A 57,671-nucleotide genomic window follows, 5' to 3' on the forward strand; every position below is an offset into this window, starting at 1 on the left:
AAAATGTTTTCATCACGGAAAAAAACACCTCAGAAGGAGATCCTTCAAGTTAGTTCTTTCGCTGAGGATACCTTTTTGCTTAGAAGAGGTTCTGAAGCTACTAGGTACAAGCTTGCAGCCTTGATGATGTTTGTAGCAGGCTTTGGCTTACTAACTCTTGGTACTTGGGTCCTTAATGATTTTAATTTTCTAACTTTTACAAATTGAGTATCTAGTTTGATTTTAAACTTGCTAATACTGATTAGAATTTTTCATTATTTTCTAGTATTTAATTACTAAAAATCCCTTAGTTTTATTACATTTTAAGATTTTATCTTTAGTGATTTAAACTCTGAATATAGCAATTATAAAATGACTTACTCTTGGGATCAATATTTTTCACATTACTCAGATTGGGATGATGCACATTGCTTTAATGTAAGAATCGAACTCAAATTCGAGGATGAAATAAAACAGCTTGGCTATACTGAATACGTTAGTACTGATGATATTTATCTAGAGAGTAAATACATCTCGAATGAGACTCTACCTATAAGTAAAACCTATAGAAAGAGCGATAATGAGATATTATTGTCTTTCGATGTTCCTTACGATTGGTCGATTGATACTGATTGGGAGGATAAAGCTCTTGTTCTTCTTGGGCTATGCGACGTATGGGTCATAGACTCATCTGTTGAAGATAAATAAATTATTAATCCATATTTTTTAAACTACAGAATATTTTTAATTACATTTATGAGTAAAAAATAAGTGCAAGACCTTTTTGGGTTAGGTAAAACTCTTTCTCTTCTCGACTTAAATCCATTGATAATTCCTCACCTTCTTTAATTGCTTGCTCATAAGGCGGTTTTGATGGGGAATTACCTTTATAAATTGCTGCAATTCCTAATGGAGTCGCGTTCCATGCGAAATTAGCTGTTTCTCCAATGAGAGGCTCATCCAAAGCTTCTTCAAGAAGATTTGATGAGTTTGATTTTGGTCGAATTGTTGTTGATGTCATGCTTATATTTAAGATTTCTTATAAAAAAAACTTGTTTAGTTATCCTTAGAAGAACGTATACACTCACTTTCTAGTGCATTTGATTGTTTTATGCGTCATTTTTGTTGATCTCTGCATCCTTTAGAATCCCTAGCTTTTTTATAATTTCTTTGAGATAGATAGATTTTATATAACCATTTAAAATAAATTCTTATTATTTATCTTGTATCATTTTTTGAAACAGGAGAAATTTTTTAAACTGCTCAAATAACTCTTTGTTGAAATTTTCTTTGGATTTAGATAAAATATAATCTGAAGTATAGCTGTACTTTTTTGTGTTGTAAGTTATACCTTTATCTGAGATCAATTCATCAAGATCGTTATAGTTGAAGGATGGGTTATCTATATTATTTACTTTGTAATAAAGGTTATTTTCAATTTGATCATTAGAATTTTTAAGATCGAAGCCAATTCTCGCCATCAATGCTTCTTCTACTAATATCCCTACCACTTTTGATTGGCTTAGCTTTTCTTTATTGGCAATTTTGGATATCGTCTTTTGAGCATTAATTGATGGAAGATAGCCAATCCTTTTTCTTATGGAGGGCATACATATATATCTAGATGAAATTTAATTTACTTTACCTTTTGGTTGAATTTCAAATATTTTATGTATTTCTTGACCTCATAAGTTTAAAAAATCCAATCAGCAAGCATTATTTTTGCTTTCTCCATCTCATTATTAGCCTTATGCTCATTTATTTTTTTTAGAGCTGAATATGCCATTTCTCCTTGTTCCCAAAAACGAATATGATTTATAGGGCTTAGAAGATTATATTCACTTCCAGAATTTGTATTTTTATTAGGCATTAGTTTATCAATAAAGAGTTATTTCTTAAATTGAATTAAATTATTTTCTCCAATTCCAGAATAGACTATTGACTCACCTTTCTATTAAAAACTAAAAATATAGTAAATATATTCTCTAGGGATTTACTACTAACTATAGCTATATTAATAAGATTCTAGATATATTATTTGATTGAGTGTTTCTTGTCTTCGGAAAATTCTGGTTTCTCTTTCTTTTTTCTTCTGCCGTCTGAAAGTTCTAATAGAGTTGAAAGTTGTTCATAAACTGATCTGAGTGATGATAACTCAGGAAGTAAACCATCGTTCCTGAGGTCTTCATCCATATATCTAAGCTCTTGTCTTACATAGGAGAGAATTGATTTTGCTTCATCTCTTTTTGGGCCAGCCATATTTTTTAAAATTTTTTGAAAAGATACAACAAAAATGAACTGAATTAAGATTTCAACTGCGTATCAAGACAATGTGTCTCTACTCAATATCTTTTATCTTTTATCAATAATCTTTTTTGAGTTTTAAGATTTAGTTTTGATTCAATAAATAAAAGTAATAAATAAATTATTTATTTATTACTTTTATTAAAATTTAAATTATTAGAAGTTTATTCTTTTATGATCTCAGATCTTGTCATTATTGGAGGTGGTGCCTCTGGCTTTATGGGAGCAATCACCGCGATTACTAATGGACTTAGATCAGTTGTGATTCTAGAAGGCACCTCAAAAGTACTTGAAAAAGTTAGAATTAGTGGTGGTGGCAGATGTAATTTAACCAACTCATGTTTTGAGATTTCTGATTTAGTAAATAATTATCCAAGAGGAGAAAAGCAACTATTAGGATTGTTTAATCGATTTTCTACAACTGAAGCTTTTGATTGGTTTCAGGAGAAAGGACTTAGTCTTAAAGTAGAGAAAGATGGCAGAGTATTTCCTTGCTCTGATTCTTCTGAAGAAGTTATAAGTTGTTTGACTAATGTTGCGAAAAACTCAGGTGTAAAGGTATTAACTAATTCTTATGTAAAGCAAATAAGCAAAATAGAAGGTGGCTTTAACTTATTAGTCAAAGGGGACAATTCCTTTAAAGCCAAGAATATTTTAATTTGTACTGGTGGTCATCCTAGTGGACGTAGATTAGCAATGAGTCTAGGGCACTCTATTATTCATCCTGTTCCCTCTCTTTTTTCTTTTTCTACTGTAGATAGCTCATTAAGAGATTGCTCAGGTATTACTTTAGATGTTCAAGTCAAACTCAATGTTAACAACAAAAAATATTCTGGAAAAGGTCCTATCTTGATAACTCATAAAGGCTTTAGCGGCCCAGTCATACTTAGACTATCTGCATTTAGTGCTAGAAATCTATACGATAATAAATACAAAGCTGAATTAAGAATAAATTGGCTTTGTATGAATGAGAATGAAGCTAGATTGAAAATTGATTTATATAAATTAGAAAATGGTAAGAAATTAATCTTCAATTATAAACCTTTCCATAAACTTCCACGAAGCTTATGGAAATCTTTTCTCTTAAGCTTAAATATTGACTCACAATTGAAATGGGCTGAGCTATCTAAATCCAAAAAAGAGTCTTTAATCAAATATTTAATAATGAAAACCTATCTTATAAAGGGTCGTGGTCCTTTTGGTGAGGAATTTGTAACTGCAGGAGGAGTATCACTTAAGGAAATTAATTTTAAAACTATGGAAAGTAAGATAACTAAGGGGTTATTCTTCGCTGGAGAAGTATTAGATATTGATGGTGTTACTGGTGGTTTTAATTTCCAACATTGTTGGACAAGTGGCTGGGTAGCAGGAAAATCAATAGTTATTAAGTAGTCATAACTTGAAGCAATATTTACAAATTTTTAATATTGAATAGCTTAAAAAAAATTAAATATGTGTAAATTTAATTTTACCCAAGTGAAGCGATTAGTGCTGGTATCGCAACTGCTATTAGACCGATAGCAGCTGTCGCAGTAAGTAGTGAAGTGCTCACAGCATTTTGATGTTTATTAAATAGTACAGGCTAGGTTTGGTTGTTATTGTCGGTATTAATACAATTCAAAATAACTTTTGTACGCTCCTTTTGTTGGCTAGAGCGGATGATTTACTAATGGCCCCCAATTTTGATAATTGTATTTCATATAAACTTCAGCTTTCTTTCTTTTACGAAACCCACTAAAAAGACAAGCTTATCACGATAAGTAATATTACTTATCGTGATAAGCTTGTCTTTTTGTTTCCACGCTTGATGCACTTACATATCTAAAGTTCAGTTCAATTGTTCTAGGTTAAATTGCTTAATTCAATCTTCTATAAATCCGTATTCAAGGACTTTGCTTTTCTGATTTTGAGAGTATTTACAGGAGCACTATTAATTCACCATGGATTTGAAAAGTTAAATGACATCAACAATTTTGCTGATGCTTTTGTACGTCCTCTTCACTTACCATTTCCAGTCACCCTCTCTTACATTGCCGCAGGATCTGAGATTGGTGGTAGTTGGTTATTGATACTTGGTCTAGGTACAAGACTAGGAGCATCAGCAATTCTAGGTACTATGAGTGTTGCCATTTATCACGCAATCGTTACTTCAGGTTTCAACATCTATTTATTGGAACTCTTAGCCCTTTATTTTAGTTCTGCGTTTTCAATTATTTTGTTGGGACCAGGTATGTTCTCCGCTGACTACCTCATTAATGAAATTCTTAAATCCAATCCTGATTTTATTTTTTCAATTTTTACTCAACAACTATCAAGTAAAACCGAATCAATTTCAAAAAAAGAATTACCTAAATCTATAAAACAAAAGAGATCATTTGATTTTCCTTTTACTAACTTCTTATCTTCTTGACCAAATTAGATTTATTTTTTATCGGTATCTTTTTTCTTCATTGATAAGTAAAACCACATCCATGTAGGTAAAGTAATAAAAAAACCAATTAGTATAATATAACTTTTTGTTGTGTCCCAAGCCGCTTTATCACAATCTTCTTTTATTTTAATTGGAGGACTTACTTTACTGCTTAAGTCCCTGCAAATATTTAATCCATGAATACTAAGCGTTCCATATGTTATTGCTGTTGGAACCGTAGCAAGTGATATTGCGAGTATTAAATTGCCCAACCTCAGGTTGAGGTCTTTTCTTTTTTGTTGATCCATACATATATTTTCATCCAAATCTTTGATATGGCACTGTATGTTTCTTATTTTTTTACAAATCAGTAAGCTTTTTAAAAAATAGGACCTAAATTTCTAGCTCTGTATTTTCAAAAGTCAAAATCTATCTACTTTTCTTGTAATTATTAGTTTTATATCTTTTTTTGTGATTAACTTGCTTTAAAGTTTGGTGATAACTTGTGGGTTTATAAATTTTGTAAATTTGTAGATGCTTTATATACTAATCTTAGGCTAAAGTTAATTCCTTGTAGTAATTAATCTATTTTATAATGTCCACAAGTAAGAGAGAAGAAGTTAGTTCGCATTTGCGTTATATCAGGCAAGAACTTCGAGACTTGGATCAAATGCTTGGCCAATATGGCTTGTTGCCGGAGTTGTCTGAGCTGAAAGAGGTGTATAACTCTTTAGATGCTCTTCACCAATTACTTTCAGGTAAAGTTAAAAAGAAACCTAAGCCCGAGTTTGATGATTGATATGATTATTTTCTATTTGAAGAGAAATTTGATACTTTTTAAATTTTAATCTTTGTATTGTTCAGTTTTGACCGTGACTTGCAAAAAAATACTATCACCAAATATAGTTAAGGAAATAATTCAACTTGTAAATTATAAAAATTGAAGAATTTATTATTAATAATGTAAAACTTAAAACCCTATGAAATTAAATTGCAAATAATTAACTTTAAGATTATTTAAAACTCTCTATTAAATTTAATTTGGAATCAAAGTAAGGAACTGAAAAGAATAAATTTATCTGAAATTCTTATAAATCCCTCGATACTTGGACAGATTTCTTATTAATTAATATTCATATTCTCACCACTTTTTAATTTAGATTTTTGTTGAAAAAATATTTTTTTCTAGTATGTCATTAATAATTATTTCTTTAACAAATACTTGTATTACTACTGCCATTGGAATTGCTAGCAACAAACCAAGTGGACCAAAAATAATAGTAAAAATAAATTGAGCAGTAATTGTCAAACCTGGCAGTAATTTGACTTGTTTGTGCATTATTGAAGGAGTTATTACATAGCTCTCAATATTTTGAATGATTATATATAAGCCAAGAACAGCAAGTGATTTCCATGGAGTATCTAGCAATGCAACAGAAAGTGGAAAAATAGTGCTTATCGTTGGGCCTACATTTGGTATAACATTTAATACACCAGCTATTAAAGCATTAGCGATTACAAGCTTTATTCCTAATATATAAAGTCCAATAGAGACTAGTATAGCTACACAAATTGAGCTTAGTAGAACCCCAGCCATCCAACTACTTAAGGCATTTCCGCATCTTAATAAGATTGTTCTTGCACGCCTTCTATAAAATGATGGGACTAGTAATATGGCAACTTCTCTATATGATTGAGGCTGTAACGTTATCATTAAACCAACTGATATTATAAAGATTAATTGAAGAATTCCTATTCCAACATTACTTACTAAACCAACCAACTTTGTGATGCTATCTGTTACAGCGTTGGCAAGACTCGCACCATCTGGAATCATACTAAGCTTATTAGTCAAGATTGATTGATCTGCTAAATCAGGAATATTGTCTTTATATACAAGCTCAGAAAAATTTAAGAAGGTATTTATTGATAGTTCCCATAGTTTGCTTGCTGCTGAAGGTATTTGATTTATTAACTCTTGAAACTCGCTGGTGAATTGCGGTATTATTATTACTATTGAAATACTTGAAATTAGAATTATAGAAATTATTGTTATTACTAATGATATCCACCTAGGAATTTTAAAAAAATCTCTTATTTTACCTGTAATTGTACAAAGAGCCATAGCAATTATTATTGAAGCAAAAAATAGTATGACTATTTCTTTTAAACCCCATAAAATCAATACAGAAATAATTAAAGCTGTTATTGATAGAAAGCTAGTCTGTTTCAATTTAAATAATTAATTCTGAGATAGGGAATTTGCATATCTTGAAGCGAAACGCATAAATCTCTCGAATTCTTCTTCTGAATTCCAATTATAGGTCGACTTAACTTCCTTAACATGATCTTCTGAAATAGATAAATCTATTTTTTTTGTTGAAAGTACACCTTCGGAATCAATTAGAAACATTCTTTGTACAGATTTATAATTCGTTAGTGTTATTGTTTTAGGTTTGTAAAATTTATATACGGCTTTACCTTTTTTGCCATCAAGGTTTCTAAATAAACGAATTTCAGGTTGATCTTTTTCGTTTTCCCCTTTAACAAATTGAATTGCAACATTCTCATTGATTTTAGTCATCTTTTCTTTTAATTTAATTAATAGAAATTTCTTTATGAAAACTATAAGGGATTGAGCTTCTCATTTAAGATTTTATTTAATGATGATTTTAGGCTTAAACCACTAAGATTAATTGAATTTATATTAGTTGTTTTCTTAAGCTCATATTCATAACACTTGTCATAATAATCCAGCATGGATTCACAGGCTTTTGACCATTCTTTTCTTTTAATTGCCGTTAATGCCTCTTTTGTTCTTTGCGGACCTAATCTTTTACTTATTCTATTTACAGCATTATTTAATTCAGTTTGAGAATTTTGGCTATAAACATGGACTAAATTTTTTACCCGTTCATCCTTGTCTTTAATTATTTCTATGATCGGTGCTTTTTTCATTTTTGTATACAAACTATTTGGTATACGACACTTACCTAGATTAGAACTTTCAGCTTCAAGCCATATCTCTATTGCGCTATTTTTTTGAAAGCTATCAAGAGATTCTGCGAGAATATTTTCAAATTGTTGTGTTGAAGGCTGCTCCTTCATACCTAATGAACCAAAACTACTCCCTCTATGATTAGCGATTCCCTCTAGATCAATTACATGTATATTTTCTTCATTTATATAATTTAATAAGTCTGTTTTTCTTGTACCTGTTTTACCTCCTAAAAGTCTTATTGGTAAATCAGCCTCAAATTGATTTAGGACCCATTTTCTATAGGTTTTATATCCACCTTTTAATAAATATGTCCTAATACCTATTGTTCGAGCAAGCCAGGCAAAAGCACTAGATCTCATACCACCTCTCCAGCAATATATTCGTAATGATTTGTTTTTTCCTTCTTCTTTTGTGGTGATTTGAAGGATTATTTCTAATAGATTTTTAGCATTAGGAATGGTTACTTTTAAACCATGAAGAATTGCTTTTAAGCGACTTTCTTTTTTATAACTTTTACCAATTGTCTCTCTTTCGCTATCAGAAAACAAAGGAATATTAACAGCACCCGGCCAATGACCTTGGTAAAATTCGCTGGGACTTCTTACATCAATAATTGGGCTGGCTAAATTTCGAAAATCCGTAACGGGATAGCTCGAATTGGTAGGTTTCTCTGACATAGTATTAGTGCTTAGGTCATTTTAGGCCTGCAGTTGATCATGACTGAAGAAAAATCACATCCAAGCAAAGAGAGCATAGAGGAGTTCTTGGGGGCATTTAAAATGGCTTCAGAAAGGAAACGACTCGGATTGTTAAATCGTTTAGAAGAGAGGGTTGAGGAACTTCTTGGCCTTGGATCAACTTTAATGTCTGGTTTTGATCCTGGTGTTTGTGACTGGACTCCTGGCTTCATTTTGCAAGTTATTCATAAAACTGATAAAGATTTCATAAGAAATACTCTCAATTGCGATAACCTTTCTTGGTTCGATTCCCCATCAGATGTTGGTTTTGATTATTCACCACTTCAGCGATTTTTGTTAAATGAAAGTTATGAGGATGCCGACCGCTTTACAAGCTCGAAACTTAGAGAACTTGCAGGAGAAAAGGCAGTAAAAAGAGGGTATGTTTATTTCTCTGAGGTTGATTCAATACCTTCTATTGATTTATCAACTTTGGATAAACTTTGGGTTGTTTATTCCAGAGGAAAATTTGGCTTTACAGTTCAAGCGAAAATATTAGATTCTTTAGGGGGAAGATATGACAAGCTTTGGCCTCGAATAGGTTGGAAAAAAGATGGCATATGGACTAGATATCCAAAAGCATTTAATTGGTCAATTGAAGCACCTAATGGTCATATGCCGTTGGTTAATCAACTTAGAGGAGTTCGTTTGATGGATGCGTTGCTAAACCATCAAGGATTTAAAGCTAAAAGCTAACGATTTGATTATTAATGCTTAATTTTTTTCGTAGAATACTTTTTATGACTTAAGTTGAAAAATATGCTTTTAACTTACATACTGATTTTTTGATCAGAAGATTAATTTACAAAGAATGTTTTAATTAATTGTGGATCCTTCTAAAAATTGGGCCGTATTTATTCATCCCTCTACCTTAAAACTAGCATCATTTGTTGAAACTCTTTTAGAGCCTGTAATATGTAAAGAAACTGCAAAAAAGATTGAATTGGGATTACATGAGGCTCTTGTTAATGCAGTAGTTCATGGAAACTTATCGAATCCTAATAAAGTTATTCGTGTTAGAAGAATTCTTACTCCAAACTGGATTGTTTGGCAAATCCAAGATGAAGGTTTAGGCCTAGTTGAAGATAAAAGAGTATGTTGTTTACCTTTGAATACTGATGTTAATAGTGGAAGAGGAATTTATTTAATTCATAAGTGTTTTGATGATGTGAGGTGGAGTAGAAAAGGGAATAGACTTCAGTTGTCACTAAGGAAATAAGTCTTTAATGACTTTTACACCCTGTATCTTTTATTTCTTCTTTTATCCATAATATTGCTTGATTCAGTAAGTCTTCTATTTCTGCATCATCTCCATCATTAATTAATTGTGAAATTGCCGAAATAATTAATTCAGCGCTTCTTCTTTGTTTGTTTCCTCTGAATTTATGCCAGTTGTAATTATTAAGGCTGATTTCATTATGTAGCTCTTTCGCAAGTAATTGAATTTTTTCTGGCCAAATGTATGTACTTTTTTTTAACATAATTAGATGCGTATGTGTGATTTTTTTGACATCATTTTTTTCAATAAAGTCAAACTGGCTTGTTTGCTTTCCATACTTTAGTCATAAAGTGAGATTCAGAAGTTATAGATGAAAATCCACTTTTTTCTAATCTTAAGTTTATGTTATCGACGATGTAATCTCTGTAGTAAGGTTCATGAAATATTTTGTGAAAGTTTTCCATTATTGGAGTGAACTTAGGAGAATCTTCTATTTGAATGGAGTCTGCAAGAACAAGTATTCCGCCAGGTTCTAACAATCTGAAGCATTCGTTCAAAACATTCTGGCGTGCATCTCTGGGAAGTTCGTGAAATAGAAAAACACAAGTTAATGCTTGAAAACTCGCAGATGCATAGGGCATTTTCTCTGCATTTCCTTTGGTTAGCTGAACAAGATCACCGCTTCTGGAACTTAGATATTTACTTGCTTGCTTTAGGTATGAGCCTGATAAATCAAGACCATAAAGTTCAATTTGAGGTAATGCACTTTGTATTTGCTGTAGCGTTCTTCCCGTTCCTGTAGCAACGTCTAAAACCTTTATTTTCTTCGAGCCTTCAGATAAATATTTTTTCAAACCTCTTTTTAAAGGAGATAAAACTCTTCTTCTCATAGAATCTGCAGTTCCATTGAAAAGGATCTCAACTTGTAAGTCATAAATTTCAGCAGAATGATCACTTAGGTAACCATCTGTTTGGTGATGAAAATTCTGTAAATAGTATTCAGGGTAATCTTCTTCATTTACTATTTTTGGGATTTCTCTGGTTTTATTTTTTCTTCGCCTCTGCCAAGTTTGTGGCATATCTAGCCAAACCAATGGATATTTCTTTGCCCATTCAAGCCATGGAGCTTCGAAAAGTTGTGATTTAGGGTACACGCCTGCCTCTGCTTCTCTCCAATCAATATTTTCTAGATTTTCCATTGATCTTCTAACTTCTTTAATTAGATCTTGATTTATTGGAAAATTTTCCGGAGCGGCTCCAGGTGCAAACACTTCCATTAACTTTGTACTCAACTCTTTATGAGCTAACCCAGCAATGGTTTTACCTTGTTGAAGAGTATGATATGCAATTTTTTTAAGGCTTGGCGCTGCCATGAACCAGTTACTTCTTTTCCTATTATCTAACAGATTTGATTGATTAGTGACGAGTTACCCAAAAAAAAATTAAGGTCTATGCATATTTATGCATAGACCTTAATTTTGTATCCTGAAAATTATTAGAGGAATTTATTTTTAAGCGTCGTAGTACACAGTAAATTCATGTGGATGAGGCCTTTGTCTTAGCTGTTGAACTTCTTCGTATTTAAGTTCTATCCAGTTATTAATGAAATCTTCTGTAAATACGCCCCCTTCAGTTAGATATTGGCTGTCATTTTTTAATGCCTCTAATGCATCGTTCAATGAAGAGGGGACAGTGTCTATTTTTGATAATTCCTCTGAAGGAAGCTCAAAAAGGTCAACGTCAACTCCATCTCCAGGATCAATTTGATTTTTGATTCCATCGATACCTGCCATCATCATTGCTGAAAAAGCAATGTAAGGGTTAGCTAATGCGTCACCTGATCTGAATTCAAGTCTCTTTGCTTTTGGACTTGGTCCAGTCAAAGGTATTCTTACAGCAGCTGATCGATTGCCCTGTGAGTAAACTAAATTAACTGGTGCTTCGAATCCTGGAACCAATCTTTTGTAACTGTTGGTAGTTGGATTTGTAAAAGCAAGGAAAGAAGGTGCATGTTTGAGTATTCCACCGATATACCATTTAGCCGTTTGAGATAAATTAGCGTAAGTACCTTCTCCATAAAATAAAGGTTGACCTCCTTTCCAAAGACTTTGATGAACATGCATTCCTGTCCCATTGTCATTGAAGACTGGCTTGGGCATGAAAGTTGCAGTTTTCCCATATTTCTTTGCTACGTTTCTGACGATGTATTTGTAAATCATTACATTGTCAGCTGCGTTGATTAGGGGAGCAAATTTCATTCCTAATTCATGTTGACCAGCTCCTGCTACTTCATGGTGATGCTTCTCAATGGGTATACCCAACTCACCCATCAGTAGAAGCATCTCTGACCTCATATCTTGGGCTGTGTCATTAGGTGAAACTGGGAAATATCCCTCTTTTAGTTGAATTTTGTACCCAAGGTTTCCTCCTTCTTCTACTCTCCCTGAATTCCAGGGAGCTTCTATGGTGTCAACGCTATAAAAGCTACTACCTTCTCCTGAGTTGTATCGGACATCATCAAAAATAAAGAATTCTGGTTCAGGACCAAAAAATGCAGCATCTGCAACACTTGTGCTTCCTAAGTAATCCAAAGCCTTTTGCGCCAAAGCTCTTGGGCATCTGGCATATGGCTCTCCACTCCTTGGCTCCTGAATTGAGCAAATTAAACTAAGCGTTTTGTGATGGTAAAAAGGGTCTATCCAGCTCGTTGATGGATCTGGAACCATTGCCATATCAGATTCGTTTATGGCTTTCCAACCGCGAATAGAAGAGCCATCAAAAGCAAGCCCTTCTGTAAAAGAGCTTTCTTCAATTAGATCTGAAGCTACTGTTAAATGCTGCCACTTACCATGTAAGTCAGTGAATTTTAAATCTATTAGCTCAATGCCCTCATCCTTAATTTGACGAAGAACATCTTGAGAGGTCTTGCTCATGATGAATTTGATTTGCAACAGAGATACTTAATTATGAACGTAATAAGCGATCGCATCTCTTTTTGTATTAAGACGCACTTTTTTTAGACTTTTAACAGAAAACCTTGATTATTTTTTGTCTTTTTTTGTAAATCTAGCAAATTCCTATTGCAATCCCTAAAAAAAACACCCCGACTTTGCCTATCGCCTTTTAGGCTCGGAAGATATATAAACCGATCTGTTTTCTTGGCCACTCAAATTCTTCCTTCTGTTGATAATCAACATCGTAAAGATTTTGGTCCAACTGTTTCTCCTGAAAGGTTATTGCTTGGGCCAGGCCCATCAAACGCAGATCCTGCTGTTTTGAAAGCGCTCTCTCAACCTCCTATTGGTCATTTAGATCCTTTTTATGTTGACTTGATGAGTGAGGTGCAAGAGTTGCTTAGATATGCTTGGCAAACTAGCAATCGATTGACACTTCCAATGAGTGGCACAGGAAGTGCCGCAATGGAGGCAACATTAGCAAATGTCGTTGAGCCAGAAGATACGGTATTAGTAGCTATCAAAGGATATTTTGGACATCGACTTGCGGATATGGCAGGTAGGTATAAAGCGAATGTAGAAACAATTCATAAAGAATGGGGTAATGCATTTTCACTTCAGGAAATAGAAGATGCATTGAAAAAACATACCCCGGCTGTTTTAGCAATTGTTCATGCGGAAACTTCAACAGGTGTATGTCAACCTATGGATGGCATTGGTGATTTATGCAGAAAATATAATTGCTTGCTTCTTGTAGACACAGTAACTTCTTTGGGAGGCGTTCCTCTTTATTTGGATGAATGGAAAATTGATCTGGCTTATAGTTGCAGTCAGAAAGGATTAAGTTGCCCTCCTGGATTAGGTCCTTTTTCAATGAATGAGAGAGCCGAAAATAAAATGTCTAATAGAAAAGACAAAGTACCAAATTGGTATTTAGATGTCTCTTTGCTTAATAAATATTGGGGCAGTGATCGTGTATATCATCATACGGCTCCCGTAAATATGAATTTTGGCATTCGAGAAGCGCTTAGATTGTTAGCTGAAGAAGGATTAGAAGTCTCATGGGGTAGACACCGTACAAATGCAAAATCGCTTTGGAATTCGTTGGAAAATATAGGTTTGGAATTACACGTTAAAGAAGAATTACGCTTGCCTACCCTAACAACAGTGAAAATACCTGAGGGACTTGATGGTAAGGCATTTACTAAGCATTTACTAAATAATTTTGGAGTTGAAATAGGTGGTGGATTAGGTGATCTGGCTGGAAAAGTATGGAGAATTGGTTTAATGGGATATAACTCAACCTCTGAAAATGTAGATAAGATAATAAATATTTTTGAAACTGAATTACCTAAGTTTAGATAACAAATTTTCTCTAGCTATTAATCTTTTATCTTTAAACCAATCCACTATAATCTTCCTAGATTCTTCTTCCATTATTCCTCTTTCAATCAACATTCTGTGATGTGCACTTTTATGTTCCGCAAGATTAATAGTTCCACCTAGCGCGCCTCTCTTTGGATCTTCAGATCCATAGATAATCTTACCCATTCTTGCTTGTATTAATGCCCCTGCGCACATGGGACATGGCTCTAGATTTACTATCAATGTACAGTCATTAAATCTCCAATCATTTTTAATCCAAGAAGCTTGGCGAAGTGCTACTAACTCAGCATGACCTAAAGGGTCTTTCATTGATTCTCTCCTGTTCCCCCCATAGCCAATACACCTACCTTTTTTGTCGAGAATAACTGCAGCAATAGGAACCTCCCCTCTTTCGCCTACAAGTCTTGCTTTCGTTAGCAATCTCGTCATCCACTGTATTTTTTCTTTCTGATTCAGACTGATTGGTTTTGACAATTTTTTAGATGTTTGGTGAACTATCAAATAAAATGTTTATCTAGAGATTAATCATTTTTTGGCTTGAACTGGATCATCCAATACTACAAATAGAGTTTTTTTTCTTTGGACCCTTTTGCTTCTCCTCAAAACTTAGATAAAGAACTGCGTTCTTTACTTGCTCAAGCCTCAAGTAATCTTTGTGATTGGTTTGCTGAATCAGCCAGTCAAGGTCCAATGCCCTATTCATTTGAATTGCCAGAGGTCTATCCCGCAAAAGAAGGTGTTTCTAATGATGTTTTACTGAGTGAACTTCAATTACTAATGGATGGTTCCTATCGACCATCGCATCCAGGATCTCTTGCTCATTTGGACCCACCTCCTCTATCAGCTTCAATAGCAGGAGAACTAATTTGTGCAGGTTTAAATAATAATCTTTTAGCCGATGAGCTATCCCCTAGCTTGTCTTCCTTGGAGAGAAACTTATGTAAATGGTTTTGTCACAAGCTGGGTCTTGGTGATTTGTCTGGAGGTGTAGCGGCTAGCGGTGGGAGTTTGAGTAATTTAATGGCTTTAGTAATGGCAAGAAATAATTCTGGGCTAGAAACTGATCCTAAGGCTGTTTTTTTTGCAAGTCATGATTGTCATGTTTCATTCTCAAAAGCTTTTAGGATTATGGGGCTGAAACAGGAATCTCTACAAAAAGTTTCTACAGATGAAAATGGTGCATTAAATATTTCTAGTTTAAGAACAAGTTTAAATAAAATAAAATCTCAGGGGAAGAAATGCTTTGCTGTCGTAGCGACAGCTGGAACCACTGTAAGAGGTGCTATTGACCCACTTTCTGAGATCGCTAAATTTTGTAAAAAAGAGAATGTTTGGTTTCATGTTGATGGCTCAATTGGTGGCATTTATGGTTTATCAGAAATGACTTCAGAAATTGTTCAAGGCTTAGGTTTCGCTGACTCTTTAACTATTAATCCACAGAAATTATTGGGAATCCCAAAAACTTCTTCTTTATTACTCGTAGCCAATAAAAACCATCTTTCTTCTACATTTTCAACCGGACTCCCTTATGTCGAACCAATTTCAGGAAATGACTTTCATGGAGGAGAACTTGGAATCCAAGGTACTAGATCCGCAGAGACATTGAAATTGTGGATTGGATTAAGACAATTAGGTGAAGAGGGTATTGAAAAAATACTTTTGGGCTCAATTAAAAGAAGATGTTATTTAGAATCTATAATTGACCGATCAAAATTTAAAATAATATCAGGACCTCTTCATCTTTTAGCTTTTACACCTATTAATTATAGTTCTTCTCAATCATCCGATTGGTCTCTAAAAACAAGAAACTCTTTGTTAGCTAATAAGTTTATGCTCTCTAGGCCAATGTATGGACATAGATATTATTTAAAAGCTGTTATGGGGAACCCTAATACTAAATTTGATGATTTAAAAATGTTGGCTAATCTTATTAATCATTCAATTAGTTGAATCTAATATGAATAAGGATTTTTTTAATAAAAAAAATATATTGGCTTTAATAACAGCTTTAATATCAATTTTCGTTGGCCTAATTTATTTAGCATTAGTTTTTGCTTTAGATTTTAGAGGCCCGATGAGTCCCCCTCCTTCGGAGGCCTTGATCTCGGCGGTAGCTTTTTCAAATTCTTTTCAACTAGCGGATCAATAACTCTCTCATAAGCTCTCCGAATAAAACTTTTAAAATATTCCTCCCTTTTGTTTAAGTTGTAGTGATATTCAACAACTTCTTGTATTCCTCCATCTCCCCAGTCTTGATCTTGTTGGAAATAAGTAATGAAACTTGCTCCAGCAATCCTAGTAAGCCAAGATACACTAATACCTTGAATTACTTTGCTAATAACTAATGTTGGTAGTGATAAACTTAATGTTGAACTTATTAGAGAAACCCCACCTTTAACTATACCCATAGTTGCAAGTATTTTTCCTACCGAAAGTGCTAAATTCTTTGCCCTTTCATTTGTAAGTTTAACTCCATGTATTTTAGCTATTTCTATCACCATTTGTGCATTTACAGCCGCTGCAGCGATCATATCTAAGACAGGAACTGGAGTTAGTATTAATGCACCGCTGCTGAGCCAACCATACTTATCTATACATTTTTTAGCAGATTGAGTTCTTTGTTTGATTAATAAATTTTTCCCTTCTTTTCCAATATTGCTGCATTGAAGTAAAATATTATCCGCAATTAATTCTTCACCTTCTTCATGAAGGATATTTGCTAATCTTCTAATTAAACTATTGATTTCAGGGGCTGGTTGATAAGGCTTTCTGCCATTGACTGCAATTGTCTGAGGTGATGCTGATGTACAAATAATGTCATTTGGACCAATAAAATCATTACATCTAGAATTTAGTATCTCAATTAATCTTTTTTCTTCACTTTCTCCTCTTAAATCTATTTTATTTAGCACAAGTAAAAGTCTTTTTCCTAATTTTGACAAACTCCTAATTGTTCTTGTTTCTTCAGAACGTAAATCACCTTCAATTACTACTAACATTAAATCAGATTTACGTGCTTCTATTAACGCACTTTTTTCCCTCTCTCTACCCCCTCTCCCAGCTTCTAGTATGCCGGGAGTGTCAATTATTCTTATTCCTCTTGTAAGTCCTTTAAGTTTCAGTCGGAAGGTTTCTTTCCCTCTCGTTGATCCCATTTCAGGACTAACTTTACCTACTATTTTTTTTAATAGGGCTCTTATTAATGATGTTTTACCGCTTGAGCCAATTCCAAAAACTACTAAAATAATATCTCCTCTATCTAACTCTAATGAAACCCTATCCTTTTCATCCTTTAAGGCCTTGGCCTTGACTTTGTCATTGATTAATGTGATTAAATGATCAATACTTTTTAATGATTTATCTGCGGCTTCTTTTTTGCTAATTAGCGATAAATCTAATGATTTCTTCTCATCCTTTATTTTAAAAATTGATCTTAGACTATTTTGTAACCAGTCTATTTTTTTTGTATAAGTTAAACCACCTATTATTAATACTGTAATTAATATGGCAGGTATATTTATCAATCTAATTATTGCTCCGACCAGACCTATAATTATCAAGCTAATAAAAATTATCAATACATAAAATATTATTTTTCTAGAGTTATGGATTTTCATTTGTTAATTACCATTCATTTAATTTTGATTTGTCTTTAGTTTTAATTATATCAATTATAAAACAAATTATAGCAATGTTTATTGCTATATCTGCTACGTTAAAAATAGGGAAATTAATTGGAACAAGATCTAAAAAATCAAGAACATAACCTTTGAATAATCTATCAATTCCATTACCTAAAGTACCACCTAAAAGATAGGCAAGTCCATTCAAATTCCAATAAGATCTTGGCGGAAATCTTATTATAACAGTGATTAATAATAATGAGGCTAGAATACTTATAATAGTAAGAAGGCTTGTGGAATTGCTTAGAAGACTAAATGCAGCTCCTCTGTTTTTTACTAGGGTGAAATTTAATAAATTAGGAATAATATTTTGAGATCTTTCAAATCCTAATGTATTCAATATCAAGAACTTACTGACTTGATCTAATAAAACAATGTAAAAAGAGTAAGTGATGACATTAATATTTTTTCTGTTAATTAAAGTCATTTTATTATTAAGACTCTTCTTAAGAATATAGATAATAGACTTATTGCTATACATAATAAGAGTTGAGTTGGGAAAGGTATAAAAGTATTTATTAAAATAAGATCGGATAAATTTTCTAACCAATTCCCAAATACTTTACCAATAATTAGATAAATTATACCTATGATATGCACAACACATAATGACATTCCAGTATAAAATGAATAATTAATTAAATTAGCTTTGGTATTTTTTTTAGTTAATAAACCACATAGCCATGCCGCAGGAATAAATCCTAACAAGTACCCAAATTCATGAGTTAAGATATAACCAACACTCCCTCCTCCATGAAAAACAGGTAAATAGAATAAACCTATAATTAGATAGGAAATTGCAGAAATTGTTCCTACTTGGGGTCCGCAAAGCAGTGAAGTCAAAAGGACCCCTTGGATTTGCCAATTGCTTTGTAGTGGAATAATTGAGAGAGAAAGGTCTTTTTGAGGGTAAATTATTGATGACGGTATCATTGAGCATATTATGATTAGCATTACGCCTGTTATTGCCTGTACCCAGCTTGTTAATTTGTGCAATTAATTTAATTAGCTGTTCTCATTCATTATTATTTACAAATTGACTGATATGTCAATATTATTATCTAGAACTATTTAGTCATAATGAAATTATCAGTTGGAGAAAAAGTATCCTTACAAGTTCCTCTACCATATTTAAAGACAGCTGATCCTATATCAATGCTCAGACCTCCAGATTTAGTCTCTCTTGATGAAGTTGGAGTAATTATTGGAATAAGAGCTAATGATTTATTAGAAGTTAAATTTAGAAGGGGTAATTTCTTGATTCCTTCTGAAAGACTTAAGATTTTTGGGGCAGATGACTAACTATTCAAACTTACTTGATTAAGCTTTCCAGTCTTTTAAGATTTTTCGAATAACTTCTTTGTTACTGCATACGCTTAGCAATGGGTTCTTTAAATATCTATTTGCAGCATCCTTGATTTCTTTACTAGTTATACTTTCGAGTCTTTGCAGAATTTCTTTATCGTGATCCTTGGTTAGCCCAATTCCTAAAAGATGAGCTTTATGTTCAGCTCTTTGACTAATACTCTGCAAAGAATGAGCCATTTGACCTCGATATTTTATTTTTACAAGATCTAATTCTTCAGGAGAGATTTCACTATTGATAACTTTCTCCCAACACTCCCTAAGTAATTGAAGAGTAATGATCCCTTTTTCTTCACTTGTTGAAGCGTGCATAATAAAGGGCGTTTGCTGCTCTCTAATAGGATGATAAATGCCTGCTTCATAAACTACTCCATACTTTTCCCTGAGAACCTTAAATAATAAACTTGACATTCCATAACCTAAGTAACAAGATAATAATCTAAGCAAAATATCAGATTTATTATCATATCTAATTGTTGCTTTACCAAGAAGCAGAATGACTTGCTTTGTATTCAATGAACGAGTGCAAATACTACTTCTCTGTTTGCTTGGAGTTTCTATTTTATTAATATTTTTAAATGCTTTATTATGATTACTAATTCCCTTGAATTCAATTGTGTTCTCTATGTAATTTTTTAGGTTAATTGGAAACTTTCCTGAAATTACTAAGTTCTTTTTTCTGTGAATTAATGAGCTTGCGATTGGCAATATATGTTCTTTATTGATTTTATTTATATCATCGATTGATCCCAGTGGATCATGTCCATATGGTCCATCTCCGTATACCATCTTTCTCCAGCCATCAAAAGCTAGTTGATATGTACTCTCTTTTTGTCTTTTAATGGCTTTTATTGTTAGATCTTTTTCTAATTCAAACTGATCTATTTGAAGTATAGGTTTTGTAATCATCCAACCAATTAAGGGAAGAAGTTTATACGCATCAGTTTCGACACATTTAAGACTTATTAAAAGACCATCTTCGTATGTATCACAGTTTAAATTTGCACCACAATTTTCTACAATTTCAGCGATTTGCTTATTATTGTATGGCCCACAACCTCTAAGCATTGTTGAGCTTAAGAGTTGATGAATTCCTTTCTTATCTTTTGGATCATTCCTGCTGCCATCCTCTATCCATAGCTTGGCTGACATTATATTTTTGCTATCTAGTTTGTCCAGAATTATGTTCATATTTATTTCTCAGGTTCAGCAATTAATGTAAAAGCATTTTCTGGATCAAATAATGGAAATATTAATTCTTTTAATCGTTTTATTGTCCAATATGAAATATCATCTATTGATTTTAGGATTGAATTGTGGCGCCCCCACAGAGCTTGATTCCCTAATGTTGAGGCGATTTGAGAGCTCAACTCTAAACCAAAATAAATATTATTAACGACTAATTTTTTTGCACGCTCTAAATCTTTATTAGTAACTAAATCTCTAGTTAATTCTTTGAGGATGTTATTGACATCACTTTCGACAATTTTAAGGTTTTCCTCTGGACAACTGACATCAAGAAGAATTAATCCACCCTCTTCAAGGATTTGTAAATCTATATCTATTGATTCAATAATACGTTTTTCTTCTCTTAATTCCTTAACAATAAGACTACTTTTACCTTCGCATAACATTGTGGCAGCAATTTCTGCTCCTAAAATTAAGATCTGCTCTTTTGCAGGGGGGAGTTTCCAAGCTTTCAATATTCTTCCTCCCTCAAGCCTTGGAATAGTTTCTTTTTTATAGCCTTTGTTAAAAGTAATTGTGTTACTTATTGCGGTCTCATTTGAGATTGTTTTTAATTCCTTCAATTTACTATTGTTAATTATTGATTGAACTTCGTTAGGCAAATCTCCTGCTATACATAGCGTACAGTTTTTACCTACATAATTATTCTTGTGGAATAGTTTCATTTGTTTTGGATTTATATTTTTAACAGTTTTTTCATCACCTAGTATTGGTTTCGAATATCTATGTGGTGTTAAACATCCCTTTAGCAATTTCATATAAATAATTTCATCTGGCTGATCAATATTTTGTGCGATTTCCTCTAAAACTACTTCTTTTTCCATTTCAAAGGCATCTTGTTCAATTGCAGGAAATAATAATAGTTCTAGTATTAATTTTAGTCCTTCTTCTATTTTTTCACGGGGCACCAGAACGTGGTAGTGAACATCGTCCAACCCAGTCGCTGCATTACTACTTCCACCAAGAGATTCAATTTTTAAATCGAATTCACCTTCTTTAAGGTTTTTGCTCCCTTTAAATATCATGTGCTCTAAGAAATGTGCCATACCTTCTTCATCTTTCATTTCACATAAACTTCCCCCTTTGCACCAAAAGTCAATACATGTCAACGTTGAATCTTCTATATCAGCCACAACACATGTAGCACCATTAGATAATGACCAATGTTTTACTTTCATTCTAAATTTCTTAAACACATTTAATCATTGTGCTATTTTAATATATGATAATAAGATTTCGAAATTTAAAATCAATTGATTCTAAATGTCTTAAATGGTAAAAGATTGATTTCATATTTATATCTATAATTTATTACATATTTAAATTTTACTTTTTTACTTGCTTTATTCTTAGTATCTTAATTCTTTTCCTAATTTCGACATTTGAAACCTTTGTGCTCATTAACTTGCCTTTCATAAAAAATTTTCTTATTTAGTTCTTTTGAGCCTTAGTAATCATATAATATTGAGTAAGCATAGTTATAAATAAACAGTTTCTATAAATCTTAGCCAATCCCTTTTAGCTTGAGTTCTTAGTTTTGGAGTCAGTTTTTTGCATTCAAAGTGAATTGAATCCTCTTTTGCTAGAGGCTTTCGAACTTATTAAAAATAGAATTAATTCGTTGAATGATTTAGAACCTCTATACATTGACCCTATGTTGAGCAGGATTTACAGAAAACAAAATGAAGAGAAGTTATTTATTATTAACGAATTTTATCAAGCAAAAGGATTTAGAAAAATTCATTTGGAAGTTGCAAAGCTTGGGAAATCATTGGAAATACTCCATTGTGTCTTTTTCCCTGACCCTTGCTATGACCTGCCTATATTTGGTGCTGATTTGGTAGTTAATTCAAATAATATTTCCGCAGGGATTGTTGATTTGTCACCTGTAGGCAAACATTTGCCGGATTGCTTGATTTCTCAAATGAGATCATTAAAAGTCTCTAAATTTACTGAACCTGGGAAGCTGCCAGAATGGGGATTTATCTTTTCTCCTTATGTAGCCTTTATTCGTCCAGTTGATTTTCTCGAAGAAAAATCATTTTTAGAACTCATTGACCAATATTTGTCACTACTGTTGTCCTTATTAGTTAAGGTGAAAAGGGATGAAATCAATTCTTTGGATGCAATGTGTAGGCTTAATTATCAAAAACGATATTGCCTAAATCAAAAACGTAATGATAAAACAAGAGGGATTTTAACTAAATTCTTTGGTTCTTCTTGGGCCGATGAATACATAAATAAAATCCTTTTTGAATGTTAGTGATGTTTAAATACTTATCCTTAAAAATTTTATTTCCTCTCGGCATAACACCTTTATGCGTGCTCTTACTTAGTGGATGTGATAATAAAAATTTAGAAGTAAATCAAAGTCTAAAGGAGATTCAAGTTGTTGATAGGATTGAGGGTGTAGCTGCTTTGGGCCAGTTAAATCCTTTTGGAGAAGTAAGAAAATTAGCAGCTCCAAATAGTGGAAAGGGTGGTACACCAAGATTATCTAAATTATTAATTCGAGAAGGTGACTCTATTATCAAGGATCAAATATTAGCTGTTTTTGATAATCGTCCTAAGCTTGAAGCTAATTTGAAATCTGCGAAAGCTAATTTAAATATATTAATGAGTGAAATCAGGATAAAAAAAAGGGAAATTAATAGATATCAAACTCTTCTTGAGAAAGGAGCAGTGGCGGAAATCGTTTTAGATAAGATGAAAGATGATTTGTTTATTTCTGAGACCAAGATTTCAAAGCTTAAAGCTGCCATCGATGCAATTAACGTTGATTTAGAACAAACACAATTAAAAAGTCCAATTGATGGAATCGTTCTGCAAATCTTAGTTCGTGAGGGAGAGAGACCAAATTCGTCTGGTGTGATTAATGTTGGCGCTAACCAATCAATGGAAGCGCTTATTGAAGTGTATGAATCCGATATAGATAGAGTTCAAATGGGTCAAGCTGTTGATTTAATTAGTGAAAATGGAGGCTTTAATGGCTCATTAAGTGGTCAAGTGACTTTGATTAGCCCACAAGTCAGGCAAAGAAGAGTGCTCTCAACTGATCCAACTGGCGATGCTGACTCAAGGGTTGTTGAGGTTCGAGTCAAGCTTGATAATTCATCAGCCAAAAAGGTCTCTCATCTAACTGGAATGAAAGTCATTGCTCGTTTTCAGCCGTAGTGGAATTAAAAAATATTTTTAAAAAAAGAAAAATACCTCTTGCTTGGCTTTTGCTGACAAGACAACCTTTAAGAATATTGGTAGCCATTGCAGGGATAGCATTTGCTGGAATCTTGATGTTTATGCAATTAGGTTTCAGAGATGGTTTGTTTGATGCGAGTGTTACTGTTCATAAGTTGTTTGACGCAGATTTGGTATTAATTAGTCCTCGCTCAAAAAGTTCAATAAGTATGAGTGGGTTTCCTCGACGAAGATTAGTTCAAGCAATGGCACATAAAGATGTGACTGGAACAACTGCGGTTAATTGGAATTTTCTGCTTTGGCGAAATCCTGAAAATTTATCAACTAGATCAATTCTTGCTTTAGGCTTTGAGCCAAGTAATCCATTGTTGATTGATTCTGATTTTGAGAGAAAGGCTAAAACTTTAAAAAACAAAGGTAGGGTTTTATTTGATGATCTTTCCAGAGATGAATTCGGACCTATATCACCATGGTTCAAATCAGGACGTGTAGTTGAAACTGAAGTCGCAGGTAAAAGAGTTAGAGTTTCTGGGATAGTCAGTCTAGGTCCTTCCTTTGGCGCAGATGGGAATTTAATTACTAGCAGTGAGACATACTTAGAATTATCGCCAGGTAATCCTAAAGGAAGTATTGAAATTGGTTTAGTAAGATTAGCGAAGGGATCTGATATTGAAAAAGTTGTTCGCTCTTTAAATATAAGTTTGCCTAGTGACGTTAAGGTTATGTCTTTGAAATCATTTATAGATTTTGAAAAAAATTATTGGAAAAGTAGTACATCCATTGGATTCATTTTTACATTGGGAGCAGCAATGGGATTTATTGTTGGTTGTGTAATTGTTTATCAAATTCTTTACAGTGATGTCAGTGATCATTTACCTGAATATGCAACCTTAATGGCTATGGGTTACAACTTAAGAACCCTATTAGGAGTTGTAGCTAGAGAAGGATTCATTTTATCAATAATGGGATATATTCCTGCTTATCTTGCAGGACAAGCTTTATATGCTTTGGTTAGATCTTCAACTAAATTACCTGTTGAAATGAGTTTTAGTAGAGCATCAATTATATTTTGCTTGATACTTTTTATGTGTATGGGATCAGCATTAGCAGCTATGAAAAAATTGGCAGATGCTGATCCTGCTGAAATATTTTGATGAATAAATGAATGTTTTAAATTTAAATTACTTATGAAAAATATAAACAATAAAACTTTAGATATTTCTTCTTTGAATCATTGGTATGGGCATGGAGAGATGAGAAGGCATGTTCTCCAGTCTGTCTCAATGGAAATTTCTCCTGGTGAGGTTGTTTTGTTAACGGGACCTTCCGGATGTGGAAAAACCACTCTTTTGACTTTGATTGGAGCTCTTCGTAAGGTTCAAGATGGTGAACTTAAAGTATTTGGTAAACAACTTTTTGGAGCAAGCAGAAAAACTAGACAGAATCTTAGAAAAAATATTGGAATGATTTTTCAGGGGCATAATCTTTTGAGATGTTTAACCGCTGAACAAAATGTCCAAATGGGTGCAGACCTTTTAAATGGATTTTCATACAAAGCTCGAAGGGCTCAGTCTAGAGAATGGCTTAGAGCTGTTGGATTAGAAGACCACTTATCTAAGCTGCCGCATGATTTATCAGGTGGGCAAAAACAGCGAGTTGCTATTGCCAGAGCCCTTGCCGCTAGACCAAAATTACTTTTAGCGGATGAACCAACATCTGCATTAGATAGTTCAACTGGTAGAGAAATTGTTGATTTGTTAAAAAAACTAGCCTTAGAACAATCCTGTTCAGTGTTGATGGTTACGCATGATCCAAGAATATTGGATGTGGCAGATCGTCTCTTGCAAATGGAAGATGGTCAAATATTGCCCTCTGTTTAGTAAATTAGTTAGATATAAAATTCAAAAGCACTTAGTATGTCAAAAAGACGAAATCTTAAGAAAGAGAAGCAAGAGAGAAACAGAGCTTATGCTAGGAAATTTAAGAAACGTAAGCTTCGTAATGATGGTAGAGGAGAAGGCGCAGGTAATGGCGTTACAGGAACTGCAAATAATGGTGGAGCTGCTGACTAATAAATTGAAATGCAATTCTAATAATATTTTTTTTAAATCCTTTAATTTAAAGTTTTTGAAGAAAAAAATTGATTCTATTTTTTAATTTAGGATGTTAATTAGCGTTGTTATTCCGACTTACAACAGACTTCCGATACTAAGAAAGTGTCTAGATGCTTTAGAAAATCAAATTTTGAATGTTGAAATTCATTCTTTTGAAATTGTAATAGTCGATGATGGATCAACAGATGGGACAGTTGATTGGCTAAAAAATAATATTGAGACCTTTCCTCATTTAAGGCTTTTTGAACAATCCCATGGAGGGCCTGCTCTAGGAAGAAATCTTGGAGTTGAAAAGTCAAAAGGTGAATTAATTGTTTTTATAGATAGTGATCTAGTTGTTGATAAATTTTTCCTAAGGAACCATATTGATTCTTTGTTCAGAGCCTGGAAAAAACTTGGGAATAGAAAATGTTTTACCTATGGATCTGTCATAAATACTTCTAATTTTAGTAATCCAAATTCTGAACCTTTTAAACTTCAAGACTTGTCTTGGGCTTACTTCGCTACTGGAAATGTTGCTATTGATAAAAAGCTTTTAGAAAAATCAGGTCTTTTTGACAACTCTTTTCGACTATATGGTTGGGAAGATTTGGAACTAGGAGAAAGACTAAGAAATATGGGCGTTAAACTTATTAAATGTCCAAGAGCTATTGGATATCATTGGCATCCTGCTTTAGCTCTTGATCAAATTCCTCAATTGATTCGAATTGAAAAAGAGAGAGCAAAGATGGGATTAGTCTTTTATCGTAAGCACCCAACTTTGAGAGTGAAATTTATAATTCAATACACTTTTATTCATCGTTGTCTTTGGGAAATTTTAACTTTTGGTGGACTTATTAATACAAAGTCAGTAAGACCTCTTTTGGCTTTTCTAATAAATAATGGTCAATCTGGTTTGGCTATGGAATTGTTAAGACTTCCTCTCAATTTGATTGGAGTGAGACAAATTTTTAGAGAAGCATCATTAATTGGACTCCGATGAGCCATGGTTTGTTAGATTAGTATTGCAATCTAAAACCGCACACCTGACTGTTTCGGGTGATAAATAAATATTGATTCTTTAATCATTATTTAAGTTATCCCTGTTGGGTGGAGGCGAACCCGGAACCCACAAAAAACATGGCTGTAGTTTCTCTCTCAGAGATGATGGAAGCTGGTGCTCACTTTGGGCATCAGACAAGAAGATGGAATCCCAAGATGTCCCGTTACATCTATTCTGCTCGTAATGGGGTTCATATTATTGATCTCGTTAAAACGGCTGTTTGTATGAACAGCGCCTATAAATGGACAAGAGGAGCCGCAAGAAGCGGTAAAAGATTCCTTTTTGTAGGTACCAAAAAACAAGCTTCCGAGGTAGTTGCTCAAGAAGCTATTAGATGCGGAGCTTCATACGTCAATCAAAGATGGTTAGGAGGTATGCTTACAAATTGGACAACAATGAAAGCAAGAATTGACAGGCTAAAAGATCTTGAACGAATGGAATCGAGTGGTGCTATTGCAATGCGCCCCAAAAAGGAAGGAGCCGTATTACGTAGAGAATTAGAACGATTGCAAAAATACCTAGGTGGACTTAAAGGCATGAGACGTCTTCCTGATGTTGTTGTTTTAGTTGATCAAAGGCGAGAAACAAACGCTGTTTTAGAGGCCAGAAAACTCGATATTCCATTGGTGTCAATGCTTGATACTAATTGTGATCCAGATCTTTGCGAGATTCCAATACCATGTAATGACGATGCTGTTCGATCTGTTCAACTCGTTTTGGGTAGATTAGCTGACGCTATCAATGAAGGGAGACATGGACCCAATGAGTAGATAGCATATTTATCTAATAAATTCTTAACTTACCTTTTTCTCACTACCCCAAAATAAAATGGCGGAAATAACAGCTAAACTCGTTAAAGAACTGCGAGATAAGACATCTGCAGGAATGATGGATTGTAAAAAAGCCCTTATTGAAAATAAGGGTGATATGGATAAGTCTATTGAGTGGTTAAGACAAAAAGGCATTGCTAGCGCAGAAAAGAAATCAGGTAGAGTTGCCGCTGAGGGCGCTGTAGGAAGTTACATTCATACAGGTTCTCGTGTGGGTGTTCTTCTAGAGCTGAACTGCGAGACTGATTTTGTTGCTAGAGGTGATTTATTTCAAGGCCTTTTGAGAGACTTATCAATGCAAGTAGCCGCTTGTCCAAGTGTTGAATATGTAAGTGTTGATCAAATTCCAGAATCAATTGCCAACAAAGAGAAAGAAATAGAAATGGGAAGAGATGACCTCTCTGGTAAGCCTGATCAAATAAAAGCTAAAATTGTTGAAGGAAGAATAGGTAAGAGATTGAAAGAAATGGCTCTCTTAGAACAGCCATTCATAAAAGATAGTTCAATAAATGTTGAAGAGTTGGTAAAACAAGTTGCTGGTAAAATTGGCGAAAATATAAGAGTTCGTAGATTTACCAGATATATACTTGGAGAGGGGATTGAGGTTCAAGGACCTGACTTCGCAGAAGAGGTCGCATCTATGACTTCAGGTTGATCTTGTCTAAAAATAAGCATTTATTTGATTCTAATTTTGATCCTTTAGATCAAATAAGTCTTCTTAAGGAAAAATGTAATAATATATCTCCTCATTTATATAAGGTAAATTCTTTTTATCTCGAGGAAATAAGAAACTACCTTCCTCAAACCATAAAAACGTCATTATTTTCTCTAATTACTGATAGGGCTGGAGACAACTTTGGTTTGTCGACAGTCAGCTCAAGAAAAAAATTTCAGTTGGAAATTGATAAATTAGTATCAGAGAATATCTCACTCATAACAATTGAACATTTAAATGAATTGGCTAGGAAAATTGATGAAGAAAATATTCGTCATTTAAATAATGCTAAAGACGAAATATCAAATGCCTCAAAAATAAAAAATGATTCTGAAAAATCAAAATCATTTAAAGGTGCTAATTCAATAAATATAAGTGCCATTCCGCCATTGGAGCAATTATCAATTACTGATGGATGGAATTGCGAATTAAAAGCTCCATATACAATAGATGATAAAGAACCTTACCTGAAAAGTAAAATATCAGAAAATGAAGACCCTATTAAAAATATAAATAATGAATATGATTCATTAAAAGATGATGTTAAAAATATAGATAATTTTAAGTTGAGAAGTAAAGATATTGAAATTTTACAATCAATATTTGAATTGACTGATGAATCTAATTTAAGCGACTTTGATTCAAAAACAGCAGATTTATATAATGATCCTAACCCTTCTGAAGATTCGAAAAATAATCGGTTTTTACCTCAATCACCAATTGGATTATATGAGTGGATGATTTCTATAGACACAGCTTTGGTTAGAAGATTGCGTGACCTTTCACATTCCATTAATACTGAGCTTTTAAAATCTGGCTTGGTAAATACACTTGTCCCAATTAACATTTTAGATGCTGCTTTATCCGGCCAATTAATTTCTTCTAAATCCATATCTAATATTCTTACTTTTAGATTACCAACGACTAATCCATTAGATACTGGTGGGTTAGACATTGACTGCTTGCTAATTACTCCTGCGGATATGGAATTTGATAATCCAAGACTTAGAAAAAATAGAACTCATATGAAACATTATCAAAATGTACTTTTAGCTATGATTAAACAACAACGTTACTGGCAAGGTCGCTCCATAGCAGAAGAGGTTAATAAAAAATGGTGGAAGGATACAACAAAAATATAACCAGCTCTGATTCGAAACCTACTCCCGATCGTCAATCAAGTGAATTAACAACTTGGATTCGATCTTTGCAACAAGCTTTAACAGTTGAGGTTGATCACGGCTTTATTAATATTCAAGGCAGAACAAATAAATTTTCTAATTTTGTAACTGGATATTTATTAAGCGGTCCTTCTACAGCCGTTAACGAATTTGATTTTTCTAGATTACAGGAATTGGCCTTAGATTATGAAAAATATCAAACTATGTCTACAGACGATAGACGTAAAATAATAGTTCAAACCAGACAGGCTCTTCATACTCTTTTTAAATATAAGGAAGGTGAAGAGAGAGCCGAGCCTAACAAATTAAAAATAAGAAGATCTCAAGAATCTACTTTGCATAAGAGAAGTTCTTCTGCATATTCACTAAGTTTACAAAGTACGATTTCTTCTGTTAAAGGTGTTGGCTCCAAACAAGCTGAGAGATTGTCTACATTAGGTCTTATTTTGATTCGTGATCTCATTAATTATTTTCCTCGTGATTATGTTGATTACTCTTCATTAAAAACGATAGATAAAACTCAAGCAGGTCAGAATGTAACGATTGTGGCAAAAGTTAGACGATGCAGTTCATTTAAAAGTCCTAAAAATCCAAATCTTGCAATTCTTGAGTTGTTTATAAAAGATAAGACAGGAGGAATGAAAATCACTAGATTTTTCGCAGGTCGTCGGAGTAGCAGTATTGCGTATGTAAAATCTCAACAAAGCTTGTATCCTGTTGGTGCAACTGTTGCGGTAAGTGGGTTGGTTAAGGAAAGTAAATATGGTAAATCATTAAATGACCCTTTAATAGAAATTATCGATAGTCCCAACGATTATTTGAAATCTAGAACTATTGGTCAGATATTGCCTGTGTACTCTTTAACGGAAGGTATTACCGCTGATAAGTTCAGAGATCTAATACAATCGATACTTTATTTGACATCTAATATTAAAGATCCACTGCCGAAAGAGACATTAAATAGGCTTGATTTACCTAACCGGAAAGAAGCTTTTTTTCATATTCATAATCCTGAGAATTCAATGACCTTAGCTAAAGCAAAAAGAAGAATTGTATTTGATGAGTTTTTATTATTGCAGCTTAGTCTTCTTTTAAGACGTGATTTACATAAGAAATCTGATTCTCCTCAACTAAGTATTGAGCCAAATATTAATAGCCTAGTTGGGAAATTCCTGAGTATTCTTCCATTCTCTCTGACTAATGCTCAAAGAAGGGTTTTAAAGGAAATTGAATCAGACATAGTCAAAGCAGAGCCAATGTCTCGACTATTACAAGGCGATGTTGGTAGTGGAAAAACTGTTATCGCTATTTCAGCACTTCTCACTGCAGTTCAATCAGGATGGCAGGGTGCTTTTATGGCTCCAACTGAGGTACTCGCATCACAACACTTTCAAACACTAAGTAAATGGATTCCTCAACTTGAGATTAATGTTGATTTGTTAACTGGCTCTACGCCAAAGTCTCGTCGTAAACAAATTCTGACTGATTTAGTAAATGGCTCTACAAAAATTCTTGTAGGAACTCATGCCCTATTTGAAGACCCAGTTGTCTTCGAACGACTTGGCCTTGTAGTTGTCGATGAGCAACATCGCTTCGGTGTTAAGCAGAGGAATAAATTGTTGAACAAAGGTTTACAACCTCACTTGCTAACGATGACGGCGACACCCATTCCCAGAACCTTAGCGCTTACTTTGCATGGCGATTTGGATGTTAGTCAATTAGATGAGCTTCCTCCTGGTCGAACTCCCATTAATACTCAGCTGATATCACCAAATGAAAAAAAGTATGCATATGATTTGATCAGGAGTGAAATTAAGAAAGGACATCAAATCTATGTTGTATTACCTTTGATTGAAGAGTCTGAGAAACTAGAACTTAGTTCAGCTGTAGACGTACATTATCAATTGTCTACTGAAATTTTTTCAGAATTTAATGTTGAATTACTTCATGGCAAAATGAAAAGTGTAGAAAAGCAAGAGGTTATTCAGAATTTTATTAATAAAAAAAGCGATATATTGGTATCTACTACGGTTATTGAAGTAGGTGTTGATGTCCCAAATGCAAGTGTAATGTTGATAGAAGATTCTGATCGTTTTGGTTTAGCTCAATTGCATCAACTAAGGGGCCGAGTAGGAAGAGGAGCATCCAAGTCATACTGTCTCCTGAGTCATCAAAATAAAAATAAATTATCTAGACAAAGACTGGACGTTCTTGTGAACTCTAATGACGGATTTGAAATTTCTGAAATTGATTTGCGTTTTCGTGGACCTGGACAAGTCTTAGGTACTAAACAATCAGGCTTACCTGACTTTGCTCTGGCATCATTAGCTGATGATGCTGATGTCCTCGAAATTGCACGGAAGGAGGCCCGAATTATTTTAGATTCCGACCCTCTGCTTTCAAACAACTCAATGCTTCGTTTGTCAATCAAAGAGCAGTGGGACAGACTAAAAATTGGTAATAAATTAAATTAACTTTTTTTATGAGTTATTACTATTGAACTCATTCTTTTTGAAGGTAAGCTTAAGGAAAGAATTTTTTGTGCGAATGAATTTTTACCCTAATATTTTATACAAATCATGAATTTGAGACCTTGGAATAATATAAAAATAAATGAATGTAATGAGCCTTTAGTTGTTATCCCTGAATCCATATTTCGACTAACACCTCATCCTTATATGTCGTTAGGTGCACCATATTTAACTGGACTAGATCCGTGGGTTTTACGCCAAAGTGTCTTAAAAAGATTGAAACAAGCACAACAAAATCTTTTTGATATTACTTCCGATTTACAGTTAGCTTTGTTTGATGCTTGGAGACCTATCTCTGTTCAGAAATTCATGTTTAATTACACTATTGAAGAAACTTGTAGGTCGAGGGGGATAAATATTGATGATATCTCAAATAAAGAAGACATCACTGACGTGATTGAGGAGGTTGGTCGCTTCTGGGCAAAACCTTCATGTAATCCTCTTACACCTCCTCCTCATAGTACCGGTGCTGCAATAGATTTGACTCTTGCTGATATGTCTGGACATCCATTGGATCTTGGAGGAGAAATAGATTTTATTGGTCCTGAATCAAGTCCTGACTTTTATAAGAAAGACAATTTAGGGATGCCTTGTTCAAAACATCAAGTTTTTCATAACAGAAGATCTCTTTTGTTTTCAGTTATGGAACAGGCTGGATTTGTTCAACACCCAAACGAATGGTGGCATTTTAGCTATGGAGATCAATTATGGGCTTGGACTAGCAATCAAGGTATTCCTATTTATGGAGCTGCACTTGAAGTAAGTAAAGACATTACACTTTCAGAACCAAGTTTAGTCACATGATCCCCAAGACTTGATGAGGCTCCCGTATCTTTCCAGCTAAGGAATAAAGGCTCTAATGTCTTCTCTAAGTCATCGATAGGCATTTTTTGTAGATATGGAGTCGCCAACCTTTTTAAATTAGTGCTGCCTCCAAGCCAAAGTTGGTATTGATTTAAACCACTACCAACAAGAGCTAATTCGGCCATATAAGGGCGAGCACAACCATTCGGACAGCCGGTTACTCTGATTAGGATTGGTTTATTGATTTCTAGAATTTTTAATTGATTGTTTATTCGCTCCAAGAGCTCAGGTAAAAATCTCTCTGCTTCTGTCATTGCCAGTCCACATAATGGAAGAGCTGGACAAGCCATTGCATTTCTGGCTAATGAGTCAGGAGCCCCTGGATTTATAAAACCAATATTAATGAGTGCTCTCTTTACACTGGCTTTTTGATAATTTCCGATATTGCACAATAAAAGATCTTGATTGGGAGTTAAACGCACATCCAATGCGAATTTTTCAACTATATTTCTAAGCTCTTTCTTTACCCTTCCTGTAAGTCTACCTGACAACAAAGGTAGACCAACAAACCATAACTTCTCAGATTGTTGATGCCAACCTAAATAATCTTCGAGTATTGTATCTCCTTCGTGCTTCAGGTTTTCAATTTGTCTCGTAAAATATTTAGTTGTTAACTGTTTCTTAAACCAATCCACACCCATGTCATGCAAAACGTATTTTAGTCTTGAATGTCTTCTTGTTTTTCTATCTCCATAATCTCTTTGAAGAGCGAGTATAGATTGAACAAGTTCTAAGATATGTTCTCCTTCTACATAACCAATTGGGTCAGCTATCCTCGCAAATGTAGTGTCTAAGTTGTGTGTTCTACCCATGCCTCCTCCCACATAGACATTACATCCTTCTAAAACTCCTTTTTTGTTTGTGAACGTCACCAAACCTATGTCATGAGTAAGGATGTCCACAGAGTTGTCTCCAGGGACTGTAGTTGCACATTTGAATTTTCTTGGTAAGTAGGTTGCACCATATAAAGGTTCTTTTTTATCCCCACTAAAAACACCAGGCTTTAGTTGGAGCTTTTTATTCTTTTTAACTTCAGAAGAAGGCTTAATAGCATATTTCATCTCGCCATCTACCCATAAATCAATGTAGGTTTTTTCTGCTTTTTGGGGCGATAAAACATCGGCAATATCATTAGCTAATTTTCTTGCGGCAGGATAGGACCCTTGTTCGTAGGGGGCTGCAGGAGCCATTACGTTTCTGTTGACGTCTCCACAAGCTGCAAGTGTAGATCCCATCGATTTGACTATTGTTCCAATTACTTCTTTAATGTTTCCTTTTTTTATTCCATGCATTTGGAAGCATTGGCGAGTGGTCGCTCTAAGAGTTTGATTCCCTAGTCGATCAGATAGCTCGTCTAATGCCACAAAGAGTGGGCCAGGTACATAACCAGCTGGATTTCTTAGCCTCAGCATCATTTGCCAATCTTTACCTGTGCCCCCTCTTTTTCTATGCTCTCGATCGTCTTGTTGATAACTACCGTGGAATTTTAAAAGTTGTACTGCGTCGTTTGTAAAGTGATCGCTGTCATTTAATAACTCACTATGTAGGGGTTCACTTAAATAATTACTATCGGCTTTAAATTGTTCAAATTTTGCCCGAGGTGAATTATTGGCTATGCAAGGTGATGGAACAGTTTGTTCTATCTCTTCAATATTGGTACTTTCCTTTTCATCAAAATTCATCAGAGCTTCAATAGCTGCATTACTGAATCCAGCATCTTTTAAGTCTTTTTCTATGTTTTTTGGAGGTTCTTTTAAATTACTATTTTTTATTGCCTCTAGTCTTATTCCTTTGGGCAAAGATTTGTTGATTTGTTTTGCATCTTCTTCTCTGAGCTTTTCCTCGAATTTTTGTTGAATAGCTATTTCTGCTGAGCTTATGTTCTCTTCGGCTTCTTCTTTAGTGTTACCTATTTTTTTTACTACATCACATGTTCCAAAAGCATCCCTTAATTTACCTCTTGGTACGGCAACCCTGAGGTAAAAACCCGATCTTCCTGGTATTTCTATGATCTTAGGCAATGGTACCTACACCGGTACCTACACTGTATCATTTTTTTTGTTGTTTAGTGCTTAATTGTTGAAATAAAGCTATGTGTTATTAAAGATCCATTCATTGAAGATTAAATTTTTTCTAGGACACAGAGTGTAGAAGTAATTCATATTTAGATCTACTCTTGTTATAAATGCAAGGAAATTTTTTTGTCTACCTACCTTTTAGAAATCGGTACTGAGGAACTACCAGCTGATTTGGCTGAATCTGTTATTTCCCAGCTTGAGTTAAGTGTAAATAATGACTTGAATTCTGCTCAAATAAAATTTAGTGAGATAAGTGTAACTACTACCCCCAGAAGAATTGCATTGACGATTGAAGGGATTGCTCCATTTTCTGAAGACAATATTGCAGAACGAAAAGGTCCTCCTGTTTCTCAAGCTTTTCATGATGGAAAACCTACAAAAGCAGCAATTGGTTTTGCTAAAAGATATGAACTATCTCCTGAAAAATTAGAGATTCGTGAAACCTCGAAGGGTTCATTCGTTTTTGCTAAATCAATTGAGAAAGGCAAGCCAGTTACTACTGTATTGTCTGACTATTTACCTAGATGGATCAGCAAGATTCAAGGAAGGAGGTTTATGAGATGGGGCAAAGGTGATTTTCGCTTTTCGAGACCTATTCGTTGGATTGTTTCTTTGCTTGATTCAGAAGTTCTACCTTTTAAAATTTCAGGGTGTGATCCAGAAATACAAATAGGTAATATCTCAAGACCTCATAGGTTGTATGGAACAAAATTAGAAATAAATGATGCGAAAACTTATTTTGATCAATTGCAAGATGTGGGAGTCACAGTTGATAGGGATCGTCGCCTTTCCTGTATCAATGATTTAGTTCTTAATCACGAAATAGATAAAAAAGTTAAGCCAGATCTAACTGATCCCCTTTTAAATGAACTGACAGATTTAATTGAGTCTCCTTTACTTGTGACTGGGTGTTTTGATGAATCTTTTCTTGAGTTACCCCCTGAAGTTTTGTCCACTGTGATGAAGGTTCATCAAAGGTACATCCCCTTATACAAAGTGAATGTTGAGTTTGATCCATTATCACTTAACTCTAAAAATACTTTACTTCCTACTTTTTTGTGTATTAGTAATGGATTACCTTCAGCAAAAGAGAAAATTATTAAAGGAAATGAAAAAGTCTTAAAGGCAAGGTTTGCTGATGCTTCATTTTTCATAAAGTCAGATTTATTAATCAGTAGCTCTTCACGTATTGATAAGTTGAAAGATGTAACTTTTGCTGAAGGATTAGGTTCTTTATATGAGCGTGTAAATCGAATTGAATGGCTTGTTAAATTATTAACACTAAAACTTGAATTTGATCAAGAGGATATTCAAAAATCTGTAAAAGTTGCACATTTCTCTAAACATGATTTAGTTAGTAACATGGTTGATGAATTTCCAGAGTTGCAAGGAATCATTGGATCTAAATACTTACTTCACGAGGGAGAATCAAGAGATGTATGCCTTGGTGTTTTGGAACATTACAAACCTAAAGGTACTTCTGACTCGCTTCCTTCAAATAACCTTGGGAATGCGGTTTCATTAGCGGAACGTTTTGAATTGCTTATCAGCATTTATGCCAAGGGCGAAAGGCCTTCTGGCTCATCTGATCCATATGCCTTGAGAAGGGCTGCTAATGGAATATTATTGATTTTGTGGAACAAAGATTGGCAATTAAATATTAACAAAATACTAGATGATTCACTGATTTATTGGCAGCAACTTTTTCCTTCTCTCTCTCTTGATATTAGTAATCTTTTGTCCGATTTAAAGGAATTCTTTCGTCAAAGAATTATTAGTTTATTAGAAGAGAAAGATGTTGAATTTGATATCATTCAGGCAGTTGCAGGAGATACCACTTCAACATCAAAATTATTAGATGATCCAACAGACGTCTATTTTCGAACTTCATTATTGATGGAAATGAGAAAAAATAATACACTTAATTTGTTGCAAGCTGTAGTGACTCGAGCCTCTAGGTTGGCAGCTAAAAGTTCTATCTCCAAAGATGTTATTGATCCTTTAGATTTTGTTGATAGGTCTCTATTTGAAAAGGATTGTGAAAGAGAAATGTTTGATGTGTTGGAGAAGTTAAAACCTCTAGCTGTAAATTGTGATCGTGATAAATATAAGTTGTTAGCTGATGGGCTAGTCTCAAGTACTGAAACTTTATCCAACTTTTTTGATGGAGAAGGAAGTGTAATGGTTATGACGGAAGATATTAATCTACGAAATAATAGACTTAATCTATTGACGTTACTTAGGAATCAATCTTTAAAGCTTGCTGATTTCAGCAAGCTTGGTTAATTATTTAATTTAATATTGTTATTTACTGGCTTTAATACCACCTTTAATTGAACTTACCGCTAACATTTTATTAACTTCTTTATCGTCTCTGACGGCACTAGGTACTGGCTTATATGTGCTTGGTGCTAATGCTTTCCCTCTTAAAACAGAACCAATTGTTAGTAGGGTAAGTTTTAATTGTTGAAGCGGCTTCATTGCAACTACAGTTTTGTAGAGATAACTATCAAATGTAAGTCTTTGAACATCCATGTCACCACACATCTCTACAAAGGCCTCTCTTGCTCCATCACTGGTGTAGAAAATTCGTTGGAGAATATCTAAAACTGTATATGTAATTCCATACTTTTTATCCCATTTTTTTAGATATTTTTTGAGATCATTTTCCGTAGGTATAATTTTTCCATTTTGACTTGATTCGACAATTTGCTCAGCACACATCCTTCCACTTTTGGCCGCAAAATAAATTCCTTCTCCTGAGCTTTTGGTTACATAACCAGCGGCATCACCGACTAGAGCCATTCTTCCAACAACTCTTCTTGGTCTGGGATGTTCAGGAATTGGATGAGCTTCTACTTTGATTACTTCTCCATTTACGAGTCTCTTCTTGGCTCTTTCTCTGACGCCAATTTGGAGACTTTTTATTAAACCACCATTTTGTTTCATTGTTCCTGTTCCAGCTGCTACATGGTCATATTTTGGAAAGACCCAACCATAGAAATCAGGCGATACGTCTGTGCCTACATACATTTCGGCCCTATCTTCGTAATACTTCATTTCCTCTTTAGGAAGCTTTATCCTTTCTTGAATTGCTACTGCATAGTTGTAATCACCAGCATCCATTGCTTTTGCAACTCTGCTTGTTGCGCCATCTGCTCCAACAATTAAATCCACTTCAAGTTGCTTACCTTTCTCTTCGGATTTGTCGTTAAGGATTTCGGTGTAATGAAGTGTGTAGGGACCTTGTTTGTTCGTACCAGTTTCTATTTTTGATACCAATCCATTTACTAATGTTGCTCCAAGTTCAGCGGCGCGATTTCTCATGAATGAATCCATCACCTCACGCCTCAACATACCTATATATTCTTTATCGCTTCCTGGATAGATATCATCCAAAATAATATCTACTTCTCTGTTTGATGGGGATATCATTTTCATGTTCCTGACTTTCCTATCAATAATTGATTCGGGAAGATCAAATTCAGAAACCATACACAATGGAATCGCTCCTCCGCATGGTTTTGCGTTATCAAGCTTTCTCTCGAAAATCCAAGTTTTAATTCCTGCCTTAGCTAAAATTTCTGCAGCGCATGATCCACTAGGCCCACCGCCAATAACAGCAACTCTTAACATCTTTGAATGAAAAATTTAGTTCTCTATATATAAAACTTACATCGTTATCTAATAGAAAGTATAAAGATTAAAGATACTCGTTACTATCGAAACATCATTTTTGCGAATTCCAATTGTTTTGACCATAAGCAGATCGTATGAATTATCAAGATGACATTCCGCTGGCAAGAAGGATTAAATCCATCAAAACCATTACTACCAAGTCTTTTTTGCGTGTAGGACTTCTATTCCTGGGCCTTGGTATATCGGTTACGTTTTTAGCTAATAAATCATTTTTAAGTCAAAGAAAATCCTTAGATGATTCGATTAACTCCATTGAGACAAGGCAAAATAAAAGCTTGTTAGGTCATCTTCCTTATAAAGAGGCTTCCAAAAAAGATTTAATTCTTTTTTCTCCAGGTATTTACGTTCATAAAGATATCTATGAAAAATTTAAGGAAATGCAGTTTATGGCAGCACAAAGAGGGGTTTCTCTTCAACTATTAAGTGGTTATAGATCAATAAATTTGCAAAGGGATATTTTTTATGAAAATAAATCTATTAGAAATCAAACTGCTGTTGAGCGCTCAAGGGACTCAGCTCCTCCTGGTTATTCTGAACACAGCACAGGGTATGCAATCGATGTTGGTGATGGAAATTATCCAGATACTCATTTTGAGGTTGAATTTGAACAAACGCCTGCTTATAAATGGATGAAGAGGTTTGCCTCTAAATATCATTTCGTTCTTTCTTTTCCACCCAACAACAAACAGGGAGTAACTTATGAGCCTTGGCATTGGAGATTTGAGGGGACTGTTAATGCTTTGAGGGAATTTGACGCTGCCAATAAAATTATAAAATTCAAATAATTATGACTTAATTTTTTTTACTTCGAATTTTATATTCGATATTTTGATTGGCATTTAAAACAGCTAAATGAAGTCATCGTGAGATATTCTTTATGTTTCTATTAACCAAAAGAATTTTAATTTTTTTAAATTATGAGTTTTGATATACAAGCTATTAGGAATATCGCAATAATTGCTCACGTTGATCATGGTAAGACAACTTTGGTTGATGCTCTTTTAAATCAATCTGGCACTTTTCGAGATAACGAAGAAGTCCCAACTTGTGCGTTGGATTCGAATGAATTGGAACGTGAAAGAGGTATAACAATTCTTTCGAAAAACACAGCTGTTACTTATAACGATACTCGGATAAACATTGTTGATACACCAGGGCACGCTGATTTTGGAGGAGAAGTTGAGAGGGTTTTGGGAATGGTAGATGGCTGTCTTCTTGTTGTTGATGCTAACGAGGGACCAATGCCACAAACTCGATTTGTTCTGAAAAAAGCTTTAGAGCAAGGCTTAAGACCTATTGTGTTTGTGAATAAAATTGATCGTGCAAGGGTAGAACCAGAAACCGCGGTAGACAAAGTTTTAGATCTGTTTTTGGAGTTAGGCGCTGATGATGATCAATGTGATTTTCCTTATCTATTTGGGAGTGGATTAGGGGGGTTTGCCAAGACTGAAGTAAAAAGTGAAAACGATAATATGAAACCTTTATTTGAAGCAATTATTAGACAAGTTCCTCCTCCAGTTGGCGACGTGAAAAAGCCTTTACAATTACAAGTCACCACCCTAGATTACTCAGATTTCTTAGGAACAATTATTATCGGTAGAGTACATAATGGTGTAATTAAAAACGGCCAAAGGACTTGTTTGATAAAGGAAGATGGGAGTTTGAAAAAAGGAAGGATTAATAAATTATTAGGATTTAAGGGATTAAAAAGAATTGAAATAGAAGAAGCAAATGCTGGAGATATAGTCGCCTTAGCTGGTTTTGATGAGGTTTCTATTGGTGAAACTGTAGCCTGCCCTGATGAGCCGAAACCTTTACCTCTAATCAAGGTTGATGAGCCAACCTTGCAGATGACTTTTGTTGTTAATGATTCTCCTTTTGCGGGGAAAGAGGGCAAGTTCGTAACTAGCCGGCAGTTGAAGGATCGTTTAAATAAAGAACTTCTAACGAATGTTGCTTTAAGAGTTGAAGACACAGATTCTCCTGACCGTTTTTCTGTTAGTGGAAGGGGAGAGTTACATCTAGGAATTCTTATAGAGACAATGAGAAGAGAGGGGTATGAATTTCAAGTTTCTCAACCACAAGTAATTTTCAGGACAATAGATGAAATTAAATGTGAACCTGTTGAAACACTTGTCCTTGATGTCCCTGAAGCTTCTATTGGTGCTTGTATTGAGAGCCTTGGGGTAAGAAAAGGTGAAATGCAAAATATGGAAACTGGTACTGATCATCGAACTCAGCTTGAGTTTGTTATCCCCTCAAGAGGCTTGATTGGATTTAGGGGTGAATTTATTCGTGCAACAAGAGGTGAAGGGATTATGAGCCATTCATTTTTTGAATACAGGCCATCTGTAGGAGATTTTGAGCAAAGGAGAAATGGAGTCCTTATCTCATTTGAAGAAGGTGTCGCTACTTTCTATTCCTTAAAGAATGCAGAAGACCGTGGACAATTTTTTATTACTCCTGGAGCCAAGGTTTATAAAGGAATGATTATTGGGGAGAATAAACGCCCACAAGATCTTGAATTAAATATTTGCAGGGCTAAACAACTTACCAATATGCGATCAGCTGGTGCAGATGAGCTAGATCAATTGCAATCCCCAATTGAAATGACATTAGAAAGAGCTCTTGAATACATTGGACCAGGAGAGATGTTGGAAGTTACTCCTGAATCTATAAGGCTTAGAAAACTTAAAGCAAAGAAAAATTTGTAAATATAATGAACCCTATTGATAAAGAAGATGTTTTATTTATAAGTGATGCTCGCTTTGAATTAGGAATGAAATTATTTAATTCTTGTCAGTGGTACAAATCCCATGATGTTTTTGAAGAGATATGGCATGAGACTGGCGGCCCTGAAAGGCAGTTATTACAGGGAATATTGCAAGTAGCTGTTGCACAAGTTCATTTAGAAAATAGCAATATAAATGGGGCAACCATACTTTACGGAGAAGCATTAGGTAGGTTGAAAAAATTCCAATTATCTAATTTAGGATTAGATATTGAAGGACTTTCTAAATGCGTTTCAAAAAGATTGGAATTGCTACAAGTTGGTAAGGACCTGGCTGGTTGCAGCGTTCCCATTCTCAATTTCCTTTAAAAAGTTTGTTAAGCCTCATAGAGTTTATCTGATAAAAGAGAGATGATTTCATATTATTTTTCATGTTATATTTTTTTGATTATTTTCAATTTTAAGTACAAAATAAAAGTACAATTTTGATTAATTCAAATTATATAGATCGAAATTCTGCATAAATCACAATGGAATTTAGAAAAATCAATCAAATACAATTACCTGATCAGCATTTTTATGAGATATTTTTACCTATTTTATTTATAATTATAGGTTTATTTGGTGCATTTAATCATGCTCTTTGGAGAGATGAGATGCAAGGATGGCTAGTGGCTTGGCAAAGTGATAACTTAATAGATTTATGGAAAAATAACGCTCCATCTGGACATCCAGTCCTATGGTCATTATTGATTTACTTTTCGAAAAATATTACTGGAACACCCATAAGTATGCAGCTTATGCATTGGTTTTTAGGTAGTTCTGCGATTGTAATTTTATGGAGATTCAGTCCTTTCAATCTAATAACCAAAGCATTATTTACTTTTGGATATTTTCCTTTTTGGGAATATTTCTTTGTGTGCCGTCATTACGTGATTGCAGAGTTGATAATATTTATTTTTTGTTCTATTTATCATTTAAAAGAAAAAACTTACATACCATTTTCTTTATGTATTGGTCTTTTGGCTAATACACAAGCTTTGTCTTGGTCTTTGTCATTTGCTATAGGAATGACTCTTATGTTGGATTGGTTCTTGAATCCTAATCAAAGAAAAAATTATAAAAGAAATAAAAGGTGGATTCTCGATTTAACCTCTAGCATTGCTATTTCTTCAACATTATTGTGTTTTGGAGCTTTTAGCCTTCTGCAAGTAAGAGATTCAGTTAAGTTGCTGTCCTCTTTTATAGATATACGTCACTTCCTTCGAGTTATAGGACAGGTTTTTGGAGGATATATGCTTATCATCCCTAATTCAAGCAGGTTCTTTGACTTGATTTTATGTGCTTCAATTACTTTGATTTTAATTGTAAGTACAATCATATTCATTAAAAATTTTCGGCCAGCATTAATTTATTTTCTAAGCGGGATTATATTTTTATTTCTGTTTAACTATTTTTTATTTTTAGGAGATGGATCAAGACATTATGGATATTATTTTCTCTTGATTATCTCATCATCATGGCTAGCCTTATCAAATCAAGACCACCAACTTAAGTCCTCTAATCACCAAAATTTATTCACTAAAGGTAATTTATTTTATTTCCCTGGATTACTTACCATTTGTTTGACTATACATATGGTTGTTGGGATTCATATGGTCATTAATGATTTTAGGTTACCTTATTCAAGTGGAAAGGAAACTGCTGAATATATACAGGCTAAGGGATGGGAGGACTCGCCAATATTTGCGACTAGAGATGTTGAAGTGGCGACAGTATCTGGATACCTAGATAGGGAATTTTACGTCCCTGAATTGCAAGGATTTGGTAGTTATGCTCAATGGGCTAATCGGGTTACATTAGACAGAACTAAAACACTTGATGAAGTACAAGTTTATTTAGATAGATTTCCTAAAGTCAATAAATTATTACTACTTTTAAGTAATCGATCATCTATTAAGAATTTGCAGCCAGGTGAATCACTTTATGTTGATAAAATTAGAGTTATTGCTGATTCTAAATTTGAGAATTCTTTTCATGATTCAGAGAAGTTCTACATATATTGGGTTGAGAGGATTGTTGATTAATCTTATATAGTTTAGGTATGATCTATTTTTAGATAATGTTCATGTATACGCTTCACCTAGTTATGTTCTATTGAAATGACTCTACTTATTGAGAGTTTGGATTTAACATTATCCAAGAAAACAATTGTAAAAAATGTCGATTTAAATGTTAAACCTGGGGAAGTGGTTGGTCTTTTGGGACCAAATGGTGCGGGTAAAACTAGTACTTTTAATTTGATCATGGGCTTGATTAAGCCAAACAAAGGCAATATCTACTTGGAGGGGAATAGTATAAAAAAATTCTCGATGACAAAAAGAGTTCAATTAGGGATAGGTTATCTACCTCAAGAACCAAGTGTTTTCAGAAATCTTACAGTTATTGAGAATTTAGATATTGCTCTTTCTCAAGCTAAGTTATCAATTTCTTTGTTTAGGAAAAAACGTGAAGAATTGATTGATGAATTTAATTTGGTCTCTTTCCTTGATCGCTTTGGCCATCAACTTTCCGGTGGAGAAAGACGCAGATGTGAAGTCGCTAGAGCCTTGGCTGTGGGACGTTTAGGTCCAAAATTTTTACTCTTAGACGAGCCTTTTGCAGGAGTTGATCCTATTGCAATTAATGATTTACAGAATTTAATTAGGAAATTAAAAAATAAGAATATAGGCGTATTGATTACTGATCATAATGTTAGAGCAACTTTGGCAATAACCGAACGTTCTTATATTCTTAATCAAGGTGAAATACTTGCCGATGGAACGTCTGATCAATTAACCAAAAATCAAATTGTTAAAGATAGCTATCTGGGAAACTCCTTCGATTAATTAGCTATGTATAAAAAACAGTTATTTTTCTCTAGATTTCAAAAATTAGTAGAAAGTAAATGGAAAATAATTCCATTATTAGATAGATGGATACTTTTTGAATTATTGCCGCCTTTATTTTTTTCAATAGCGGCTTTTACCGTCGTTTCTCTTTCAGTAGGAGTTATTTTTGATCTGATTAGAAAAATAGTTGAGATTGGTCTTCCATTTTCTGTAGCTATTCAGATTCTATTGCTAAAGCTACCAAGTTTTGTTGTTATTTCTTTCCCTATGGCAATGTTACTTTCAACTTTGTTAGCGTATGGAAGTCTTAATGATAATAGTGAAATTAAGGCATTAAAAAGTATTGGTATATCAGTTTATAGACTTATTTTGCCAGGATTGATTTTGTCAATATTTATGTCATATATGACCTTCATTTTTAATAATAATATTGTTCCTAGTACAAATAAAAATGCCGAAATTATCTTAGCTAATTCTTTAGGTAGATCTTTTGCAAATGAACAGGGAGAAGATATTATATTTTCAAAGAAAGGAGAAATCTTAGATCCATATTCAAGCTATAAAAAAAACGGAGTTACGCATCTCTTTTATGCTTGGAAATTTATTGATGGGCAGATGTTGGATGTCACAGTAATTGATTTTTCAAAATTAGGTTTTACTCAAATGCTTAAGGCGAAAAAAGGTATTTGGAATAGTGACAAAAACAATTGGGAGTTTTTTGAAGGAGATATTTTGACGCTTAGTCCTGATGGAAGTAATACAAGAACTAAATTCTTGAGTTTTTTATATCCTTTAGGGACTGAACTTACTAATATTGCACAACTGCCAAAAGATGCAAATGATATGAATCTTGGAGAAGCGAATACGGCTATGAAGTTATATCAAAGTAGTGGCAATATTAAAGAAGCAAGAAGGATGAAAGTAAGAATTCAAGAAAAAATTACTTTACCAATCGCTTGTTCGGTTTTTGCTTTAATTGGTTGTAGTTTCGGTGTGATGCAAAAAAGAGGAGGAGGTAGAAGTCAAAGTTTTGGATTAAGTATTATTTTGATACTTATCTATTACATTTTGAGCTTTAGTTTTAGCTCTCTTGGGGTCAAAGGAATAATAAATCCTTTCTTTGCTGCTTGGTCTCCTGTTTTTTTGTCTATGTTAGGGGGAGGTTTTTTGTTAAAACAGGCAAGCAAATGATCTGGTTTTTCTAAATCAACTCTAGTAGCTTTTATCAATGGTTGATTTTCAGTTAAATAATTTTTCTTTTGACCCTGTCGTTTCCCTTGGGTTCGCAGCTTTTCTTTTCTTGTTGATGGCATTGCCTATTTCATTTTGGGCAGTTGCTGGTAGCAGTGATTCCTCCAAAGCCAGATTTTTAGTTGCAATATCCAATCTTTTCCTAACTAGTCAATTGATCCTTAGATGGTGGCAATCGGGACATTTCCCAATTAGTAATCTCTATGAGTCACTCTGTTTTTTGACTTGGGGTTGCACATTAGCTCAACTTTTTCTCGAAAGAGCATGGCGGTCTCCAATCGTTTCTGCAGTTGCGACGCCTGTGTCTTTGCTATCAATAGGTTTTGCCAGTTTTGTTTTACCTGAGAATTTACAATCTTCAGCTCCTTTAGTACCAGCACTTCGTTCTAGTTGGTTAGTTATGCATGTGAGTGTAATTATGTGCTCTTACGCTGCATTACTGATAGGTTCAATTTTGTCTTTTGGTGTCTTTCTTGTTGATGGGAAAAAGCAATTCAATATCCGTAATAGTTCCTTTGGGTCTGGTTCGTTTAGGCAAAGTTCTGAGCTATATCTTGATGAAAGAAATGAGAACTTAAATTCTATACAACCAATTGAATTTACAAATGCTGAGCAACTTGATTCTTTAAGTTATAGATCAATAACTGCTGGATTTTTGTTGCTTACAGTTGGTCTTATTAGTGGTGCTGTTTGGGCTAATGAAGCTTGGGGTAGTTGGTGGAGTTGGGACCCTAAAGAAACTTGGGCTTTAATATGTTGGTTGGTTTATGCTGCTTATTTACATACTAGGATAACAAGAGGCTGGCAAGGTAAAAAGCCTGCAATTCTTGCTATAGCAGGCTTTTTTGTTATTATTGTTTGCTATATTGGAGTGAACCTTCTTGGGGTAGGTTTACATAGTTATGGTTGGTTCTTCGATGCATAGTAATTAACAATTAAGTTAATTATTTTTCAACAATTATTCCATTCTGTGCGTCGTTGGCAACTTTTCTTAGTGCATCACAACCTTCTTTAAGTGTTGGATAAGCAAACATACCACTTCCTGCAATGAAGCAGTTTGCTCCTGCAGCGCAGCATTGCGATAGTGACCAATCAGCCTTTATTCCTCCGTCCACTTCTATATCTACGTCATATCCATTGTCTAAAATTGTTTTCCTTAATTGCGTAATTTTGTTGAGCATTGTTGGTATGTAGGCTTGACCACCAAATCCGGGGTTAACAGTCATTACCAATACGTGATCAACCATATCAAGCACATCCTTAACCATATCCATTGGAGTATGAGGATTAAGGGCCACTGAGGGAGATCCTCCAAGTTGACGAATCTTGCCAAGAATTCGATGAAGGTGAACATTTGCTTCAGCATGAGCAATTACAACACCTGGCTCTCCGTTTGCCCCCTTACTTGCTTCGACATATCCCTCAAGCATGGTTTCACAGTTGTATTGACTAACCATTAACTGAGTCTCAAATGGAACGCTGCAATACTTTCGGCATGCGGAAATCATTTCTGGACCAAAAGTGAGATTCGGAACAAAGTTCCCATCCATCACATCAAATTGAATTCTGTCTACACCCGCTAGTTCAAGATCTTTTACGCACTGACCCATGTTTGCCCAGTCTGCTGGCAATACTGAAGGGATTATCTGAACTGGACGGTGTTCAGTAAAAATTGCTGAAGAAATGGATTGGATCATTGTTTTTTGTCTTGTGGCAGAGAGTCTATTAATTCATGGTCACAAGTTCTAGTGTGACCATGCACTGATACAGTAATTATTGCTTATCAACAGATAATAAGTTTTTTGTGAGTACTTTTTTCTGAGCATTTTTCAATGCCCTCAATTACTTACAATATTGTCTGCCTTAAGGCGTAAATTTCTTTACCTAGCTGCAAAAAGTGGATCGTACTCTCGTCCAAGAAATTCTTGAAGTAGTTGAGCAAGCTGCAATTGCTTCGGCTCAATTGACTGGTTTGGGTCAAAAAGATGAGGCTGATGCCGCCGCCGTAGAGGCAATGCGAAAGAGAATGGGAACGATTCAAATGCAAGGAAGAATCGTTATTGGAGAAGGAGAAAGAGATGAAGCTCCAATGCTTTATATAGGAGAAGAAGTTGGATCAGGAACAGGTCCTGGAGTTGATTTCGCTGTAGATCCTTGTGAGGGGACAAATTTATGTGCTAACAGTCAGCGTGGATCGATGGCTGTTTTAGCAGCGTCAGATAGGGGAGGATTATTTAACGCTCCAGATTTTTATATGAATAAATTAGCTGCTCCTCCAGCAGCTAAAGGCAAAGTTGATATCAGAAAAACTCCCACAGAAAATATAAAAATCTTGAGTGACTGTCTTGGTATCGCAATTAGTGATTTAACGATAGTTGTTATGGATAGAGCTAGACACAAAAATCTAGTTTCCGAAATTAGATCTACTGGTGCCAGGATTCAGCCTATTTCAGATGGAGATGTCCAAGCGGCAATTGCATGTGGATTTGAAGGGACTGGTACTCATTGCTTAATGGGCATTGGAGCGGCTCCTGAGGGAGTTATTTCAGCAGCTGCCATGAGGGCACTTGGAGGACATTTCCAGGGACAACTTGTTTATGATCCTGCAATAGCTCAAACATCAGAGTGGGCAGACTATACAAAAGAGGGAAATATAAAAAGATTGAATGAAATGGGCATAACTGATATCGACAAGATCTATGAAGCGAATGAACTTGCCTCAGGAGAAAATGTAGCTTTTGCTGGTAGTGGAATTACAGATGGATTGCTTTTCGATGGAGTTAAATTTGAAAAAGATTGCACCAGAACTAGCAGTCTTGTGATTAGTACGCTTGATCAAACAGCTAGATTTACCAATACAGTTCACATCAAAGATGGTGCTCAAAGCATCTCTTTGAAGTGATAGTTAAGTAAATGAAGTAAGGGGCTATTTATGCATATTGCTGTCGTCGGTCTTAGCCATCGCACGGCCCCTGTCGAAGTGCGTGAAAAGCTAAGTATCCCAGAAGAACTGGTTGAGAAATCGTTTAATAATTTAAAGAAAATTGATCAAATATTAGAAGTTTCCATATTGAGCACCTGTAACAGACTTGAAATTTATAGCTTAGTTAAGGACCCGCAATTAGGAATAGAAGCAATTAAATCTTTTCTTCTTCAATTCTCGGGCCTTGATGATGAGATTCTTTCACCTCACTTATTTAATTATGTCCAAGAGAAAGCAGTCTCTCATGTGATGAGGGTTTCTGCGGGTTTGGATAGTTTGGTTTTAGGAGAGGGTCAGATCCTTTCTCAAGTAAAAAAAATGGTACGTCTTGGCCAAGATCATCACAGTCTAGGACCTATCTTGAATAGACTGTTAACTCAGGCCGTTAGTACAGGCAAGCGCGTAAGAAGCGAGACAAATCTTGGAACGGGAGCAGTTTCTATAAGTTCTGCAGCCGTAGAACTAGCTCAATTGAAACTTGGCCAAGCGCATGGAAGAGATCAATTGATGACTTTAGAAACTGAAAAGGTCGCTGTTGTTGGCGCTGGTCGAATGAGCCGTTTGTTGCTTCAGCATCTTCAATCAAAAGGATGCTGTTCACTTACGCTTTTAAATAGAACAAAAAAAAGGGCTGAGGACCTTTCAGCAGCGTTTCCCGATATTCAAATTGATTGTCAATTAATAGATGAACTTGATAGTTGTCTCTCTCTTAGTACTCTTGTGTTTACGAGCACAGCTGCTAATGAGCCAATTATTGATGCCGAAAAATTGATAAAGATCGATAGAAAGCCTTTACTAAGACTTATTGATATTGGAGTTCCGAGGAATATTTCTTCTGATGCAAAATCAGTTTCAGGAATTGAATCTCATGATGTTGATGATCTTCAAGAAGTTGTTTCAAGAAATCAAGAGGCAAGACAAAAGCTTGCCCTAGAAGCAGAAGGATTGATAGAGGAAGAATGTCGTGTTTTTCTAGAATGGTGGGATAGCTTAGCGGCTGTTCCGACAATTAATTGCCTTAGATCTGGTTTGGAGTCAATCAGAAAAGAAGAACTTCAGAAGGCATTAAGCAGAATGGGACCTGACTTCTCCGCTAGAGAACGAAAAGTTGTGGAGGCATTAAGCAAGGGAATCATTAACAAAATACTTCATACTCCAGTAACAAAATTAAGAGCGCCTCAATCTAGGAATGATCGTAGAGATTCTCTTGATGTGATTGAAAAACTTTTTAATCTTGATGTGTCTAGTTCTTTAAACAAGCCCAAAAACAACTGATTTTGCTATTTACTTTTGAAATTCTTACTACTTATCACTTTTTGCTGGATTAATGAGCACTCTATCCAGTAGGTTTGCTCCGAATAGCCGATTAATAGTGCCTTCATGAAGAGAGTACTTGCCATCATTCTTGGCGGTGGAAAAGGATCACGCCTATATCCATTAACAAAAATGAGAGCAAAACCCGCCGTTCCATTAGCGGGAAAATATCGACTAATAGATATTCCTATAAGTAATTGCATAAATTCGGACATCAGTAAAATGTATGTTCTTACGCAATTCAATAGCGCTTCTCTTAACAGGCATATTGCACAGACTTACAATTTGAGCGGACCTTTTGGCCAGGGGTTCGTTGAGGTTTTAGCTGCTCAGCAAACACCTGAAACCCCCTCTTGGTTTGAGGGTACTGCTGATGCGGTAAGAAAATATCAATGGCTTTTTCAAGAGTGGGATGTTGATGAATATTTGATTCTCTCTGGAGATCAGCTTTATAGAATGGATTACAGCTTATTTGTTGAACAGCATAGAAATACAGGAGCTGATTTAACGGTTGCAGCTTTGCCAGTTGACCCAGCGCAAGCGGAAGCATTTGGTTTAATGCGTACTGATGAAATAGGCAATATTAAAGAATTTCGTGAAAAACCTACTGGTGATTCATTGAAAGCAATGGCTGTAGATACATCAAGGTTTGGATTGGAAGCAAATGAGGCAAAAGAAAAACCTTATTTAGCTTCTATGGGAATATATGTTTTTAGTCGTTCCACTCTTTTTGACTTATTAAATAAATTTCCTTCTTATACAGATTTTGGAAAAGAAATTATTCCGGAGGCTTTAGGTAGAGGTGACAAACTTAAAAGTTATGTTTTTAATGACTATTGGGAGGATATCGGAACTATTGGTGCATTCTTTGAATCAAATTTAGCCTTAACTCAGCAACCCACCCCTCCATTTAGTTTTTATGATGAGAAGTTCCCTATTTATACTAGGCCTAGATATTTGCCACCTTCTAAAATTGTAGATACACAAATAACTGATTCAATAGTTTCCGAGGGATCAATTCTTAAATCATGCAGTATTCATCATTGTGTGTTGGGAGTTAGGAGTCGGATTGAAAGCGACGTTGTTCTAAATGAGACCCTAGTTATGGGATCTGATTTTTACGAATCTTATGAAGAGAGAATAGCGCTAAGAAATGGCGGTGGTATCCCCTTGGGAGTGGGACAGGGCACAACTGTTAAAAGAGCCATTCTCGATAAAAATGCTCGCATTGGTGACAATGTGACGATAGTCAACAAAGACAATGTGGAAGAAGCTGATCGCGCAGATCAAGGTTTTTATATTCGTAATGGAATAGTTGTTATCGTTAAAAACGCCACAATTCCAGATGGAACTATTATTTGATTTTATTTAATGTCTTAGAAATTTAATAAGCCTGGTTTTTAAGCTTTTATTATAAAATATTTTTCAAAGAATTCTTCATTCCTGACATTGAGCTCTTTAATGCAGCGAAATGAATCCATTGTCGTCACACTAATTCAAGTAGAAATTTATTAACTTAAATGACCAAGGCACATTTTGGATTAGTCGGTCTTGGAGTAATGGGGGAGAACCTTGTACTTAATGCAGAGCGAAATGGTTTTTCTAGTGTGGTCTATAACCGTACTTATCAAAAAACAGAAGACTTTCTTTTAGGTAGAGGTGTAAATAAATCAATTCAAGGAGCGAAGGATCTTCAAGAATTTGTATCAAAGCTGGAACGTCCAAGAAGAGTATTAATGATGGTTAAAGCGGGAGCTGCTACTGATGCTGTTATTAATCAAATTTCACCTTTCCTCGAGGAGGGGGACTTGCTCATAGATGGTGGAAATGCCCAATTTATGGATACAGAAAGAAGAGTAAAAGAACTTGAGAGCAAGAGTTTTGGATACATCGGGATGGGAGTATCAGGTGGTGCGAAGGGTGCACTGGAAGGACCTAGCATGATGCCTGGTGGCACAAAGACTTCCTACGACGCGATAGAGAGTTTGTTAAACAAAATGGCTGCTCAGGTTGAAGATGGACCTTGTGTGACTTATATCGGCCCAGGGGGGTCAGGCCATTTTGTTAAGACCGTACACAATGGGATTGAATATGGTATCGAGCAGATTTTGGCTGAGGCATATGACTTAATGAAGAGAGTTTGTGGAATGAGTGGTGATGAGATGGCATCTGTTATGGGCTATTGGAATAAGACCGAAGAACTTTCCTCCTATCTCGTTGAAATTACAGAGGCTTGTTTACGTGTTAAGGATCCTGATGATAGTTCTGATCTGGTTGAAAAGATAATGGATAAAGCGGGTCAAAAAGGTACTGGATTATGGACAGTCGTTAGTGCATTAGAGCTTGGAGCTTCTGTTCCCACTATTTATGCCTCTTTAAATGGAAGGGTTATGAGTTCAATGAAAGATCAACGTAATTATGCAGAAACAATATTGAATGGGAACAAACCTTCTTTTGTTGATTTTGGAAAGCCTTCAGATGGTATGCCTCTCCTTATGGATGCCGTTGTATTGGCTACGATAGCTAGCTATGCCCAAGGTATGGATATTTTACGACTCGCTTCTGAAGAATATGATTACGATCTTGATATGCCCTCCATCGCTCAAATATGGAAAGGTGGTTGCATAATAAGGTCTACCCTTTTGAGTCGTATACAAGATGCATTTAAGAAAGATCCGAGTCTGACCAATCTAATTATTGATAAATGGTTTACCGATCAGGTAAACAATCGTCTCTCGGGCCTGACACAGGTCGTTTCTGCTGCTGCTAATGCTGGAATTCCAGTCCCATGCTTAAGTAGTACTCTAGATTATCTAAATAGCTTCAGAACATCTAGACTTCCTCAAAACCTAGTTCAAGCAATGAGAGACTGTTTTGGCTCTCATACATATGAGCGCGTAGACAAGGCTGGATCATTTCATACTGAGTGGATTGACTGATATCAATGACTAAATATGAAATTCAAGTTTTAGAAGACAAAAGCTCTCTCGCTCTTGCCGCCTCTGATTTGATAACTCAGATCATTGAGTCAACCTTGAAAAATAAAACCAGAGCGAAAATTGCTCTTTGTGGTGGTTCTACCCCTAAGGCTGCTTATTCTTTGTTAGGTAAAAAAAATATCGATTGGATGAACGTTGATTTGTTTCTTGGAGATGAAAGATGGGTTGACAATAAATCACAAGACAGTAATTGCTTTCTATTAAATAATTCGTTGTTTAAAGAAGGGAACCCATCTCTAGAAGCATCATTTTTTGCTGTTTCAACTGTTGAGTTATCATCCCCAGACGAAAGTGCTGACAATTACGAAACAATCTTGAAAAATAACTTGGCTGGGGATCCACCAAAATTTGATTTGATTTTATTGGGATTGGGAGATGACGGGCATACAGCCTCCCTCTTCCCTGGCTCTGATGCATTATTTGAAAGAGATAGATTAATAACTGCTGGCGAAGGTAAAGGTCACAAAAGAATTACTTTTACAAGTAAATTATTAAGTGCTGCAGATAATGTGGTCTTCCTAATCAGTGGATCTTCCAAACAAATGGCTCTTAAACATCTACTTGATCCATCAGAATCATGGGAGCGAACTCCTGCAAAATTAGTTGCACCAAATTCTGAAATTATTGTCTTGGCTGATAAAGATGCTTACCCATCTTTCTAGTTAGATTATTGTATTAATAGAGAAGTACTTTGTTATTGAGTCCTGATTCACCCCCGACTGAAATTGCAATAACTCCTCTTATACAGGGTTCTGAATTTTCAGATTGGAAATCTCTGAATGACACAATTATGGGCGGGTCAAGTCGTGCAAGTTGTCGTTCTTCGGATAAAGGTTTATTTCTTGAGGGTAACCTAGTTGAAGAAGGTGGAGGCTTTGTTAGTTGCCGATCTCCGATTTTTGATAAACCATTTAATCTATCTAAATATTCTGGATTAATTATTGATGTTGAAGGAGAAGGGAGAACAATGAAATTTGCGATCGCTTGTGAAAAGAAACCCTTATCATTATCAAATCTTTTAAAAGGTGATATCCGCTGGGTTGTCTCAATACCTACAAATAAGAAAGGAGTTAGTAGGATCAAAGTACCTTTCAAAAATTTGGAACCTGCTCGAAGAGCAAAGCCTGTTCGACTACCTCTTAGATTTGATCCTACTTGTGTCAATAGATTTCAATTGCTTTATTCGAAATTCGGACAACCCGGCAAAATAAATTCAGGTTTTTCCCCTGGCCCTATTAAAGTGTTAATTAAGTCAATAAGTGCATACCTCTGACTCAAAAGACAGCTTGATAGCTGAAGTAGCCAAGGCTGCGGATCTTTCTATGAAGCCCTATGTACATTCTGTCTTTTTAGAAAATCAATTATTTGATAATAATGATTTTGATGACTTGGTTTTTAAAATTCAATGTAGAAATATAGACGGAGAAAGAGAAGAGTCTATGGATATTGAACTTGAAGTATATAAAAGTGGAAATGAGATAAATATGACTATCTCTTGGAAATCTTTAATTGATAATCCAATATTGTGGCAAGGGAAGCATGCTGTTTGGATGGATAGCTCTTCGGGTGTGAAATGCGAAAAACCTCCATATGGAAATGATTTTGAGTCCCTTGCAAGAAGACTAAGGACGTTTTTTAAGACTTCATTGTCCTGAGTTATATTTGATCAGTTGTCGCTCCTTGGCTTGATGAACTTACTAATCTGGAATACTTCCCAAGAATGCCTGTCTTATATCTAGGCTTTGGCTTCTCCCATTTCTGTTTTCTTCTAGCTAGTTCTCGCTCTTCGACATTTAATTGAATTAACAATTTATTAGCGTCAACGGTAATACTGTCTCCTTCCTCTACTAATCCAATTGTTCCTCCGACGGCTGCTTCTGGAGCAACGTGGCCAACCACTAATCCATATGATCCTCCACTAAATCGACCATCAGTAATTAGTGCAACTTTCTCTCCTAAACCTTGACCTACAATCGCTGAGGTTGGAGAGAGCATCTCCCTCATCCCAGGCCCTCCTACAGGTCCTTCATACCTAACGACGACTACATCTCCAGCTTTTACTTTATTGTCAAGAATGGCAGTTAAGCATTCTTCTTCACTCTCAAAGACCCTTGCAGGCCCGGTTAAAACGGGAGTCTTTACACCACTAATTTTTGCGACACTTCCTTCACTTGCTAAATTTCCTTTGAGAATAGCAAGATGTCCTTTTTTATAAATAGGGTTTGATATTTGTCTTATAACGTCTTGATTTTCTTTGGGCTTTGAGGGGATATCTCTAAGAACTTCTTTAATTGTTTTTCCTTCAATGGTTTTGCATTCTCCATGTAGCATTCCTGCATCGAGGAGTAATTTCATTACTTGAGGAATCCCACCAGCTTTATGTAGGTCGACTGTTACGTATTTACCGCTTGGTTTGAGGTCGCAAATCACAGGAACAGTCTGCCTTATACGTTCAAAGTCATCGATCGTTAAATCAACTCCTGCAGTCCTAGCTATAGCAAGTAGGTGAAGGACAGAATTTGTTGAGCCGCCTACAGCCATGATGACACTGATTGCATTCTCAAAGGCTTCTTTCGTAAGTAAATCTAATGGCCTGATGTTATTCTTTACTGCATTTACAAGGACCTGAGCACTTTCAGCAGCGCTTTCTGCTTTTTCATCATCTACTGCAGCCATTGTTGAACTAAATGGCAAACTAAAACCCATCGTTTCTATTGCCGCAGACATGGTATTAGCAGTAAACATCCCTCCGCAACTGCCTGGTCCAGGGATAGCATTTTTTTCTACAGCTATTAAACGATCTTTGTCGATTTTTCCGCTTGCTAATTGACCGACAGCCTCAAATGAACTCACCACGGTCAAGTCGCAACCGTCTAATTTCCCAGGTTTAATTGTCCCCCCATAAACAAAAATCGAAGGTATGTTCATTCTTGCCATTGATAACATTGCTCCTGGCATATTTTTATCGCATCCACCTATCGCTAACACCCCATCCATGCTTTGAGCATTGCAAGCCGTCTCGATTGAATCTGCAATAACTTCTCTTGAAACTAATGAGTATTTCATCCCTTCCGTTCCCATGGAAATGCCGTCACTAACAGTTATGGTTCCGAAAGTTTGAGGCATTGCACCAGCCTCTTTTAACGCTGACTCTGCTCTATTAGCTAAATCCATTAATCCCATATTGCATGGGGTTATTGTGCTGTGCCCATTAGCTATTCCAATGATTGGCTTGTTAAAATCATTATCATCAAACCCAACAGCTCTAAGCATTGCTCGGTTTGGTGATCGTTGAATACCCTGTGTTATTGCATTTGATCTAAGCATTTGATTTCTATTTAATTGTTTAGAAAATTAGTATCAATTGGAAGATCCTAGGTCTTCTAATTGTTTGCGAACGTCTGCTATGGCCGAATTTAGCTGTTCAACACGTTGCTCTAAGTGCTCATTGCTTTGATTCCCTAGCGAATCAGATGCTAATTCAGTTGCCTCAGAGCCATCTTGAATTCTAGGTGCATAGAGCATTGCCTTTTGCTTTCTAGTCTCTTGCCTTTTTTCGGCTTCTGAAAGTAACCACCAAGCTAAACCTGCAGCTCCAAGTACGGCACCACTAATTAATGATGCCAAACTTCCTGAATTTGAATCTCGGTATTGGCTCATAACTTTTAATAACTTCGTTAAATGCTAGTGCGATGAGGTGACTCTGGTTTTGATACGTAATGATGGATCACCAATTCCAGGCGATAATTCACTTTCTGATATTAATTCAGGATCTATACAAGCACAATAAATATTCAAATCTTGAATATATTCTCCTATTTCTTTAAGTCCTTGATTAGCGGCTAATGCTGTGATTACCCTTATCCTTCTTGAATCAATTTCTTTATCTTTTAAATAATTTAAATCTTTTAAAAGATTTTTACCTGTTGTTATTTGGTCGATGTAAAAAATAATTCCAGCATTTTCTTCAATTTCTTTAGGTGGACCTCCGATACACAAATTTGAATTTGGAATTAAATTTCTCGCACCTCTATAGAGGTCAAGCCCAGCGGGTAAATAAGGAATTGCTAAAATAGGTATATCGGGATCAATAATTGAGCATTCAGTTGTTCCAGTTGAAGTTGTAATCTGCTCTTTTTTACTTGGGATCCAATCTCTAAGCGCTTCATAAGTGAGCCAGGTGCCAAGTTGCTCTAGGCCAGTTGCATAAAGGATTTCTGGGGTAGTAGGGTTCCTTAAAATAGTTAACCAATGTGATATGAGTGGGTGTGGAGGAACTATTACTCTTAAGCTCATTGACATGATTCATTCTTGGCCTTATGTGCCATAACGTGAATAAGTAAATTACCTGTTAAAAGTCCTTTTAAGCTCCTATGAACAAAAAAACTTCTTTCATCTCGGATTTTAAAGCAATTATTTTTGCTGTATTACTTATAGTTGTTTTGGTACTCCCTGCTAAAAGTGTTTTCGCTAGGACGCCTGCTGAGATTCGCAATCTAGAAGAACTCAATATTTCCCAAGATATGTCTAGCCAAGATTTAAGTGGAAATGATTTCGTAAAATTAGATCTGAAGGGAATAAATTTTAGTGAATCAAACCTTACAGGAGCAGTTTTTAATAACAGTAAATTGAATGGAGCAGATTTGCATGGTGCTCAGCTAAATGACGCATTGGCATATGCAAGCGATTTTGAAGGAGCTGATTTAAGGGATGTCGACTTCAATGGTGCATTATTGATGGAAAGTAACTTCACAGATGCTCTTATTGAAGGAGCCGATTTTACAGATGCGGTGATAAGTCGAATACAACAAAAAGAACTATGTAACATGGCTTCTGGAACAAATTCAAAGACTGATGAGGATACCAGTTACAGCCTTGGATGCTGAGTTATTAAACAAAAATAAAAATGAGCGCTAATCGTCTACCAGTTACGGTAGTTACAGGATTCTTAGGTTCTGGTAAAACAA

Annotated in this window: 61 protein-coding genes (1 of these 61 cut by a window edge); 38 read left to right on the forward strand and 23 right to left on the reverse strand. The window is 34.9% G+C overall.

The genetic code is table 11. The features are described from left to right. The first annotated feature begins 3 nt into the window (after positions 1-3). On the forward strand, positions 4-207 hold the full coding sequence (locus tag PMN2A_RS03580) for a hypothetical protein (RefSeq protein WP_011295061.1): 204 nt from the start codon (positions 4-6) through the stop codon (positions 205-207). 144 nt (positions 208-351) lie between these two features. Then, positions 352-687, forward strand: coding sequence for a hypothetical protein (locus PMN2A_RS03585; RefSeq protein ID WP_011293660.1), 336 nt, complete (start codon positions 352-354; stop codon positions 685-687). A 46-nt stretch (positions 688-733) separates the two neighbouring features. On the opposite strand, the gene PMN2A_RS03590 is transcribed toward PMN2A_RS03585, so the two are convergent. From PMN2A_RS03590 to PMN2A_RS03600, 4 genes are all read right to left on the reverse strand, one after another. Continuing rightward, positions 734-1,000 carry a hypothetical protein gene (locus PMN2A_RS03590; protein WP_011293661.1) on the reverse strand — a complete coding sequence of 89 codons (267 nt, stop codon included), beginning with the start codon at positions 998-1,000 and terminating at the stop codon, positions 734-736. 193 nt (positions 1,001-1,193) lie between these two features. After that, positions 1,194-1,589, reverse strand: a complete 396-nt coding sequence (locus tag PMN2A_RS03595) for a hypothetical protein (RefSeq protein ID WP_011293662.1) — start codon at positions 1,587-1,589, stop codon at positions 1,194-1,196. 83 nt (positions 1,590-1,672) lie between these two features. Continuing rightward, positions 1,673-1,849 carry a hypothetical protein gene (locus PMN2A_RS10450; protein ID WP_011295085.1) on the reverse strand — a complete coding sequence of 59 codons (177 nt, stop codon included), beginning with the start codon at positions 1,847-1,849 and terminating at the stop codon, positions 1,673-1,675. Positions 1,850-2,013: 164 nt separating this feature from the next. Continuing rightward, positions 2,014-2,238, reverse strand: coding sequence for a hypothetical protein (locus PMN2A_RS03600; protein WP_011293663.1), 225 nt, complete (start codon positions 2,236-2,238; stop codon positions 2,014-2,016). Positions 2,239-2,457: 219 nt separating this feature from the next. On the opposite strand from PMN2A_RS03600, the gene PMN2A_RS03605 reads away from it, so the two are divergent. Together PMN2A_RS03605 and PMN2A_RS03610 are read left to right on the forward strand one after the other, a co-directional pair. Continuing rightward, a complete protein-coding gene (locus PMN2A_RS03605) occupies positions 2,458-3,675 on the forward strand; it encodes an NAD(P)/FAD-dependent oxidoreductase (protein WP_011293664.1) in 1,218 nt (405 codons plus the stop codon). A gap of 460 nt (positions 3,676-4,135) precedes the next feature. Next, on the forward strand, positions 4,136-4,693 hold the full coding sequence (locus tag PMN2A_RS03610; protein ID WP_011293665.1) for a DoxX family protein: 558 nt from the start codon (positions 4,136-4,138) through the stop codon (positions 4,691-4,693). An 11-nt stretch (positions 4,694-4,704) separates the two neighbouring features. Here PMN2A_RS03610 and PMN2A_RS03615 read toward each other — a convergent pair whose 3' ends face one another. Then, positions 4,705-5,001 carry a hypothetical protein gene (locus PMN2A_RS03615; protein ID WP_225866328.1) on the reverse strand — a complete coding sequence of 99 codons (297 nt, stop codon included), beginning with the start codon at positions 4,999-5,001 and terminating at the stop codon, positions 4,705-4,707. Between the two features lie 287 nt (positions 5,002-5,288). Between PMN2A_RS03615 and PMN2A_RS03620 the strand changes: the two genes are divergently transcribed. Beyond that, on the forward strand, positions 5,289-5,492 hold the full coding sequence (locus PMN2A_RS03620; protein ID WP_011293667.1) for a hypothetical protein: 204 nt from the start codon (positions 5,289-5,291) through the stop codon (positions 5,490-5,492). Positions 5,493-5,849: 357 nt separating this feature from the next. On the opposite strand, the gene PMN2A_RS03625 is transcribed toward PMN2A_RS03620, so the two are convergent. Genes PMN2A_RS03625 through mnmH form a run of 3 tightly spaced genes read right to left on the reverse strand, consistent with a single transcriptional unit; the run spans position 5,850 to position 8,371 of the window. Continuing rightward, a complete protein-coding gene (locus PMN2A_RS03625; RefSeq protein ID WP_011293668.1) occupies positions 5,850-6,926 on the reverse strand; it encodes an AI-2E family transporter in 1,077 nt (358 codons plus the stop codon). Between the two features lie 9 nt (positions 6,927-6,935). Beyond that, positions 6,936-7,277 (reverse strand): photosystem II reaction center protein Psb28, encoded by a 342-nt coding sequence (psb28, locus tag PMN2A_RS03630; protein ID WP_011293669.1) that lies wholly within the window; start codon positions 7,275-7,277, stop codon positions 6,936-6,938. A gap of 41 nt (positions 7,278-7,318) precedes the next feature. Next, on the reverse strand, positions 7,319-8,371 hold the full coding sequence (gene mnmH / locus PMN2A_RS03635; RefSeq protein WP_011293670.1) for a tRNA 2-selenouridine(34) synthase MnmH: 1,053 nt from the start codon (positions 8,369-8,371) through the stop codon (positions 7,319-7,321). A 39-nt stretch (positions 8,372-8,410) separates the two neighbouring features. Here mnmH and PMN2A_RS03640 point away from each other — a divergent pair, with 39 nt between their 5' ends. Continuing rightward, the gene (locus PMN2A_RS03640) at positions 8,411-9,127 is read left to right on the forward strand and encodes a GUN4 domain-containing protein (protein ID WP_011293671.1); all 717 of its coding nucleotides are present in this window, start codon (positions 8,411-8,413) and stop codon (positions 9,125-9,127) included. Between the two features lie 130 nt (positions 9,128-9,257). Beyond that, a complete protein-coding gene (locus PMN2A_RS03645; protein WP_011293672.1) occupies positions 9,258-9,650 on the forward strand; it encodes an ATP-binding protein in 393 nt (130 codons plus the stop codon). Positions 9,651-9,654: 4 nt separating this feature from the next. On the opposite strand, the gene PMN2A_RS03650 is transcribed toward PMN2A_RS03645, so the two are convergent. The 3 genes from PMN2A_RS03650 to glnA form a co-directional block, all read right to left on the reverse strand. Continuing rightward, complete coding sequence (locus PMN2A_RS03650) at positions 9,655-9,912, reverse strand: DUF6439 family protein (RefSeq protein ID WP_011293673.1); 258 nt, start codon at positions 9,910-9,912, stop codon at positions 9,655-9,657. A gap of 49 nt (positions 9,913-9,961) precedes the next feature. Next, the gene (locus tag PMN2A_RS03655; RefSeq protein WP_011293674.1) at positions 9,962-11,023 is read right to left on the reverse strand and encodes a class I SAM-dependent methyltransferase; all 1,062 of its coding nucleotides are present in this window, start codon (positions 11,021-11,023) and stop codon (positions 9,962-9,964) included. A gap of 138 nt (positions 11,024-11,161) precedes the next feature. After that, positions 11,162-12,583, reverse strand: coding sequence for a type I glutamate--ammonia ligase (gene glnA, locus PMN2A_RS03660; protein ID WP_011293675.1), 1,422 nt, complete (start codon positions 12,581-12,583; stop codon positions 11,162-11,164). A 207-nt stretch (positions 12,584-12,790) separates the two neighbouring features. Between glnA and PMN2A_RS03665 the strand changes: the two genes are divergently transcribed. Continuing rightward, the gene (locus tag PMN2A_RS03665; protein WP_049752689.1) at positions 12,791-13,969 is read left to right on the forward strand and encodes a pyridoxal-phosphate-dependent aminotransferase family protein; all 1,179 of its coding nucleotides are present in this window, start codon (positions 12,791-12,793) and stop codon (positions 13,967-13,969) included. Here PMN2A_RS03665 and PMN2A_RS03670 read toward each other — a convergent pair. After that, positions 13,952-14,419, reverse strand: coding sequence for a nucleoside deaminase (locus PMN2A_RS03670; protein WP_011293677.1), 468 nt, complete (start codon positions 14,417-14,419; stop codon positions 13,952-13,954). The genes PMN2A_RS03665 and PMN2A_RS03670 overlap by 18 nt on opposite strands. A gap of 150 nt (positions 14,420-14,569) precedes the next feature. Here PMN2A_RS03670 and PMN2A_RS03675 point away from each other — a divergent pair, with 150 nt between their 5' ends. Further along, on the forward strand, positions 14,570-15,940 hold the full coding sequence (locus PMN2A_RS03675; RefSeq protein ID WP_011293678.1) for a pyridoxal phosphate-dependent decarboxylase family protein: 1,371 nt from the start codon (positions 14,570-14,572) through the stop codon (positions 15,938-15,940). A gap of 113 nt (positions 15,941-16,053) precedes the next feature. On the opposite strand, the gene PMN2A_RS03680 is transcribed toward PMN2A_RS03675, so the two are convergent. The 3 genes from PMN2A_RS03680 to PMN2A_RS03690 are packed head-to-tail and all read right to left on the reverse strand — an operon-like array spanning position 16,054 to position 18,669. Beyond that, the gene (locus PMN2A_RS03680) at positions 16,054-17,607 is read right to left on the reverse strand and encodes a DUF697 domain-containing protein (RefSeq protein ID WP_011293679.1); all 1,554 of its coding nucleotides are present in this window, start codon (positions 17,605-17,607) and stop codon (positions 16,054-16,056) included. 7 nt (positions 17,608-17,614) lie between these two features. Next, a complete protein-coding gene (gene lspA, locus PMN2A_RS03685; protein WP_011293680.1) occupies positions 17,615-18,100 on the reverse strand; it encodes a signal peptidase II in 486 nt (161 codons plus the stop codon). Further along, on the reverse strand, positions 18,097-18,669 hold the full coding sequence (locus tag PMN2A_RS03690) for a biotin transporter BioY (protein WP_225866329.1): 573 nt from the start codon (positions 18,667-18,669) through the stop codon (positions 18,097-18,099). The genes lspA and PMN2A_RS03690 overlap by 4 nt, the downstream gene beginning before the upstream one ends. An 84-nt stretch (positions 18,670-18,753) precedes the next feature. Here PMN2A_RS03690 and PMN2A_RS03695 point away from each other — a divergent pair, with 84 nt between their 5' ends. Further along, complete coding sequence (locus tag PMN2A_RS03695) at positions 18,754-18,975, forward strand: DUF3148 domain-containing protein (protein WP_011293682.1); 222 nt, start codon at positions 18,754-18,756, stop codon at positions 18,973-18,975. Between the two features lie 18 nt (positions 18,976-18,993). On the opposite strand, the gene PMN2A_RS03700 is transcribed toward PMN2A_RS03695, so the two are convergent. Next, on the reverse strand, positions 18,994-20,229 hold the full coding sequence (locus PMN2A_RS03700; protein ID WP_011293683.1) for a M16 family metallopeptidase: 1,236 nt from the start codon (positions 20,227-20,229) through the stop codon (positions 18,994-18,996). A 2-nt stretch (positions 20,230-20,231) separates the two neighbouring features. Next, the gene (locus tag PMN2A_RS03705) at positions 20,232-21,464 is read right to left on the reverse strand and encodes a M16 family metallopeptidase (protein ID WP_011293684.1); all 1,233 of its coding nucleotides are present in this window, start codon (positions 21,462-21,464) and stop codon (positions 20,232-20,234) included. Between the two features lie 359 nt (positions 21,465-21,823). Between PMN2A_RS03705 and PMN2A_RS03710 the strand changes: the two genes are divergently transcribed. The 11 genes from PMN2A_RS03710 to PMN2A_RS03755 all read left to right on the forward strand — a co-directional run bounded on the left by PMN2A_RS03710 (position 21,824) and on the right by PMN2A_RS03755 (position 32,698). Then, positions 21,824-22,549, forward strand: a complete 726-nt coding sequence (locus PMN2A_RS03710) for a phycocyanobilin:ferredoxin oxidoreductase (RefSeq protein ID WP_011293685.1) — start codon at positions 21,824-21,826, stop codon at positions 22,547-22,549. After that, positions 22,543-23,460, forward strand: a complete 918-nt coding sequence (locus tag PMN2A_RS03715) for an efflux RND transporter periplasmic adaptor subunit (RefSeq protein ID WP_011293686.1) — start codon at positions 22,543-22,545, stop codon at positions 23,458-23,460. The genes PMN2A_RS03710 and PMN2A_RS03715 overlap by 7 nt, the downstream gene beginning before the upstream one ends. Further along, positions 23,460-24,635 carry an ABC transporter permease DevC gene (devC, locus tag PMN2A_RS03720; protein ID WP_011293687.1) on the forward strand — a complete coding sequence of 392 codons (1,176 nt, stop codon included), beginning with the start codon at positions 23,460-23,462 and terminating at the stop codon, positions 24,633-24,635. Before PMN2A_RS03715 ends, devC begins: the two co-directional genes overlap by 1 nt. Positions 24,636-24,668: 33 nt before the next feature. Next, a complete protein-coding gene (locus PMN2A_RS03725) occupies positions 24,669-25,361 on the forward strand; it encodes a DevA family ABC transporter ATP-binding protein (protein WP_011293688.1) in 693 nt (230 codons plus the stop codon). Between the two features lie 36 nt (positions 25,362-25,397). Beyond that, complete coding sequence (locus PMN2A_RS10265) at positions 25,398-25,553, forward strand: hypothetical protein (RefSeq protein ID WP_011293689.1); 156 nt, start codon at positions 25,398-25,400, stop codon at positions 25,551-25,553. A gap of 91 nt (positions 25,554-25,644) precedes the next feature. Next, positions 25,645-26,577 (forward strand): glycosyltransferase family 2 protein, encoded by a 933-nt coding sequence (locus PMN2A_RS03730; RefSeq protein ID WP_011293690.1) that lies wholly within the window; start codon positions 25,645-25,647, stop codon positions 26,575-26,577. Between the two features lie 137 nt (positions 26,578-26,714). Further along, positions 26,715-27,407 carry a 30S ribosomal protein S2 gene (gene rpsB, locus PMN2A_RS03735; RefSeq protein ID WP_011293691.1) on the forward strand — a complete coding sequence of 231 codons (693 nt, stop codon included), beginning with the start codon at positions 26,715-26,717 and terminating at the stop codon, positions 27,405-27,407. A gap of 58 nt (positions 27,408-27,465) precedes the next feature. Then, a complete protein-coding gene (tsf, locus tag PMN2A_RS03740; RefSeq protein ID WP_011293692.1) occupies positions 27,466-28,122 on the forward strand; it encodes a translation elongation factor Ts in 657 nt (218 codons plus the stop codon). 2 nt (positions 28,123-28,124) lie between these two features. Beyond that, on the forward strand, positions 28,125-29,324 hold the full coding sequence (locus tag PMN2A_RS03745) for a hypothetical protein (protein WP_011293693.1): 1,200 nt from the start codon (positions 28,125-28,127) through the stop codon (positions 29,322-29,324). Beyond that, a complete protein-coding gene (gene recG / locus PMN2A_RS03750) occupies positions 29,297-31,837 on the forward strand; it encodes an ATP-dependent DNA helicase RecG (protein ID WP_011293694.1) in 2,541 nt (846 codons plus the stop codon). The genes PMN2A_RS03745 and recG overlap by 28 nt, the downstream gene beginning before the upstream one ends. Positions 31,838-31,942: 105 nt before the next feature. Then, positions 31,943-32,698: a M15 family metallopeptidase gene (locus PMN2A_RS03755; RefSeq protein ID WP_011293695.1), complete on the forward strand. Its 756-nt coding sequence runs from the start codon at positions 31,943-31,945 to the stop codon at positions 32,696-32,698. On the opposite strand, the gene PMN2A_RS03760 is transcribed toward PMN2A_RS03755, so the two are convergent. Continuing rightward, positions 32,635-34,440: an NADPH-dependent assimilatory sulfite reductase hemoprotein subunit gene (locus PMN2A_RS03760; RefSeq protein ID WP_011293696.1), complete on the reverse strand. Its 1,806-nt coding sequence runs from the start codon at positions 34,438-34,440 to the stop codon at positions 32,635-32,637. The genes PMN2A_RS03755 and PMN2A_RS03760 overlap by 64 nt on opposite strands. 519 nt (positions 34,441-34,959) lie before the next feature. On the opposite strand from PMN2A_RS03760, the gene glyS reads away from it, so the two are divergent. After that, a complete protein-coding gene (gene glyS, locus PMN2A_RS03765; RefSeq protein ID WP_011293697.1) occupies positions 34,960-37,122 on the forward strand; it encodes a glycine--tRNA ligase subunit beta in 2,163 nt (720 codons plus the stop codon). A gap of 18 nt (positions 37,123-37,140) precedes the next feature. Here the strand turns inward: glyS and chlP are convergent, their stop codons facing one another. Continuing rightward, entirely contained in the window at positions 37,141-38,472 is a 1,332-nt protein-coding gene (gene chlP, locus PMN2A_RS03770; RefSeq protein ID WP_011293698.1) for a geranylgeranyl reductase, read from the reverse strand. A 137-nt stretch (positions 38,473-38,609) separates the two neighbouring features. Between chlP and PMN2A_RS03775 the strand changes: the two genes are divergently transcribed. The 7 genes from PMN2A_RS03775 (at position 38,610) to ccsB (ending at position 46,333) form a co-directional block, all read left to right on the forward strand. Continuing rightward, positions 38,610-39,320, forward strand: a complete 711-nt coding sequence (locus PMN2A_RS03775) for a M15 family metallopeptidase (protein ID WP_011293699.1) — start codon at positions 38,610-38,612, stop codon at positions 39,318-39,320. Positions 39,321-39,452: 132 nt separating this feature from the next. Next, on the forward strand, positions 39,453-41,249 hold the full coding sequence (typA, locus tag PMN2A_RS03780) for a translational GTPase TypA (RefSeq protein WP_011293700.1): 1,797 nt from the start codon (positions 39,453-39,455) through the stop codon (positions 41,247-41,249). A 5-nt stretch (positions 41,250-41,254) separates the two neighbouring features. Continuing rightward, positions 41,255-41,635, forward strand: a complete 381-nt coding sequence (locus PMN2A_RS03785; RefSeq protein WP_011293701.1) for a DUF309 domain-containing protein — start codon at positions 41,255-41,257, stop codon at positions 41,633-41,635. 161 nt (positions 41,636-41,796) lie between these two features. Further along, positions 41,797-43,353: a hypothetical protein gene (locus tag PMN2A_RS03790; RefSeq protein WP_011293702.1), complete on the forward strand. Its 1,557-nt coding sequence runs from the start codon at positions 41,797-41,799 to the stop codon at positions 43,351-43,353. 75 nt (positions 43,354-43,428) lie between these two features. Next, positions 43,429-44,154 (forward strand): LPS export ABC transporter ATP-binding protein, encoded by a 726-nt coding sequence (gene lptB, locus PMN2A_RS03795; RefSeq protein WP_011293703.1) that lies wholly within the window; start codon positions 43,429-43,431, stop codon positions 44,152-44,154. A gap of 6 nt (positions 44,155-44,160) precedes the next feature. Then, positions 44,161-45,348: an LptF/LptG family permease gene (locus PMN2A_RS03800; RefSeq protein ID WP_011293704.1), complete on the forward strand. Its 1,188-nt coding sequence runs from the start codon at positions 44,161-44,163 to the stop codon at positions 45,346-45,348. A 37-nt stretch (positions 45,349-45,385) separates the two neighbouring features. Further along, positions 45,386-46,333, forward strand: a complete 948-nt coding sequence (gene ccsB / locus PMN2A_RS03805) for a c-type cytochrome biogenesis protein CcsB (protein ID WP_011293705.1) — start codon at positions 45,386-45,388, stop codon at positions 46,331-46,333. Positions 46,334-46,352: 19 nt separating this feature from the next. On the opposite strand, the gene rpe is transcribed toward ccsB, so the two are convergent. Beyond that, positions 46,353-47,105 carry a ribulose-phosphate 3-epimerase gene (rpe, locus tag PMN2A_RS03810; protein WP_011293706.1) on the reverse strand — a complete coding sequence of 251 codons (753 nt, stop codon included), beginning with the start codon at positions 47,103-47,105 and terminating at the stop codon, positions 46,353-46,355. Between the two features lie 200 nt (positions 47,106-47,305). Here rpe and glpX point away from each other — a divergent pair, with 200 nt between their 5' ends. The 7 genes from glpX to PMN2A_RS03845 all read left to right on the forward strand — a co-directional run bounded on the left by glpX (position 47,306) and on the right by PMN2A_RS03845 (position 54,359). Then, positions 47,306-48,310 (forward strand): class II fructose-bisphosphatase, encoded by a 1,005-nt coding sequence (gene glpX / locus PMN2A_RS03815; RefSeq protein ID WP_011293707.1) that lies wholly within the window; start codon positions 47,306-47,308, stop codon positions 48,308-48,310. A gap of 30 nt (positions 48,311-48,340) precedes the next feature. After that, positions 48,341-49,666, forward strand: a complete 1,326-nt coding sequence (locus tag PMN2A_RS03820; protein WP_011293708.1) for a glutamyl-tRNA reductase — start codon at positions 48,341-48,343, stop codon at positions 49,664-49,666. Positions 49,667-49,771: 105 nt separating this feature from the next. Continuing rightward, positions 49,772-51,067, forward strand: coding sequence for a glucose-1-phosphate adenylyltransferase (locus tag PMN2A_RS03825; RefSeq protein ID WP_011293709.1), 1,296 nt, complete (start codon positions 49,772-49,774; stop codon positions 51,065-51,067). A 158-nt stretch (positions 51,068-51,225) separates the two neighbouring features. Further along, positions 51,226-52,644: an NADP-dependent phosphogluconate dehydrogenase gene (gndA, locus tag PMN2A_RS03830; protein WP_011293710.1), complete on the forward strand. Its 1,419-nt coding sequence runs from the start codon at positions 51,226-51,228 to the stop codon at positions 52,642-52,644. Between the two features lie 5 nt (positions 52,645-52,649). Beyond that, positions 52,650-53,366, forward strand: a complete 717-nt coding sequence (gene pgl, locus PMN2A_RS03835) for a 6-phosphogluconolactonase (RefSeq protein WP_011293711.1) — start codon at positions 52,650-52,652, stop codon at positions 53,364-53,366. A 29-nt stretch (positions 53,367-53,395) separates the two neighbouring features. Then, complete coding sequence (locus tag PMN2A_RS03840) at positions 53,396-53,977, forward strand: CIA30 family protein (protein ID WP_011293712.1); 582 nt, start codon at positions 53,396-53,398, stop codon at positions 53,975-53,977. Next, positions 53,964-54,359: a hypothetical protein gene (locus PMN2A_RS03845; protein WP_011293713.1), complete on the forward strand. Its 396-nt coding sequence runs from the start codon at positions 53,964-53,966 to the stop codon at positions 54,357-54,359. The genes PMN2A_RS03840 and PMN2A_RS03845 overlap by 14 nt, the downstream gene beginning before the upstream one ends. Position 54,360: 1 nt before the next feature. On the opposite strand, the gene ilvD is transcribed toward PMN2A_RS03845, so the two are convergent. The 3 genes from ilvD to PMN2A_RS03860 are packed head-to-tail and all read right to left on the reverse strand — an operon-like array spanning position 54,361 to position 57,006. Beyond that, the gene (gene ilvD, locus PMN2A_RS03850) at positions 54,361-56,031 is read right to left on the reverse strand and encodes a dihydroxy-acid dehydratase (RefSeq protein ID WP_011293714.1); all 1,671 of its coding nucleotides are present in this window, start codon (positions 56,029-56,031) and stop codon (positions 54,361-54,363) included. Positions 56,032-56,064: 33 nt separating this feature from the next. Beyond that, a complete protein-coding gene (locus PMN2A_RS03855) occupies positions 56,065-56,364 on the reverse strand; it encodes a membrane protein (protein WP_011293715.1) in 300 nt (99 codons plus the stop codon). A gap of 24 nt (positions 56,365-56,388) precedes the next feature. Beyond that, positions 56,389-57,006: a uracil phosphoribosyltransferase gene (locus PMN2A_RS03860; protein ID WP_011293716.1), complete on the reverse strand. Its 618-nt coding sequence runs from the start codon at positions 57,004-57,006 to the stop codon at positions 56,389-56,391. A gap of 71 nt (positions 57,007-57,077) precedes the next feature. On the opposite strand from PMN2A_RS03860, the gene PMN2A_RS03865 reads away from it, so the two are divergent. Together PMN2A_RS03865 and cobW are read left to right on the forward strand one after the other, a co-directional pair. Further along, a complete protein-coding gene (locus PMN2A_RS03865) occupies positions 57,078-57,590 on the forward strand; it encodes a pentapeptide repeat-containing protein (RefSeq protein WP_011293717.1) in 513 nt (170 codons plus the stop codon). A 20-nt stretch (positions 57,591-57,610) separates the two neighbouring features. Continuing rightward, positions 57,611-57,671: the start of a cobalamin biosynthesis protein CobW gene (gene cobW / locus PMN2A_RS03870; RefSeq protein WP_011293718.1), read on the forward strand. It continues 1,034 nt past the right edge of the window; 61 of the gene's 1,095 nt are visible here — the first part of the coding sequence; the start codon lies at positions 57,611-57,613; the stop codon falls past the right edge of the window.

The sequence above is a fragment of the Prochlorococcus marinus str. NATL2A genome (assembly GCF_000012465.1).
GTDB lineage: Bacteria > Cyanobacteriota > Cyanobacteriia > PCC-6307 > Cyanobiaceae > Prochlorococcus_B > Prochlorococcus_B marinus_B.

Coding starts and splice junctions, on each gene's coding strand:
- PMN2A_RS03790 (WP_011293702.1), top strand. CDS start 41,797: ATGGAATTTAGAAAAATCAATCAAATACAATTACCTGATCAGCATTTT.
- ccsB (WP_011293705.1), top strand. CDS start 45,386: ATGGTTGATTTTCAGTTAAATAATTTTTCTTTTGACCCTGTCGTTTCC.
- PMN2A_RS03820 (WP_011293708.1), top strand. CDS start 48,341: ATGCATATTGCTGTCGTCGGTCTTAGCCATCGCACGGCCCCTGTCGAA.
- PMN2A_RS03730 (WP_011293690.1), top strand. CDS start 25,645: ATGTTAATTAGCGTTGTTATTCCGACTTACAACAGACTTCCGATACTA.
- PMN2A_RS03825 (WP_011293709.1), top strand. CDS start 49,772: ATGAAGAGAGTACTTGCCATCATTCTTGGCGGTGGAAAAGGATCACGC.
- PMN2A_RS03855 (WP_011293715.1), bottom strand. CDS start 56,364: ATGAGCCAATACCGAGATTCAAATTCAGGAAGTTTGGCATCATTAATT.
- glnA (WP_011293675.1), bottom strand. CDS start 12,583: ATGAGCAAGACCTCTCAAGATGTTCTTCGTCAAATTAAGGATGAGGGC.
- gndA (WP_011293710.1), top strand. CDS start 51,226: ATGACCAAGGCACATTTTGGATTAGTCGGTCTTGGAGTAATGGGGGAG.
- PMN2A_RS03620 (WP_011293667.1), top strand. CDS start 5,289: ATGTCCACAAGTAAGAGAGAAGAAGTTAGTTCGCATTTGCGTTATATC.
- PMN2A_RS03680 (WP_011293679.1), bottom strand. CDS start 17,607: ATGAAAATCCATAACTCTAGAAAAATAATATTTTATGTATTGATAATT.
- PMN2A_RS03655 (WP_011293674.1), bottom strand. CDS start 11,023: ATGGCAGCGCCAAGCCTTAAAAAAATTGCATATCATACTCTTCAACAA.
- PMN2A_RS03760 (WP_011293696.1), bottom strand. CDS start 34,440: ATGAATTTTGATGAAAAGGAAAGTACCAATATTGAAGAGATAGAACAA.
- PMN2A_RS03695 (WP_011293682.1), top strand. CDS start 18,754: ATGAAATTATCAGTTGGAGAAAAAGTATCCTTACAAGTTCCTCTACCA.
- PMN2A_RS03800 (WP_011293704.1), top strand. CDS start 44,161: ATGTATAAAAAACAGTTATTTTTCTCTAGATTTCAAAAATTAGTAGAA.
- PMN2A_RS03585 (WP_011293660.1), top strand. CDS start 352: ATGACTTACTCTTGGGATCAATATTTTTCACATTACTCAGATTGGGAT.
- PMN2A_RS03600 (WP_011293663.1), bottom strand. CDS start 2,238: ATGGCTGGCCCAAAAAGAGATGAAGCAAAATCAATTCTCTCCTATGTA.
- PMN2A_RS03615 (WP_225866328.1), bottom strand. CDS start 5,001: ATGGATCAACAAAAAAGAAAAGACCTCAACCTGAGGTTGGGCAATTTA.
- PMN2A_RS10265 (WP_011293689.1), top strand. CDS start 25,398: ATGTCAAAAAGACGAAATCTTAAGAAAGAGAAGCAAGAGAGAAACAGA.
- mnmH (WP_011293670.1), bottom strand. CDS start 8,371: ATGTCAGAGAAACCTACCAATTCGAGCTATCCCGTTACGGATTTTCGA.
- PMN2A_RS03700 (WP_011293683.1), bottom strand. CDS start 20,229: ATGAACATAATTCTGGACAAACTAGATAGCAAAAATATAATGTCAGCC.
- PMN2A_RS10450 (WP_011295085.1), bottom strand. CDS start 1,849: ATGCCTAATAAAAATACAAATTCTGGAAGTGAATATAATCTTCTAAGC.
- PMN2A_RS03670 (WP_011293677.1), bottom strand. CDS start 14,419: ATGACGAGATTGCTAACGAAAGCAAGACTTGTAGGCGAAAGAGGGGAG.
- PMN2A_RS03860 (WP_011293716.1), bottom strand. CDS start 57,006: ATGTCAATGAGCTTAAGAGTAATAGTTCCTCCACACCCACTCATATCA.
- chlP (WP_011293698.1), bottom strand. CDS start 38,472: ATGTTAAGAGTTGCTGTTATTGGCGGTGGGCCTAGTGGATCATGCGCT.
- PMN2A_RS03640 (WP_011293671.1), top strand. CDS start 8,411: ATGACTGAAGAAAAATCACATCCAAGCAAAGAGAGCATAGAGGAGTTC.
- tsf (WP_011293692.1), top strand. CDS start 27,466: ATGGCGGAAATAACAGCTAAACTCGTTAAAGAACTGCGAGATAAGACA.
- PMN2A_RS03580 (WP_011295061.1), top strand. CDS start 4: ATGTTTTCATCACGGAAAAAAACACCTCAGAAGGAGATCCTTCAAGTT.
- PMN2A_RS03650 (WP_011293673.1), bottom strand. CDS start 9,912: ATGTTAAAAAAAAGTACATACATTTGGCCAGAAAAAATTCAATTACTT.
- lptB (WP_011293703.1), top strand. CDS start 43,429: ATGACTCTACTTATTGAGAGTTTGGATTTAACATTATCCAAGAAAACA.
- recG (WP_011293694.1), top strand. CDS start 29,297: ATGGTGGAAGGATACAACAAAAATATAACCAGCTCTGATTCGAAACCT.
- PMN2A_RS03705 (WP_011293684.1), bottom strand. CDS start 21,464: ATGAAAGTAAAACATTGGTCATTATCTAATGGTGCTACATGTGTTGTG.
- PMN2A_RS03605 (WP_011293664.1), top strand. CDS start 2,458: ATGATCTCAGATCTTGTCATTATTGGAGGTGGTGCCTCTGGCTTTATG.
- PMN2A_RS03590 (WP_011293661.1), bottom strand. CDS start 1,000: ATGACATCAACAACAATTCGACCAAAATCAAACTCATCAAATCTTCTT.
- psb28 (WP_011293669.1), bottom strand. CDS start 7,277: ATGACTAAAATCAATGAGAATGTTGCAATTCAATTTGTTAAAGGGGAA.
- PMN2A_RS03775 (WP_011293699.1), top strand. CDS start 38,610: ATGAATTATCAAGATGACATTCCGCTGGCAAGAAGGATTAAATCCATC.
- pgl (WP_011293711.1), top strand. CDS start 52,650: ATGACTAAATATGAAATTCAAGTTTTAGAAGACAAAAGCTCTCTCGCT.
- PMN2A_RS03865 (WP_011293717.1), top strand. CDS start 57,078: ATGAACAAAAAAACTTCTTTCATCTCGGATTTTAAAGCAATTATTTTT.
- ilvD (WP_011293714.1), bottom strand. CDS start 56,031: ATGCTTAGATCAAATGCAATAACACAGGGTATTCAACGATCACCAAAC.
- PMN2A_RS03595 (WP_011293662.1), bottom strand. CDS start 1,589: ATGCCCTCCATAAGAAAAAGGATTGGCTATCTTCCATCAATTAATGCT.
- PMN2A_RS03755 (WP_011293695.1), top strand. CDS start 31,943: ATGAATTTGAGACCTTGGAATAATATAAAAATAAATGAATGTAATGAG.
- typA (WP_011293700.1), top strand. CDS start 39,453: ATGAGTTTTGATATACAAGCTATTAGGAATATCGCAATAATTGCTCAC.
- rpsB (WP_011293691.1), top strand. CDS start 26,715: ATGGCTGTAGTTTCTCTCTCAGAGATGATGGAAGCTGGTGCTCACTTT.
- PMN2A_RS03725 (WP_011293688.1), top strand. CDS start 24,669: ATGAAAAATATAAACAATAAAACTTTAGATATTTCTTCTTTGAATCAT.
- PMN2A_RS03785 (WP_011293701.1), top strand. CDS start 41,255: ATGAACCCTATTGATAAAGAAGATGTTTTATTTATAAGTGATGCTCGC.
- rpe (WP_011293706.1), bottom strand. CDS start 47,105: ATGATCCAATCCATTTCTTCAGCAATTTTTACTGAACACCGTCCAGTT.
- lspA (WP_011293680.1), bottom strand. CDS start 18,100: ATGACTTTAATTAACAGAAAAAATATTAATGTCATCACTTACTCTTTT.
- PMN2A_RS03715 (WP_011293686.1), top strand. CDS start 22,543: ATGTTAGTGATGTTTAAATACTTATCCTTAAAAATTTTATTTCCTCTC.